This window comes from Rhizobium sp. WW_1 (assembly GCF_003610155.1).
In the GTDB taxonomy this organism is placed as follows: Bacteria; Pseudomonadota; Alphaproteobacteria; order Rhizobiales; family Rhizobiaceae; genus Rhizobium; species Rhizobium tropici_A.
Genome location: NZ_RAIN01000005.1, coordinates 170989 through 228659 on the forward strand (window position 1 = coordinate 170989; position 57671 = coordinate 228659).

Here is a 57671-nt window from a genome sequence, read left to right on the forward strand (position 1 = left end):
CCGACAAGGTAGGTCTTGAGCGCGCGAAACGCGGCTTCGGCACTTTCTCCGCCTCCGCCCATCTCGCCCAAGCCGACGATGCCGACGTCCGTTTCGATCTCGATGATCGTGCGCACGAAACGGCCCCAGTGTGCGCCGTTGGAATGGCGCAGCGGCGCTTCGAGGGGTACCGTCACGGTCGTCGCGCGGATGTCAGTGATCTTCGGCCGCTTCATGCTGGTCTCCATTGAAATGAATAGAATCGCTCAATCCGGCAGGACAATGCCGAGCTTGGCCATGGTGCCGCCATCGATCTTCATGTCGGCGCCGGTGATGAAGCGGGCCTTGTCGCTGGCAAGGAAGGCGACCAGATCCGCCACTTCTTCCTGCTTGCCGACGCGGCCGATCGGGTGCCCCTTGCCCCATTGAGCGATCATCTCGTCCTGGGTCATGTCCCCCTTGAAGAGATCTGCCGCCCAACGCAGCATCGGCGTATCGATCGAGGCGGGGCAGACCGCATTGACCGTGATATTGTCGGCGGCATGATCGAGCGCCATGGCGCGCACGAGCGCGTTGATGCCGCCCTTGCTGGCGGTATAGGCGGCAACATTCGCTTGCGAGGCATAGGATTGTATCGACGAGATAGCGACGATCGAGCCGCCGCCCCGCTCTTTCATTGCCGGTATTGCAAATTTCGAGGCGAGGTAGATGCCCTTCAGATTGATGTCGAGCACGTCGTCCCAGACATCCTCCGGCGTATCGACCACGGTTCCATAGCGCTGGACGCCGGCGCTGCAAACAAGAATATCGACGCCGCCGTTCTTTACTTTCGCCTGATCGACTGCGGCGCGCATGTCTGTGGCGTTGCGAACATCAGCGACGAAACCGCTCGTTCTGCCGCCGATCTCCGTGACGGCTTTCTCGATCGATTGCCTGTCATTGGCAACGATCAGGACGCTCGCGCCGGCACCGGCAAAACGTTCCGCGCAAGCCCGCCCCATGCCGAGGCTGCCGCCGGTAACGATGACGCTCTTGCCGTCGAATTCCATTTTCGGTGCTCCTCCATGCGACAGGACTTATTAACATTCTACCATACCAGTATGTCAATATCCGAATTTCGGTTCCTCGACGCCGCGAAACTCCGTCTTGATCGCGAGCAGGCTACCTTCGAGCGGATGGGCGCCGAGATGTTCGTCCGTCATGGTGAAACGGGCCGAGGTGACGTAGAGCGTCGAAAGGTCCGTGCCGCCGAATGTGCAACTCGTCGGCCAGGAAACCGGCAATTCGACAAGATCCTTGAGTATGCCATCGGCGCTAAAACGCGCGACGGCTGCGCCGCCGACCACGCGGCAGTTCCACAAGTGATCATCGGAATCAAGGCACGAGCCATCCGGCAGGCCTCGTTCAAAACCGCCGACGATGGTGCAGCGGTTGGAGATGGCTTTTGTCTCGGGATCGTAGGCAAAGGAATAGATTTCGTTTGCCAGCGTGTCGGCGAAGAGGAAGCGGTGATCGCGGGTCCAAGCCATCGTATTGGTGATGCCGTATTCATTCGGCGTCATCCGATTGATCTCACCCGAGGGATCGATGCGGTAGATCGCGCCGGTATCGGCCGTCATCTCCTTCGGCGTGCCGTCCGCATGGAGATTGTTCTGCATCGTGGAAACCCAGAATGAACCGTCTACGGCGACGCGTCCTTCGTTGAGCCGGTTCTCCGGCCTGTCCGGCTCCGGTATCGCGAAGACCCTAAATGTTTCGTCCGGCTGCCAGAAGCAGACCTCGCGCGCCAGGCCAAGGATGAAGCCGCCGTTCTTGCGCATGGCGATCGAGGTAGGAAAATCAGGCGTCGGCCATGTGTCGTGCCGTCCCGTCTCTACCTCCAGACGATGAATGCGCTTGCCGCCGATATCGACCCAGTAAAGCGCCTGCTCGTCGGCGGACCAGATGATGCTTTCGCCGACGATGTCCCGTGCCTCGAAGAAGATGTTGGCTTGCATGTGCCTCCCCCAGCCGCTGTCAAAATCCTCGGATTGACAATAGGCGAGATGAGATCTAAATCAAGCTTAGTTTAAACCTATATGATAGGTAGGCGCGAAGCTTGATGGAAACCTTGCCAACCATAAAAGAAACCAGCGATCGGCCTGATATGGCCGAAGGGCTGCTCGGCGGCGTGATGGAGGCCGTGAAGGTCCACATCCGCGACAATGGGCTTCAGGTTGGCGATGAATTGCCAAGCGAGGGCGCCTTCGCCGAACTCACGGGTGCATCGCGAACGATCGTGCGCGAGGCCTATCGTTCGCTTGCGGCGTTGACGCTCATCGATATCGGCAACGGACGACGGGCGCGGGTGGCTGCGCCAAAGGCTGATGTGCTGGCAATGATCACCGACCACGCGGTTCACACCAACCAGGCGACGATCCAGCAGATCTTCGATGTACGCCGAACCATCGAGAGGCGTACCGTTGCGCTTGCCGCGCTACGGCGGACCGACCGCGAGGCGGCCGAAATCTATGCGCTTGCCGAGGCGATGCAGCGTGATTTCAATGATCCGCAGAAAGTCATGGAGCACGATATCGCGTTTCACGAGGCCATTGGCGTCGCTTCGAAGAACCCGATGTTTTCGCTGATTGTCGGCTCCTTCCATGTCGTGACACGCCATACCTGGCCGATCGGCTGGGCGAGCCGCGGCAGCAACGAGACGAGACAGGAGAGCATTGACGGTCACTTCGCCATCGCCCAGGCGATCGCCAATGGCGATCCGGCCAAGGGCGAGGCGGCGATGGTCGAGCACTTCGATCTCACCGTGAAGGCATTGCTGGCGGCCGGGGTATATTGATGAAGATCACCGCATTCGAAACCGTTCGCGTCAAGGAGTTCCCGAACATCCTTTGGGTGAAGATCCACACCGACGAGGGCCTGGTCGGACTTGGCGAAACCTTCTTTATGGCCGAGACGGTGGAAGCCTATATCCATGAGGTTGTTGCGCCGAAGCTGCTCGGGCAGGATCCGCTCCAGATCGACAAGATCGCAAAGGATCTGACCGGTTACCTTGGCTTCCGCTCCACCGGCGTCGAGATGCGCGGCAACTCGGCCGTCGATATCGGCCTTTGGGATTTGTTCGGAAAGGCGACGAATCTGCCGATCGCGCAGCTGTTGGGCGGTTTCTCGCGCCGGGAGATCCGCACCTATAATACCTGCGCCGGGAATACCTACATGCGGGAGGCAAGCGGACAGCAGACCGGAAACTATGGCATCGGCGGTCCACGCCGAGACTATGACGATCTGAACGGCTTCCTCGAACATGCCGATGATCTGGCGGAAGACCTGCTTTCCGAAGGCATCTCGGCGATGAAGATCTGGCCTTTCGACATCGCGGCCGAGGCGAGCGGCGGGCAGTATATTTCCGGGCCTGACCTGCGCAGGGCTCTCGAGCCTTTCGAAAAGATCCGCAAGCGCGTCGGCGACAGGATGGACATCATGGTCGAGTTCCACTCCATGTGGCAGCTCACGCCGGCGATCCAGATTGCGCGCGCGCTCGAACCTTACGCAACCTTCTGGCACGAAGATCCCATCAAGATGGATTCGCTATCGAGCTTGAAGCGCTATGCGGCGGCAAGCCGCGCGCCGTTATGTGCCTCCGAAACATTGGCGACCCGGTGGGCTTTCCGTGATCTGCTGGAGACCGACAGTGCTGGCATCGTCATGCTCGACCTTTCGTGGTGCGGCGGCATTTCCGAGGCAAAGAAGATTGCCACCATGGCCGAGGCCTGGCATCTGCCCGTGGCGCCGCATGATTGCACGGGACCAGTGGTGCTTTCCGCATCGACGCATCTCTCGCTCAATGCCCCGAATGCGCTCGTTCAGGAAAGCGTGCGCGCCTATTATCGCACCTGGTATGCGGATATCACGACACAATTGCCGAGCGTGACCAATGGCATGATTACCGTTCCGCCAGGGCCTGGGCATGGGGTCGAGCTCGCCGAAGATCTCGATAAAAAATTCAATGTTTATCGGCGTATGGCAAAGGTGGAAGTCTCGACCTAGCAAAAATGCTTGACTTGTATGGTAGTAGGTTAGTACACAATCCGCATTGAGCTGACGTCGGGAAGAGGGTCGCCGCATGCAGAACGCCAAGTCCCCAAAAGTAGTTGCCCTGAGCGAATCCGTCGGCCCGCAGGTCTATCGCATCCTGCGCGAGCGGATCATTCAGGCCGAGCTTTTGCCGGGAGAGCGACTGTCGGAATCCGACGCGGCCAAGTCCTTGTCCGTCAGCCGTCAGCCGGTGCGTGAGGCTTTCATCAAGCTTTCCGAGGAAGGGCTGGTGCAGGTGCTGCCGCAGCGAGGCACGTTCGTTACGAAGATCTCCGTGGCATCGGTCATGGACGTGCGCTTCGTGCGCGAGGCGATCGAGGCCGATATCGTGCGCCTGGTGGCGAAAGGCCATGCGGCGGACACGATCGCGGAATTGCGTCGCCAGCTCGCGGAACAGCGAAAGGTATCGCATGACGATCGCGTCGGGTTTTTGCGACTCGATGAACTCTTCCATCACACGCTCGCGGCCGCGGCAGGCAAGTCCTATGCCTGGAGCGTGATCGAAAGCGTCAAGGCCCAAATGGACCGTGTCCGTTTTCTATCCGTCGACGACCTGCACATCGGGCGGCTGATCGAGCAGCATGAAAAGATAGTCGACGGCATCGCTGCCGGTGACACAGCCGCCGCGGAGGAGGCGATGCGGCTACACCTGCGCGAGATACTGACATCCTTGCCTGAAATCGCTCGTTCACGCGCGGAGCTGTTCGACGATACGGAGTGATTGCAGCGCAAATCATATAAACCAGAGGGAGGAAAGCATGCTTAGGAAATTGATCGCCGGTACGGCGCTCGGTCTGTCGCTCATGGCATCCGGGGCATCTGCCGCAGGACTGAATATCACATTCATCAGCCACTCTTCGGCTTCCAATACATTCTGGCAATCGGTGAAGAAGGGCTTTGACGATGCATGCACCCGCGTCGAGGCCAGTTGCCAGCTCGTCCTGACGCAGACCGAAGGCTCGGTCGAACAGGCGGTCGCAAACCTGCAGGCCGCAATCGCGACCAAGCCCGATGCGATCTTCGTCGCCATCGTCGATGACAAGGCCTATGACGCTGCGATCAAGGAGGCGACCGACGCCGGCATCCTCGTGCTGGCCGTCAATGTCGACGATAGTCAGGGCGCCAAGGGCAATGCCCGCAAGGCCTTCATTGGCCAGGGCTTCGTCGCGGCCGGTTATTCGCTCGCCAAGGCGCAGTCGTTGAATTTCCCGAAGGATGGTCCGCTCAACCTGCTGGTCGGCGTTAATGCGCCCGGTCAGACATGGTCCGAACAGCGCGCTGCCGGGGTGACCAAATTCCTTGAGGAATACAAGGCCGAGCACAAGGATCGCGAGGTCAATATCGCGCGCATCGACTCGGCGACCGATCTCGCTGTCGCTGCCGACCGCATCGGCGCCTATCTCAACGCCAATCCGAACACGACGGCCTATTTCGATACGGGCTATTGGGATGCCGGCGTTGCCAAGGTGTTGAAGGACCGTGGCATCAAGCCTGGAAAGGTTTTGCTTGGCGGCTTCGATCTCGTGCCTGAGGTGCTGCAGCAGATGACGGCCGGCTATGTGCAGGTTCAGGTCGATCAGCAGCCCTACATGCAGGGCTTCATGCCTGTCATGGAAGCCTATCTCTGGAAGACTGCCGGTCTCACGCCCTCGGATATCGACACAGGGCAGGGGATCGTCACGCCCAAGGATGTTCCCATGATCATGGAAATGTCGAAGCGCGGCCTGCGCTGAGAAAACCCATCCAATTGCCACCCGGCGTCTTGTTCCGCGGAATGGGACGCCGAACTATCACGAGCGATACGCGGATGAAGCGGTTTCTGAAAATTTATCTCGACAAGCCCGAGCTGGCGGGGCTTGCCCTGCTGATCCTTCTGGTTGTCCTGTTCCAGATCAAGTCGAACGGCGTGTTCCTGTCGTTCGAGAACATACGCGGCATCATGGGGCTGCTGCCGGAAATGGCGCTCGTTGCCATCGGTGTGACCATATTGATGATCTGCGGTGAATTCGATTTGTCTGTCGGTTCTGTCTTCGCGCTGATGCCGATGTCTATGGCGGTTATGTTGAACGACGGCATTCCGTTCAGTCTTGCTTTGCTGCTTGGCTTGCTGCTCTCAGCATTTATCGGTGCTATCAATGGCTACATAACGCTGCAGTTCTCGATCCCGAGCTTCATTACCACGCTTGGCATGCTGTTCATCGCACGCTCTCTGACGATCGTTGTTTCCGGCGGCTTTCCGCCGCTTCTGCCGGATGATCTGCCGACCTGGCTCTTCACCGACTATATCTGGCCGGGGGCGATCCTGCGCATGTCCTTCCTGTGGTTTGCACTGATCGCGATCCTGGCTGCCGCTTTCCTCTCGTTGACGAATTTTGGCAACTGGATCAGGGCGGTTGGCGGCTTCAACGAAGCAGCCGCCTCGATGGGAATTCCGGTCAGGCGCGTGAAAATCGTCTGCTTCATGCTCTGCTCGATGCTTGCGGGCTTTGCCGGTCTGTTGCAGGTCTTGCGGCTCGGCTCGCCACTGCCGTCGATCGGCGAGGGTCTGGAATTGCAGGCCGTGGCTGCGGCCGTCATCGGCGGGACGGCGTTGGCGGGTGGCATCGGCACGGTGTTCGGCGCGATCATCGGCACGCTTTTGATCCGCACCATCGACAATGGCCTCGTGCTTTCGCGCGTCGATGCCAACTGGTTCAAGTTCGCGATCGGCATGCTCACCATGTTCGCCGTCATCGCCAATGCCTGGATGGGCAAGATGTCCCGCAAGATCAAGGTGGAGGCGCATAAATGACCCAGCCGATCATCGAGTGCCGTAATCTGCAGAAATGGTATAGCGGCGTGCATGCGTTGAAGAACGTGTCGCTGACCATCAATCCCGGCGAGTCCGTCGGTCTCGTCGGTGACAATGGAGCAGGCAAATCGACGCTGATCAAGATATTGTCCGGCGTCCACCATCAGGATGCCGGCCAGATCCTCATCGAAGGCCGGGAAGTCAATTTCCGCTCGCCCAAGGATGCGATGCGTCACGGGCTCGAGACGATCTACCAGTACAATTCCATGGTTCCCACGATGTCGATCGCCCGCAACCTGTTCATCGGGCGCGAGCCGATGAAGTGGCGGATCGGCAATTTCGGTGTCATGGACCAGAAGCGCATGCGCGACGAAAGCATCAAGGCAATCGCCGATGTCGATCTGCATCTGCGCTCGCCGGATGCGTTGGTGGGCGAACTTTCAGGCGGTCAGAAGCAGGGCGTGGCGATCGCCCGTGCGATGCATTTCAAATCGAAGGTGCTGATCCTCGATGAGCCGACCAACCATCTATCCGTCAAGGAGACGAACAAAGTGATCGGTTTCGTGCGCGGCCTGAAGGCGCAGGGCCTGACCGGCATCTTCATCTCGCACAACATGCAGCACGTCTTCCAGTCCTGTGACCGGATCGTGGCGATGGCGCGAGGCGAAATCGTCTTCGACCGGCCGACCACGGAAACCTCGATCGACGAAGTTCACGAACTGCTGTGAGGCTCAGATGACGACTTTATCGGGGAAGACGGTGTTGCTGACCGGCGCGCTCGGAACGCTGGGGCGCGAGCAAGCGGCCCGCTTGGCGCGCGCGGGCGCCCGGGTATTGATGCTGGACAGGGCGGAAAGCCATGCCGGTGAGGCTCTTGCTTCCAATATTGCAGCGGAGAGCGGCGGTGCCGTGTCCTATGTCAGGCAGGACCTCGGCGATCTCAAAGCGAGCGAGATGCGGGTGGCGGCGCTTTGCGATGCGCATGCGGGGATCGATATCCTCATCAACAATGCTGCGCTCATCATCAACAAGCCGTTCGAGGAATTCTCGCTGGAGGAATATGAGGAGCAACTGCGGGTCAATTCCTCCGCCGCCTTCGCATTGACCCGCGCCGTTGCGCCGCACATGAAGCAGAAAGGCTACGGCAAGATCGTCAACTTTTGCTCGCTGACACTCAACGGCCGTTGGGACGGTTATGTGCCCTATGTCGCGTCGAAGGGGGCGATATACGGTCTTACGAAATCGCTTGCGCGCGAGCTCGGGCCATACGGCGTACGCGTCAATTGCGTCTCGCCCGGTGCCGTGGTGTCGGAGGCCGAGGAGCGCGTCTTCGGCGACCGGCTGCAGCAGTATAATGATTGGATATTGGAGAACCAGTCGATCAAATCGCGCATTCAGCCTGGCGACATCGCCGAGCTGGTGCTGTTTCTCGTATCGCCGGGGTCCGACATGATCTCCGGCCAGAACATCGGAATTGACGGCGGCTGGTGACGCTCTTCAACTCCACCATCAGGCGCAAACGAGAATTGCCTCCGCATTGCGCTGCTCGAATGTCTGAGGGATGGGCAGCAGACCGAAGCAACTGAACGCTGCATTTTCCCACGACCGCCCGACGGCTGCGGGAAGACGGTCACGTCGACCTCCGGACGACCAGTTTACCAGTCAGGGTAACCGTTTCGGCTTCAACGGTTCCGACAATCATGCCGATGATCGCCTCCACCATTTCGTGTCGCGGCTGTTCGTAGGTGGTGAGGCTATAGGCCGACGATCCGCCCAGCTCGTAATTGTCGAAACCGACGATCGCGATATCATCAGGCACGCTCAGCCCGAACTCTCCACGGATTTCATCCATGGCTCCCAATGCCAGGATATCGTTTTCGCACATGAGAACATCGATGCGGTCGGCAGGCGCAATGCGAGACAGATAACCGCGGACGGATTCTGCTCCTGCCTCGGCACTATATTTCTCGGCAGACAGCAATTCGATCTCGCCAACACCTTTCTGCGCCCAGAAGTCGGTGAAATGTTGCCGGCGCCTCAGCGCCGTTGAAAGCGCCGTCGCGCCGCTCATGAAGCCGGGCCGTCGATATCCCCGCTTGTGCAGGTGATCGACGATGTCCCTGAGAGCAAGCTCGGCATCACAGACCACTGCCGGCACGCCGTCGATCTGACTATCGCGAGCCAGAACGAACATGGGAGGCATTCCATTGCCGAGTTGGCGATCCGTCAGTGTCTCGTCGCGAAATGCGGTGCCGAACAGGATGACGGCATCGACCTGTCGCTGGTCCGCATGCAACAACGCATGCACGTGATCGAAGTGATTGTTGATGTTGATCAGCATAGCAACCAGACCCGCGGCCTGCAGGCGCTCGGTCAATGTCTCAAGGAATGGCAGTTTTTGGGGGTTGCTGAAGTCGTCCACGAAGACTGCAACCTGGCGCGTGGAGTTTGTTGCGAGACTTCGAGCGAGAAGATTCGGCGAATAGTTCAAGGCCGTCGCCGCCTCCATGACGCGGCGCTTGCTCTCCTCCGTGATCGACGATCCCGGCGTAAAGGCCCGAATGACCGTCCATTTCGACACCCCGGCGACGGCCGCAACTTCCTTCGCTGTGGTTCGCCTGACGGTCTCTTTCCTGCGCATGCTGCCTCCGGAGGAAACGGAATAAACATTCCATTTTCTGATTCCAGTGAAATGAATGCTTGCTTTTACCTTATTCAAGCTTATGATGCACCTGCTTGCACCCGGTAGCAGGGAATTTGCACCCGGTAGCAACTACATTTGCCGACCTGAGGAGCGGGCGGTACAAGGAGGAGGAACAACATGAAATCTATTCTCAGCAAAATTGCCTTCGGCATTCTGGCCGCGGGGATCGCCGTTTCTTGCTCAACGGCTGCAAGAGCGCAGGACCAGTTGACGATCATTGCCGTCACGCACGGCCAGGCATCCGACCCGTTCTGGTCGATCGTCAAGAACGGCATGATGCAGGCCGGCAAGGATAGCAACGTCAGAGTGGACTACCGTGCGCCGGAAACCTTCGACATGGTTGCGATGGGTCAGCTCATTGAAGCCGCAGCCAACCAAAATCCGGCCGGGATCGTGATTTCGGACCCCGACCCGGATGCCCTTGGTCCGGCGATCCAGAAAGCCGTTGCCGCCGGCATTCCAGTGATCTCCATGAACTCCGGTATCGCCGCCGCCGAAAAGCTCGGCATCAAGCTGCATGTCGGCCAGGATGAGCTCCCGGCCGGCATCAAGGTCGGTGCAAAATTGAAGTCCCTCGGTCTGAAGCATGTTCTGTGCGTCAATCAGGAAGTAGGCAATGCAGCTCTCGACCAGCGTTGCGCAGGCACGGAGAAAGGCTTCGAAGGCGGCAAGGTGACCGTATTGCCGACCACGGCGGATCCGGCCGAGATCGAAGCCAAGATTCAGGCGGCGCTCACCTCCGATCCGTCGATCGACGTCGTCCTCGGCCTATCTGCGCCGCTGGTCGGCGAACGCGCTGTCGCGGTTGTCGAGAAGATGGGCGTCGGCGATAAAGTGAAGGTCGCGTCCTACGACCTTTCGGCCGGGTTCCTCAAGGCTGTCGCTGACGGCAAGGCATTGTTCGCAGTCGACCAGCAACCCTATCTCCAGGGCTATCTGCCGGTGACTTTCCTTGCATTGAATGCGCGTTACGGCACGATGCCGGCAGGCAACGTCGCGTCCGGCCCGAGCTTCGTTGAGAAGGACACCGCGGCCAAGGTCATCGAAAAATCCTCCCAAGGCATCCGCTAGGCCGGAGCCGTCGCAGTTCCCGTAAGGGCGGGAACTGCCCCAACCGCCATGCTCGCCTATCCACGCGACCGGTCCGATGAATGATCTGGCGCGCAAGGACAACGAACAAACTGAGGAACGACCCCATGACGCTGGCCAACGAACAGAACGGGACTTCCGCCCGATCCGACGAGCGGCTGAAAAAGGTTTCGACGATGACCGCATTGCTGCGGCGTCCGGAACTTGGCGCTGTCGCCGGATTGGTGCTTGTCACCGTCTTCTTTTTCTTCACCGCCAATCCTGCCATGTTCACGCTGGCCGGCGTGATCAACTTCATGGCTCCGGCCGCCCAGCTTGGAATTCTTGCGATCGGTGCCGCTCTGTTGATGATCGGGGGCGAGTTCGATCTGTCGATCGGATCGATGGTTGCCTTCGCCGGTCTGGTATTCGGTACGGCGCTTGTGGTCTTGCACCTGCCGCTCAGCGTGGCGATCCTGATTGCCATGGGCTTCGCCGTCGCAATCGGTGTCACGAATGCACAGCTCACGATGCATACCGGCCTTCCTTCCTTCATCGTCACGCTTGCCTTCCTGTTCATCCTGCGCGGCTTGACATTGGTCGGTCTCAAATGGGCAAGCGGCGGCGCAACACAGCTTCGAGGGATGAAGGAAGCCGCCGCCAACAGTCCGCTTGCGCCAATCTTCTCCGGCGATGCATTCACGGGTCTGTTTTCCTGGCTCGGAAGCCACGGCATCATCGAGACTTTTCCAAGTGGCACACCGAAGGTTCCCGGCATTCCCGTGGAAATCCTGTGGTTCGTCCTGATTGCACTGGCTGCCACTTGGGTGCTTTTACGGACGCGCTTCGGCAACTGGATCTTTGCGTCCGGCGGCGATCCGCGAGCCGCCCGCAAATCCGGCGTCCCTGTTGCCCGCGTCAAGACGACACTCTTCATCATTACAGCCATGTGCGCCACTCTCGTCGCAATCCTCACCGTCCTCGATGCCGGTTCCACGGATGCCCGCCGCGGTTTCCAGAAGGAGTTCGAGGCAATCATCGCAGCCGTCATCGGCGGCTGCCTTCTGACTGGCGGCTATGGGTCGGCGATCGGTGCGTTCTTCGGTTCTATCGTCTTTGGCATGGTGCTGATCGGGCTCACCTACACATCGATCGATCAGGATTGGTACCTCGTCTTCCTCGGCGGCATGCTGCTGACGGCCGTCATCTTCAACAATGTCATCCGCAAACGCGTCACGGGAGAACGCTGATGACCAAGTCTCAAACGCCCATCGTCGAGGTTAGGAACCTCGTCAAGCACTTCGGCTCGATCATTGCGCTTAACGGCGTCTCGTTGAGCGTCAACGCCGGTGAAGTCCTCTGCCTTCTCGGCGACAACGGCGCCGGCAAGTCTACCCTTATCAATACGCTGTCTGGTGTGTTCAGGCCGACATCGGGAGAATTTTTGGTCGATGGACAGCCCCGGACGTTCAACGGCCCGCGTGACGCGCTCGATGCCGGCATTGCCACCGTCTACCAGGATCTTGCGATGATCCCGCTGATGTCGGTGACGCGAAACTTCTTCATGGGGCGCGAACCTCTGAAAGGTTTTGGCCCGTTCAAGCACATGGACATGGACTTCGCCAACAACATCACACGCGACGAGATGCGCAGGATCGGCATCGATGTCCGCGAGCCGGATCAGGCCGTTGGCACGCTATCGGGCGGAGAGCGCCAGTGTGTCGCCATCGCGCGTGCTGTTTACTTCGGTGCCAAGGTCCTAATTCTCGACGAGCCCACGTCCGCGCTCGGCGTTGCCCAAACCTCGATGGTTCTGAAGTATATCGACCAGGTTCGCGGCAAAGGGCTTGGCGTCATCTTCATCACGCACAACGTTCGCCACGCCTATGCGGTGGGCAATCGGTTTACGGCGCTCAACCGCGGAAAGACGCTTGGAACCTTCACCAAGAGCGAGATCGATCTGGACGGCCTCCAGAATCTGATGGCGGGCGGCAAGGAGCTGCAGTCCCTTTCCGAGGAGCTCGGCGGAACCATCTGAGCGAATATTACAGAACAGCTGTTCGGTTCGGTGTTCCTTCACTGCGCCACGGATTTTCATATCCATCAACAAGGTAAGATCTCGATGACTGCTCCTACGACTTTCTTTCCATTGGCGGCCTGCGCCGAGATGCTGTGGCGTGACAAGCCGATCGAGTGGCGCGCCTCGCGGCTCAAGGAAATGGGCTTCGGTGTCGGCCTGTGGAACTGGCCAGAACATGACATTGGCAAACTGGAGGCGACGGGCGCGACTTTCACCATCATGAATGGCTATCTCACGGGCTGCCTGACCGATGACGAAGGAGCCGACGAGCTTGTCAGGACCGCTCGTGAAACCGCGCAGGTCGGCAAGCGCCTCGGTGTCCAGCGACTGAACCTCCATGGCACCGGTCTCGGCGATCGTGGCCTTCCGGTGCAGCCGATCGAAGTCGTCACGGGTGCGATGTGGCTGAGGGCCCGCGACACTCTTCGTCGGATCGTGGATCTAGCCGAGGCTGAAGATGTCGTCTTCACGCTTGAGAACCTGAACCTGCCCGTCGATCACCCCGGCGTGCCCTTCGGCCGTGCCGAGGACACACTGGCTCTCGTGTCCAGCATCGATCATCCGAGGCTGCGCCTCAACCTCGATCTCTACCACGCGCAGATCGGCGAAGGAAATCTGATAGAGCTTTGCCGCAAATGCCTGCCCTGGATCGGCGAAATCCAGGTCGCCGATGTGCCGGGCCGCTGCGAACCGGGCACCGGCGAAGTCAATTGGAACGGTATCGCGAAAGCGTTGAAGGCGATGGGTTACGCCGGCCCGATCGGCATGGAAGCCTGGGCCGCAGGCAATGCCGACGAAGCCCTCTTTGCATTCCGTACGGCATTCACAATCTGACATCATAACCCTACAGGACAAATCCTATGACCAAGATCAAACCCGTCAATGTCGGCCTCATCGGCGCCGGCCGCATCGGCTCCTTCCATGGTGAAACTGTTGCAAGGCGACTGGTCGACGCTGAACTCGTTGCCATCGCCGATCCCGCGTCCGGTGCCGCGGCAAAGCTTGCAGATCGACTTGGGGTCGATGCGTCATACACGGACGTTACCGAGCTTCTCGCGCATCCGGGTCTTGACGCGGTTATCATTGCCACCCCCGCCCGGTTCCACACCAATATCCTGGTTCAAGCCGCCGAGGCCGGCAAGGCGATCTTCTGCGAGAAGCCGATGTCGCTGACGCTTGAGGATGCCGATCGCGCGATTGCCGCCGCACGCGGCGCTGGTGTCACGCTCCAGGTGGGGTTCAACCGCCGCTGGGATCAGGCCTTCGCCGAAGGGCGCGCGGCCATCGATGCCGGCAAGATCGGCGCACCGCAGCTTATCCGGTCTTTGACGCGCGATCCAGGCCCGTTCGGCGCCGATCCCGGCAAGATCCCGCTCTGGACCATCTTCTACGAGACCCTCATTCACGACTTCGACACGCTGCTCTGGCTCAATCCTGGAGCCAAGCCCGTTGAAGTCTTCGCTATGGCGGACGCGCTGGTCCGGCCCGATGCGAGAGAAAAGGGGTTCCTCGATACCGCCGTCGTGAGCATCCGCTTCGACAATGGCTCGGTCGCCGTCGCGGAGGCGAACTTCTCCGCTCTTTATGGTTACGATATCCGCGGCGAAGTCTTTGGCTCCGGTGGCATGGTCACCATGGGTGATGTGCGCCGTTCAAGCCTGACCCTTTTCGACAAGGACGGTGTCTCCAACGACACCTGGCGGCGCGATACAGACCACTTCATTCATGGCTATACCGCCCAGCTTGCGTCCTTCGCCAACGCCGTCAGAAACAGAGCGCTGGCGGAGGGGCCAACGGGTATCGATGCGCGCAACGCTCTTGCGATCGCCTTGGCCTGCATCGAGTCGGTTTCCACGAAGCAGCCAGTCATTCTAAAATGAATTGACGAGTGCGCTGCTTCGTCAGCGCACTCGTTCATGCATCCATGACGATCAGGATCGCTTCATGAGCACGCAACAAACAATGAAAAAGCCCGACAATGTCAGAGAGCTGAAGCGCATGATCGCGGCGGTGGGCTTGAGGCTACCCGAGCAGCAGGAGCGGCTTGCGCGCGTCGTTCTGGCTCGGCCGGATATCGTAGCCTTCGGAACCATCAATTCCCTTGCGAACGAATGTCTCGTCTCGCCCTCGACGGTCGTGCGGATGGCGAATGCCCTCGGCTTTTCGACCTTCAGGGAATTCAAGACGCTATTTCGCCAGCACTTGCGCGCTGCGGCGAGCGAGCGGCATGTGGCGAAAGAACCCTAATTTTCTCGAGAGACGCGGAATGAGCCTTCCCACCCCACGCGTCACTCACGGAGGAAACATGAATATGATCGAATTCTCGCCGAAAGGCATCCGGCTTGCCGTCAGTCCCTTATCCTGGGCAAATGATGTTCTCGAGGATCTTGGCGCGGACATCTTGCTGGAGACCTGCCTCACCGACGCCGCGGAAGTCGGTTATCAAGGCATCGAACTTGGACGGAAATTTCCGCGCGATGCGGACGTGCTGCGACCGCTGCTGGGGAGTTTTGGACTTTCATTGGCGTCGGGTTGGCACTCCGGCGAGTTGGCTGAACGCAGTGTCGACGAAGAAATGGCCGCGGTCGCACGCCACGCCGGCCTGCTTCGTGCCATGGGCTGTGAGGTCATGGTCTATGGCGAGGTCGGGATGATGGCTCCCGGATCGCCGCTTGACCGGCCGATGTCGCAGCGAATGATCATGCCGAAGGAGGATGTGCCCGGATATGCCGCGCGTCTGACCGAGTTCTCGATGCGTCTCTTCGGGGACTATGGGCTGAAGTTTGCCTATCACCATCATCTCATGATGGTCGCGGAGACATATGACGAGGTTTCCCGATTGTTCGATCTAGCTGGCCGCGAAGCCGGTCTGCTTCTCGACACGGGACATTCTAAAGGCGGCGGGTTCGACTACCAGAGGCTCATAGATCGCTTTGGAGACCGCATCGTGCATATCCATCTGAAAGACGTTAGGGGAGGGGTGATGGACGAAGTTCGCCAACGAGACCTGAGCTTCAACGCAGGCGTCCGAGGCGGAATGTTCACCGTCCCGGGCGATGGCATCATCGACTTCGCCCCTCTTGCGAAGTTCGTGCGCGAAAGCGGTTATCGCGGATGGCTCGTGGTGGAGGCAGAACAAGATCCCGCGATTGCTCCTCCCAAAGCGGCGGTCGCACGCGCCATTCGGCACGTTGCGACAATTTTGGAAAGTTAGATGATTGGCCCAAGAGGCGCTGGACGGACCAGGAAGCTAGCGCCACTGGCAACTGGGGTCCGCTCAGCATACGCCGCGTGTCTTGCCTGCAGAACAGCGCAGTCAGCGCATCTTCGACGGTATGATGGAGGCTTTGCGCATCTTCGCCATCAATTTGCGAAGCCATCGAGCTTGGCGCCACTCCTAGTGCGCCTGAAATGGCGATGTCCGCTCCGATGGTTGCGAACATCGCGACAGGGGTCGCGCAGGCCTCGATCAATCGGCGCGCTGGTTCACCATGTGGCCTTGTCTCACGTGCTGGCCGCCGTGAGCAGCGGATAGTCGGTGTATCCGGTAGCATTTCCGCCGAAGAACGTGGTTTGGTCTGCTTGGTTCATCGCAGCATTGGTCTTAAGCCGATCGACGAAGTCAGGGTTTGCCAGCACAAGTTGGCCATAGGCCTCGAGATCGGCAAGACCGGCCGCAATATCGGCGCCAATGAGATCGCGCGAACGCCCTGGTCGGTTGACGATCAATGGTTGGTGCCACAGCTTTCTGATGTCTGCGAGCAGCGCATCGTTTCCGGTATGCATGATGTGGAGATAGGCAAGGTTCAATTCGTCGAGCTTGCGGACGAGGTAGCGGTAGAGCTCAGGGCCCTCAACGCCTTCGTCGATCCCCCACATTGCAAGTCCGGGTGACAGGCGGATTGCCGTGCGCGCTGCGCCGATTTCGGCTGCAATCGCCGCCGTTACGTCGATCGCGAAGCGCGCCCGGTTTTCGATCGAGCCTCCATACTCGTCCGTGCGCCTATTGGCGCTAGGTGCGAGGAACTGGTGGACAAGATAACCGTTTGCGCCGTGTATCTCGACACCATCAGCTCCAGCTTCGATTGCACGACGGGCGGCCAGGCGGAAGTCTGCCACGGTTTGACCGATTTCTCCGATGGTCAGGGCACGCGGAGCGGGAATGTCTTGCATGCCCGACAGGGTGAACATCGGAGCGCCTGGCGCTACCGCGGAAGGTGCGACGCCCTGGCGATGATGCGGCGTGTTGTTGGGATGAGACATGCGCCCGGCATGCATCAGCTGGAAGAAGATGCGGCCGCCGTTGGTGTGCACGGCCGAGGTCACTTTGCTCCAGCCTTCGACATGGGCATCCGTATAAATGCCGGGCGTCGTCAGGTAGCCCTGTCCGTCGTCCGAGGGCTGTGTACCCTCCGTAACGATCAAGCCGAGGCCGGCGCGCTGAGAATAATATTCGGCGGCAAGGTCGCTAGGCGTACCATCCGTGTTTGCGCGCGAACGGGTCATGGGAGCCATGACGAGCCGGTTCGCAAGCTCGATCTGGCCGACTGTAACGGGTTCGAAGATGTTGTTCATGTCAATGTTCCTTCTAACTGACGACACAGATATGAGCTTGTCCATTGAGCAGGATAACCCTAGGCTAATGGAAATGATTATCCATCTCATGGAGCAATTGTTTGGATTACCTGAACGACATGGCGCTCTTCGTTGAAGTGGTGAAAACACGCAGCTTTCGCCGCGCCGCAGAGATTCTCGGCATGCCAAATTCAACCTTGTCGCGCCGGATCGGCCTGTTGGAAGAGGGGATCGGGCTCAGGCTCCTCAATAGGACAACCCGCAAAATCGAGCTCACCGAAGCCGGCCAAATCTATTATGAACGCTGTAGCCGCATCGTCGAGGAAGCGCGGATCGCCTATGAGGAACTAGGCACGATGGTTGCACAGCCGACGGGGGTGCTCCGGGTGTCGTCATCGGTCGATTTCACGTTGACCTACATCGCTCCGCTTCTTCCGGAATTCGCGGAGCTATATCCAGGCATCAGTTTCGATCTCGACCTGACGCCTCGCAATGTCGACCTCGTTGGCGAACCTTTCGATCTGGCGATCCGGATGAGAGCACCGGAAAACCCTGGTCTGATCAGCCGCGTGATTGCCCGGATTCACGCTCAATTTTACGCGGCTCCGTCCTATCTCGACGCGAATGGTTCCCCCGGGCATCCGCAAGAGCTCGAACAGCATCAATGCCTGACAATGCCCACAATGCCGACATGGATGGTTCAATCGGGAGCAGAAGCAGCCAATCCGACGGTTCACGGCCGCTATCGGGTCAATAGCGTATCCATGATCCGTCAACTGGCGGTCCTTGGCATGGGAGTGGCGTTCCTTCCGGAACCTATCGTCTTGCAAGATTTAGCGGCTGGAAGGTTGCGGCGAATTCTGCCGCAATGGCAAGGCGCTGTCCAGACGGTCCATGCCGTGACCGAAACACGGCTCGTACCTGCCAAAACCCTGTGCTTCATCGAATTTCTAAAGGAAAAACTACGCTAGATTTGACAGGCATGGCCCAAATTGCGACCCTCCATCTCGTTGAATGGCGCAGACAATCGAGTTTGCCGGGCATGAGAATGGCTCGCTCGGCATATGTTTGCCGAACGGATCACCGCAGGAAGGTACGATCAAGAATCCAGGCTTTCAGTCAAGGAACGGTTCACGTCTCCCTTCGATCCCGGCATATCGAGGGTTCGATAGTCGACCTCGATCAGCGGCAGGTCCAGAGGTAGCCGCGTGGGCAAGCCGGGTTTGCAACGATCCGGCCTATGCCCTGCATCACGGTTTACCAAGCTGGCTGCGGAACGGCATCGAGCAGCATCCGCGTATATTGCTGTTTCGGGTGCGCAAAGATCTGCGAGACCACGCCTTCTTCAACGATTTTTCCATGGTGCATGACGACGACGCGATCACACAGGTGACGCACCACCGACAGATCATGGCTGATGAAGAGCAATGTCAGATTGAAGTGGCGTTTCAGTTCGAGCAGCAGATTGATGACCTGAGCTTGAATGGAAACGTCGAGGGAGGCGACGGGCTCATCGCAGACGATCAGCTCGGGCTGCATGGCAAGCGCGCGAGCAATCGCGATGCGTTGCCTCTGCCCGCCGGAAAACTGATGCGGGTAGCGATCGGCCAGTGCCGAGTCGAAAGCAACAGCCTTGAGCCAGCGGTTGACATAGTTGCGCGCATCCTTCTTCGTGCAAAGCCTGTGCGCTATCGGCCCATCGGCCACCGACTGAAATATCGTGCGCCTGGGATCAAGCGATGCGAATGGGTCCTGGAAGATCATCTGGACCGAGGTCCCGATCTTGCTGTCGTTTTCGCGCACCTTGCGGCCATCGACAAGGACATTGCCTGATGTCGGCGTGTAGATGCCACAGACGATCCGCCCCAGCGTGGATTTGCCGGAACCGGATTCGCCCACCAGTCCTAGCACCTCGCCGCGCGCAATCGTCAGGTTTGCCGATTGAACCGCGTGATTGACATGAGGTGGCTTGGCGATGCCGAGGCGCTGCGCAAAGCGACCCGCCGACCCCACCGGCTTCTGGAACACCATGTTAACGTCTTGAACGCTTACGAATTGCGGGTTCGCATCGATCGGCTTGTTCGGCTCATCGTCTGAAACAGAAAATTGCTCGGCATTTTCCGTGGCGCTTGATGTCAGCAGCTCCCCGGGGCGCTTTCTCGATGGCAGGGCATCGAGCAATCCTTGCGTATAGGGGTGCTTCGGCGAACCCAGCACTTCCGCTACTGAGCCCATTTCGACGATTTTGCCGAGCCGCATGACCGCAATCTTCTGCGATATCGATGCGACCGTCGCCAGATCGTGGCTGATCCAGATCATCGAGATGCCGAGTTCGGCGACAAGCGCCTTCACTTCCTTCAGTATTTCAGCTTGGACGGACACGTCGAGCGCCGTCGTCGGTTCGTCCGCAATCACCAGCTTGGGCTTATGCAATAGGGCGATCGCGATCGCGACGCGCTGGCGCATGCCGCCGGAGAACTGGTGTGGGTACTGATCGACCTTTTTCTCCGGCTCGATGATGCGCACCCGCGCCAGAGCATCGATCGCCCTGCGACGAACCTCGGCATCCGACGCCTTTTCATGCGCGCGGATCGCCATTGCAATCTGGTCGATGATCTTAAGCACCGGGTTGAGGGTCATCATCGGGTCTTGGAAGACCATCGAGATCTCCCGGCCGCGAATACTGCGCAGCTCGCCCTCGGACAATCCGACCAGCTCCCGGCCCTCGAAACGGATCGAGCTGCCTGACTGGATACGCCCAGGTTTGTCGAGCAGCCCGATCAGCGAAAAGCCCGTAATGGACTTGCCGGAACCGGATTCACCGACCAGCCCTAAAATCTGTCCCCTTTCGACATCGAACGAAATGCCATCGACGGACTTAACCGTCCCCCGTTCGGTTTCGAAGTAGGTGCGGAGATTGTCGACTTGCAGGAGAGCGGTCATTTGCGCAACCTCGGATTCAATATGTCCCTGATCTGATCGCCCATGAGGTTGATAGCCATGATCAGGATAATCAGCGCGACACCAGGATAGATCGAAATCCAGTAGCGCCCAGAGAGCAGATACTGGAAGCCGTTGGCAATCAGCATGCCGAGCGAGGGTTCTGTCGGAGGCAGGCCGACACCGAGGAACGACAGCGTCGCCTCGAGCGAAATCGCTGACGCGACCTGCACGGTTGCGACGACGATGAGGGGCGGCAGCGAGTTGGGCAAAATATGCCGCGTCACGACATGCCAGCCGCTCATCGGTATGGAGAGTGCGGCCTGCACATAGTCCTTCTGTCGCTCAGCCGATGCGGCGCCATGAGCGGTTCTGACAAAATAGGCATATTGCGCAAAGACGAGCGCCAGAATCAGCTGCCATTTTCCTTGCCCAAGCAGAGCGGCGACGACAAAAGCCAGGAGAATGGCAGGAAATGACAGCTGGACGTCGACGAGACGCATGATGAACGTCTCGGTGCGTCCGCCGAGATAGGCCGCGAAACACCCGACGATGGCACCGAGGCTGAATGCAATGGCACCGGCGATGAGGCCCATCTCGAGCGAAATGCGCAGCCCATAGATCATCGCGGACAGAAGATCTCTGCCCTGACTGTCGGAGCCCAGCCAATAGTGCATTCCACTCGCGCCAACGTAGCCCGGCGGCCGGCGGGCATCACGCAATACCAACGATTTCAAATCATATGGATCTTGTGGCGTTATCCATGGTGCAAATATGGCTAGTAGAACGATGACAGCAACGACTATCAGCGCGATAACCGCGATCTTGTTCTTTGCAAAAGCGCGCCAGAACTCCATTAGCGGTGAGACATTTTGCTGGGGAGTGCTGATCTGATTGGAAGTCGACATCTCAGCGGCCTTTCTGGCGAAGTCGTGGATCGAGGAAGGCATAAGCCAGATCGACGCAGAGATTGATGACGACAAATAGAACTGCAACCATCATCAGATAAGCCACCATGACCGGGCGATCCAATGAGGCAATCGAATCGACGATAAGCTTGCCGAGTCCCGGCCAGTTGAAAATGGTTTCCGTGACCAACGCGAAGGCAACGGTAGAGCCGAGCTCAAGTCCGAATACGGTCACGAGCGGTATGGAAATCAGTTTCAGCACATGCTTGCGCAGGATCGTTCCTTCCGGAATGCCGGCAGCACGCGCAAACTTGATCGTGTCGGTGGTCATGATCTCGCGAGTGCCGGCGGCCGCCAGTCTGCACATCATCGCCATCTTGAACAATGCCAGATTGAGAACGGGTAGAGCGAGGTGCATCCATCCGTCCCCGGTCAGGAACGAGAATGGGACACCGAAGAGATCGATTGTCGCTCCTCGTCCGCCTGCCGGCAAAATACCAAGCTGTACGGCGAAAATCATGATGAGCATAAGACCGATCCAGAAGGTCGGCACGGAAAATCCCAAGATCGAGCCAGCCAGGATCAGCTTCGGCAGAAACCCGTCAGGCCGATAACCCGCATAGACACCGAGGGGCACACCGATCACCGACGCAAGCAGTACAGCGATAACGGCAAGCTCCAGCGTTGCCGGCAATCGCTGTGCAATCAGCTCAACGACTGGCATGTTGAACACGAACGACCTGCCGAAGTCTCCGCTGACCGTTTTAAGGACAAAATCGATATACTGCTTCCAGAGAGGCTGATTGAGTCCGTATTCCTCGATGACCCGCTGGCGAATTTCCTGTGTAACATCAGGAGATATCAGTACGTCGATAGGGTTGCCGATGACGTAGACACCGATGAAGACGAGGATGGACATGACGATCAGGACAATGAGCGCCTGCCCCGATCTGCGAAGGATGAATGAAGCCATGTGCTTCTCTCTGGATGCGTCCCCTGTTCTTACGCAAAGGATCGTGCGTTAAAACGATAAATCCGGCGTCTCAATGCCAGTCATGCTCGATTTCATGCCGCGTCTCTTCGACGGCGACCTTCCAGATTTCCATCATGTCCTGGTCGGGCCGCTGGAATACGCCGTGGTAGTTGCCTTCGGCTATGCGCTCGCGCTTTCGTCCCGCGTCGACACGCGCCGTCGCGGCAAAGTCTATGCGATCTTTTTTGAAGTTCGGAACCGGGGCACCTTCCAGGCGCGTCCATGGAAAGTTTTCCATCCAGCTTGCATGGCTGGCGGCGGAATCGATCTCCAAAACTTTTGCCATGGTCTTCGGAGCGCGCCACCAGTCATGAAGCTTGACCGACGTATCGCGATGGCTGTTCATCCATTCCGACAACAGCGGATTGATCGGCGTGTTGCCGCCGTGGCCGTTGACGATGAGAATGCGGCGGAAGCCGGCATGATAGACGCTGTCGAGTATGTCCTCGACGACATTGATGTAGGTGCGAAGCGAGAGGGTTATCGTACCTGGAAAATCCGCAAAGCCGGAGGCCATGCCATAGGGCAGGCAGGGGAAGACGGGCACGCCCGTCGGCTGCGCCGCATCGACCGAGACACGCTCGGCGAGGATCATGTCGGTCGCGAGGCTCAGATAGGCGTGCTGCTCAACCGATCCGATTGGAAGGATACAGCGATCGTCTTCCTTGACGCGGGCCTCGACCTGCGACCAATGCATGTCCTGAATGCGCATTTTCGTCTCCTGGAATATCGGGAATCAGGCACCAGAGCGCACCAACCCCTCACGAAGAAGCCGGTGCGACGAGCATCTCCGCATTTTGTTTGTTTTGTAATTCAGTTCCATTAGGAACAAAAAAATGGAGTTGACGCAACAAATATTTTAAATATCGTCCCAAATAGTACTAATTGGAAAATCTGATCGGGTTTTGTCGATGGACGAGCTATTGCGCACTGCCCTTTATGAAGGACGAGCCGGGAGAGACGAGCCGGGGCTTTCAAGTCTCTCGGAAGACGATCCCCTCTACCCCAAGCTCTGGCGGAATCCCTGTTGGTTTTCCTTTCGCCTGAACTACCTGGCATTGCAATTCAACAACCCGGTCTATGGGCTGATCCAACAGCAACTTGGATTGTTGCGGCCCGAATTCGTCGTGCTTTGGTCGCTCTATTTGAGCGATGAGCTCACATTGACCGAAGTCGTCCGCTCCTCGGGTTTTCCGAAAAACACTTTGAGCCGCGCTGTTACCAAATTGGACACGCTCGGCATGATCAGCCGCGAACTCGACCAGATTGATCAGCGGCGCGTTGCGCTGAAACTGACGGAAAAGGGCCGTGCCGCGGTCGAGGCGGTCGAGGAAAAGATGATGAGCTACGAGCGGACGATGCTCGAATGCCTCTCGCCTGCGGAACGCCTGAACCTCTCCGAAATCCTGACCAAGCTTGTTGTTGCCTCCGAAAGCTGGCCCCAGCAACTGGTACCCGACCTTGAGCCTGAAGACGATGGAGACGACGCCTCCTGACGACGGGCGCAAACAACCGGCGGCAAGCCGTTCTTGCCCATGAGAAATAGATAAGGGAACACATGACAATACGCTCCGTTTTCAAGGCCGCATTGCTGGCCGCGACCATCATGATGCCGCTGTCGGCGATCGCCGCAGACCTCGTCATCGCCACCAAGTCCGGTCCGGCTTCGATGGACCCGCATTTCACCGCGACCTCAGCCAATGCCGAGGCGACCAAGCATATATTCGATACCTTGCTGAAGTCCGGCAACAAGCTTGAAGTCGAACCTTCTCTGGCCGTCAGCTGGAAGCCGGTTGACGACACCACCTGGGAGTTCAAGCTGCGCGAAGGTGTCAAGTTCCATGATGGATCGGACTTCACCGCCGAAGACGTGAAATTCTCGATCGAGCGTATTCCGAACGTCACTGGTCCAAACCCCTCGACCATCTATGTCCGCAGGGTCAAGAGCGTCGAAGTTGTCGACCCGCATACCGTTCGCGTCAAGACCCTTGGGCCGGCACCGACACTTCCCAACGATTTCGTCCGGCTTTTCATCGTGTCTCATAAGGCGGCGGCCGCTTACTCGACGAAAGAGACGGCAGCGGACGGCTTCAATTCAGGCAAGGCGACCATCGGTACAGGTCCCTATAAATTCGTCAAATGGGCGCCGACGCAGGATCTTGTCCTGGAAAAGTTCGATGGCTACTGGGGCGACGCCCAGCCTTGGGATCATGTCATCCGCAAGGAAATACCGAACGATGCCGCCCGTGTTGCGCAGTTGAAAGCCGGCCAGGTCGACTTGATCTCCAAGGTTCCGTCGACGGACCTCGCGGCTCTTCAATCCGATTCCAAGCTCGAGGTGGTCAAGGACGAGTCGGTCTATATTCCCTATCTGGAATTCGACTTCCGTAAAGATAGTCCGCTGGTTTGGGATAAGTCGGGAAAGAAGCTGGACAAGAATCCCTTCCTCGATCCGCGCGTACGCGAAGCATTCGATCTTGCCATAGATCGCCAGACGATCACCGAAATTGCGCTTGAGGACATGGGCAAGGTTCCCACGCAAATGGTGGCCTCGAACATTTTCGGATACAACGAGCACATCGTACCCAGCGCCTTTGACGTAACAAAGGCGGCCAAGCTGATGGCCGACGCAGGCTATCCGAACGGCTTCAAGGTGTCGCTGAACTACGCCAACGACCGCTTGCCGACGGAGCTCGGGCCGACCGTCGCTCAGTTGCTCGCTGCTATCAATGTCCAGGTCGATGTCAATGGTGCCCCGGCGGCCGTGTTCAACCCTGCCAAGACCCGCGGCGAATATTCGTTGTATATGGCCTCCTGGGGTACGCTGACGGGTGAGGCCAACTATATGCTGTCGTCTCTGATGCATACCAACGATGCCAGCAAATCGCTTGGCGCATTCAACACGCGTGGATATTCCAACCCGGAAATGGACAAGCTGATCGAGGATGCCGCCAGCGAAATGGACGAGGCCAAGCGTCGCGATCTGCTTGAAAGGGCCAACCTGCTCGTCTCCACCGACAGGCCGGATCTTCCGCTTGCCGTGAACGTGTCGGCATGGGGCGTGAAAAGGGACAAGATTTCCTACACGCCGCGCTCTGACGAGGACACGTTGGCGATGGATGCTCGCCCTAAGTGAGATAGGCAGGTTTCCTGGCGGTGAAGTTGCCGCCAGGGCTTTATCTGCGCCTCAAGCTTCGGGGCTCTACGAAGGTCTCGTCCGGCGCGGCTGAACGGGTGCCAATCGCGTTGAGGGGCCCCGGCAGCCCAGCACGATGGAAGGACGTCAGCGCCGTTGGCGTTTGATGTCCAGGCGTCCTATTTCCTACAACCAAGGTCGGCGGATCTGACATTGTCCGCCACCTTGGCAACTGGGGAAGAGCGGGATTCACGCTCGTCAAACTTTGCTCACATGGCGATCACATAATAGTCACATAATAGTGCAGAAAGACGACGGACAAACATTTGCCATCACAGGGCGTTTTTGCTGCCTGACGACGTCCAATCCCGGTCGCCGCGTTCAGGGAATGATGAACATGGCCGAATTGCAGCGTTCATCTCGGCTTAAGAGCCCAAAGGCGCTGATAGCCTGCATTCTTATCGTCGGAATAGCCGGTACAGTATGGGCGAAAAGGGCGTCCATAGAAGCGGAGCTGACGGGGCCTGATCACTCCGTTGCGAATGGTGGCGCAAAACCAGCACAAGATGCCGGTGTCCCGGTCACCCTTGCTTCCGCTCGATCACAGGATTTTCTCGTCAATCTCGATGAGCTTGGAACGGTTCAAGCGTTGAACACTGTCACCGTCCATTCGCAAATCACCGGTCGCATAGCCAAGGTCGATTTCACGCAAGGGCATATGGTGAACAAGGGCGCCCCGCTCGTGGAGATCGATCCGCAGAGCTATGAGGCGGCACTCGCGCAGGCAAAGGGGCAACTGGCGCGCGACCAGGCCTTGCTAAAGGGCGCTCAGGTGGATCTCGATCGGGACAGCAAGCTGGCCACGCAGCACGCCGCTTCGCAGCAGACATTGGACGACCAGGCGGCACTTGTCGCTCAGGATCAGGGAACCGTTCAGGCAGACCAAGCGGCTGTGCAGGCTGCGAGCGTCAACCTGGCCTATTGCCGGATCGCAGCACCATTTACGGGGAGGGTAGGCTTCAGCCTGATCGATGTGGGCAACCTGGTGCAGCCTACCGATACGACCGGTATTGTTACCATAGCGCAGGTCCAGCCGATCAGCGTGGTCTTCCCAGCCCCTCAGGATCAGCTCCAGGCGGTCACCAAGGCGCTCGCGTCGGGCGACGTGCCGGTAGAGGTGATAAGCGAGGATGGTAAGACCGTGCTTTCGCAAGGCACGCTTTCTTACATCGACAACCAGATCAATGTCGCAACCGGCACAATCAATCTCAAGGCGACGTTCGCGAATGCGGATGACGCGCTTTGGCCGGGGCAGTCGGTGACGGTCAGGCTGGGCGTCTCGACGCTGAAGAATGTGGTGCAGATTCCGCTCGACGCGGTGCAACACGGCCCGGATGGCTTGTTTGCCTATATTGTCGGGCCTGATCGCAAGGCTCAGGTTCGACCGATAAAGGTTTCAGAGACCGGCAACGGTAGTGTCGTGGTTAGCGACGGCGTGAAGCCTGGCGAGACGGTGGTAACAGATGGTTCCTATCGCGTGCAGCCCGGCAGCCTTGTCGCTGACGTCAGGCAGCAGGTCGCCACGGACGCATCGCCTGCGACAGCAATAGCTTCCCCGTAGACTAAGACGATCGCTGTTTCCGGTGCAACTGAATGACAAGAGTGAGAAGCTCGCATGGCTCAGTTTAGTGGTCCGTCGGCGCCATTCATCAAACATCCAATCGCCACCTCGCTCATCATGGCGGGCATCCTGCTCATCGGCATAGTGGCATACCCCTTGCTGCCCGTTGCGCCGCTGCCGCAAGTGGATTTTCCGACCATCCAGGTCTCGGTGCAGTTGCCCGGCGCAAGCCCCACCATCATGGCGTCGTCCGTTGCGCAGCCGCTCGAAACCGCCTTTGCCTCGATCGCCGGCGTGAGCGAGATGACCTCATTGAACTCGCTTGGTTCGACGCAGATCACCCTGCAGTTCGATCTGGATCGAGATATCGACGGCGCCGCCAACGATGTGCAGGCGGCCATCAATTCCGCGAGCGGCCAGCTTCCGACGAACCTGCCCAATCCGCCGACCTATCGCAAGGTCAACCCGGCGGATTCGCCGATTCTTCTCCTCTCGGCGACGTCGGACACCCTACCATTGACGACCGTCGACAACGAGGTCGAGACGAAGCTCGGCCAGCAGATCAGCCAACTTCCCGGCGTCGCGCAGGTGCTTTACGGCGGACAACAAAAGCCGGCCATCCGCGTGCAGCTGGACCCGAGCAAGATGGCGGTCAGGGGCTTGACGCTGGAGGATGTGCGAACGCAACTGAACGGCGTCACCGAAAACAACCCGACCGGCAATATCGACGGCCCAACGCGAAGCTACACCATCTATACCAACGGCCAGCTCACCGAGGCATCGAAATGGAACGATGTCATCGTCACCTATCAGAATGGCTCGCCGCTCTATATCCGCGATATCGGCCAGGCCGTCAGCGCGGCGCAGGACAGCAAGCAAGCGGCCTGGGCCAATGGCAAGCGGGGCATCTTCTTGATCATCTTCAAGCAGCCGGGCGCGAATGTGATCCAGACGGTCGACAGCATCACGGCCGAGTTGCCGCGCCTGACGGCGTCGATGCAACCGGGCATCAAGGTCGGCATCCTCAGCGATCGAACGCAGACGATCCGGGCCGCCGTTAGCGACGTGCGAACGACACTTCTGATCACCGTGCTGCTTGTGATCGGCGTCATCTTCGTGTTCCTGCGCAGCGTCCGGGCCACAATCATTCCGAGCTTGACCGTGCCGCTTGCCTTGTTCGGTGCCTGCGCAATGATGTGGATTGCCGGCTTCACGCTCGACAATCTCTCGTTGATGGCGCTGACCATCGCGGTCGGCTTTGTGGTCGACGACGCGATCGTTGTTTTGGAGAACATCCAGCGCCATATCGACGAGGGCATGAGCGGCTTTGAAGCGGCTATGACCGGCGCGGGTGAGATCGGCTTTACGATCCTGTCGATCAGCCTCTCGCTCGTCGCCGTCCTTTTGCCGCTGCTGTTGATGAGTGGCATCATCGGGCGCCTGTTCAGGGAATTCTCGGTGACGCTTGCTATGACGATCGCCGTATCGGCCTTCGTGTCGCTGACGTTGATACCGATGCTGGCGTCACGCTTCCTGCGCAACCACGGAGAAACTCGTCACGGCAGGCTTTACGCCCTCAGCGAACGCGGGTTTGACGCGATGACGAACGGCTATGAATGGGCGCTTGATCTCGCGCTGAAATTCCGTCTGATCACGCTTGCCGTCTTCTTCGCGTCGCTGGTCCTCTCCGTACTCCTCTTCATCTGGATACCCAAGGGCTTCTTTCCGCAACAGGACACCGGGCTGATCACGGGGCAATCCGAAGCGGCGCAGGACATTTCCTTCGCCAAGATGCTCGACCGCGAGCGGCAGCTGGGCGCCATTGTCCAAGCGGACCCGGACGTGGCGAGCGTTGCCATGGCTGTGGGCGGCGTCGGCAATCCGTTGAACACGGGTCGGATGTTCATTACCCTGAAGCCGCGCGACCAGCGTCAGGCGAGCGCCGACGAGATCATTCGGCGGCTGCAGCCAAAGCTACAGAAAGTCGAGGGCGCGCGCCTCTTCCTCCAGGCGGCGCAAGACGTGCGTGTCGGTGCTCGCGCATCGCGCACCCAGTATCAGATGAGCATGACCAGCGCCGATATCGACGCACTCGACAGCTGGTCGCCGAAGGTGCTCGCCAAGATGCAGACGTTGCCCGGCCTCGAGGGCGTCGCCTCGGACCAGCAAACGAACGGCTCGACGCTGACCTTGACCATCGACCGCGCCCAGGCGCAGCGCTACGGCATTCAGCCGGAAGCGATCGACAATACGCTGGACGACGCCTTCGGTCAGCGCCAGATCGCCCAGTATTTCACCCAGCTGTCGAGTTATGACGTCATCATGGAGGTACTGCCGAGCCTGCAGAGCGACGTCAGCACGTTGGACAAGCTCTACGTGAAGGCCTCAGACGGGTCGGATGTCCCGCTCTCCGTCCTGGCGCACTGGACCACCGTACCGGTGCAACCGCTCCAGATCAGCCACGAAAGCCAGTTCCCCTCCGTCACGATCAGCTTCAACCTTGCGGCAGGCACGTCCATCGGCGTCGCCGCGGACAGGATCAATGCGGCCCTGCATCAGATGAACCTGCCGACATCGATCAACACCAGTTTCGAGGGCACGGCGCAGGCGTTCCAGCAGTCGCTGTCTTCCGTCCCACTGCTGCTGCTTGGCGCACTCGTGGTTGTCTATCTGATCCTCGGCGTCCTTTATGAGAGCTACATTCATCCCCTGACCATCCTGTCCACCTTGCCGTCGGCCGGTGTCGGGGCGATGGCGACGCTGATGCTGCTCGGCTATGACTTCAGCCTGATCGCATTGATCGCGGTCATCCTCCTCATCGGGATCGTCAAGAAGAACGGTATCATGATGGTTGATTTTGCCATCGAGGGAGAGCGCAATCAGGGATTGACGAGCGAGCAGGCGATACGCAAAGCGGCGCTGATCCGGTTCCGGCCGATCATGATGACCACCATGGCGACCATGTTGGGGGCGGTGCCGCTGATGCTCGGCCACGGGACAGGATCGGAACTTCGCCAGCCCCTGGGCTTTGCGATGTTCGGGGGCTTGGCCGTCAGTCAAGCACTGACCTTGCTCACTACGCCGGTTGTCTACCTCTATCTCGATGGGTTTTCCAATTGGCTTACCAAGAACCGCGAGAATTCGCCCAAGGAGGAGGCGAGACGAGAGCAGCTCAAAGCCCTGCATTAAGCTGGGACGGATAATGAGCGCCAAACCGGTTGCGGAAACCGACCGGCAAGCGGTACGGCTCTGAAGCCTCTTGGTCTCTGCCACTCGGTTTTCCGCGAACGGATACCCGCGAGATTAATACCTTCCTGGCTTGAGCAAGGATACTCGTCGCAGATAGCCTGAATTGGGATCACAAGCGTTCAACAGCGGCGGCGTTGCTTCACGATCAAGATTTTTCGCGGGGAAGGGACGGCAGCCCGTCCCTCGGCAATCGCTCAGATGTTGGCAGCGGTATATATTTCAAAGGGAAGAATGTGCTGCGATACGCTTGGAGATCGATGGGTGTCCAGCGCTTCCGCCATTGCTCTCACCAGCGTATCCGCCAGTAATCGCGCCGGATGGGAGAGCACCACCTTTATCAATCCTTCGGCCAGGCCGGCGCGTGTCTCGTTCGTCAGCTCGTGAGCCACGACCATGAGCCGCTTGGCTGCGGGGCCACCATCGTCGCGAAGAGCGCGCATGACGCCGGTTACGCCGCCTCCGGCAACATATAAGCCGACCCAGTTTTCCTCCTTCGCCAACAGGTTGCGCGTGAGCTCGTAGGCGATATCGGGTTCTTCCTGGGTTCCGAGGGTCTCCATCATCTGGAACTCGGAAGCGCTCTCCCGGAAATATGATCGAAAGCCCATTTCGCATAATTCCTGCGACAGGTAGCGGTGGCTTCCGACGAAGACGGAGACCTTGCCGGGGTTGGCATTGACGTTGTCGATGAACCAGGCCGCGGTTCGTCCCTTTTTCACGCAATCATTGCCGACATAGCCTGCGCGGCCGGGTGCCGTCAGGTCGGAAATCATGGTGAATACAGGTATCCCCTCGGCCTCAAGGCCGTCGACAGCGTGGTTTATCTGCGGGTGGTCCGACGTAATCACGCTGATGACGTCGACTTCCCGGCTCAGTGCCAGCATCGCATTCGCTGTGTTTTCGGGCGCGAGTTCGTCGTCGAACCGGACGATGGCCCTGCCATGCGCTTCCGGATAGGTTTCGACCGCCTTCGTCAGGACCTCTCCCCACATCCGATAGAGCTTGCGGTGGGACTGCTTCAAGAGGAAGCCGAATTTGATGATCGGCTTTTCCTTTTCGAGCCGGCGCTTAATGGCTGTCACGCCGTGAAAGCCGATGCGCTCGGCTGCCTCAAGCACGCGTTCGGCCGTTTGTTGACGAACCGGGTCGCGGCCGTTCAAGACCCGGTCTACCGTGGAAACCCCTACATTTGCGGCCTTGGCAAGGTCGGCGATGGTTGGCCTGGACATAAGGTTCTCCCAGAAAATGAGAGTCAGTATGGTATCTTTTGGGAGAATCGTCCAGCGTCAAATTGACAGAAATGGGGGCGTGTGGTGATTTCAGCGCCACTGGAGGAAGCATTCAGTCATCGAAATGAAGCGCCGGAAGGCGGAACTTGGGAGGAGCAGACATGTCTGCGGCCATGGGATCGGCGCGTCTTGGAGACAGCGCAAGCAGACATTCTTCGCAGGGCGATGACCTCGTTCTCGAGATGCGTGACATCGTCAAGGCATTTCCCGGCGTGCTTGCTCTTGATGGAATGAACCTCAAGGTTCGCGCCGGCACCGTCCATGTCCTTGTCGGCGAAAACGGAGCGGGCAAGTCGACGCTGATGAAGATCCTGAGCGGGACCTATGCCATCGATGGTGGCGAGATCTTCTTCAAGGGTGAGGCGCTGACCGGGCAGAGCACTTCGGCTGCGCTCGAACGCGGGATCTCCATGATCCACCAGGAACTGAGCCCGGTTCTTGACATGACGATCGCCGAAAACATCTTCCTCGGTCGTGAACCCGCCCTGTCCGGCAAGGGCTTTCTGTCGCGCTTCGTCGATTTCGCCAGAATGAATGCCGACACCAAGGCGCTGCTCGACAGGCTTGGTCTCAAATATAGTCCGGATACGAAGATGCGCGATCTTTCGATCGCCGCCATGCAGTTGATCGAGATCGTAAAGGCGATCTCTCGTCAGGCCTTGCTCGTCATCATGGACGAGCCGACCTCGGCGATCAGCGACACCGAGGTCGCCATGCTGTTCCGGCAGATCGCCGACCTCAAGGCAAACGGCGTCGCCATCATCTACATCACCCACAAGATGGATGAAATCTTCCAGATCGCCGACGACATCACCGTCATGCGCGACGGCCAGTTCATCGCGACGGCGCCTGCGAGCGAATATGATCCTTCCAAGCTGATCTCGCAGATGGTCGGCCGCACGATTTCCAGCATCTTTCCAAAGGAAGAGGTTCCGATCGGCGATGTCGTGCTCTCGCTCGAGAAGCTCACCCGAACCGGTGTCTTCGAGAATGTCAGTTTCACCGTTCGCGCCGGCGAGATTCTGGGTTTGTCCGGTTTGATCGGTGCCGGTCGCACCGAGGTGGCGCGCGTCATTTTCGGCCTTGATGAAGCCGATGGCGGAACCGTGCGCCTGAACGGTACCTCGCTGAAACTCACATCGCCAAAGGATGCGATCTCCCGCGGCATCGCGATGGTATCCGAGGACAGGAAGGCTGAAGGGCTGGTCCTGTGCCGGTCGGTCGGCGAAAACATCTCGCTTGCCAATCTTAAGAAATTTGCAGGCGGCCTCTTCATCAGCGAAAGGCAGGAGGAAACAGCCGCCCAACGCATGATCAAGATGCTACAGATCAAGACGCCGGATACGGCGATGATCGTCGAAAACTTGAGCGGCGGCAATCAGCAGAAGATCGTGCTCGCCAAATGGCTTCTCGGCGACCTCAAGCTCCTGATCCTCGACGAGCCGACACGCGGCATCGACGTCGGATCGAAATCCGAGATCCACAGGCTGATGACTGAGTTCGCCAGGCAGGGCCTGGCGATCATCATGATCTCGTCGGAGCTGCCGGAAATCTTGGGGATGAGCGACCGCGTCGTTGTGATGAGCGAGGGCCGGGTCGCCGGCGAACTGACAAGAAGCGAGGCCAATCAGGAAAGCATCATGCGCCTCGCAACGGGAGGACATTGATGAGTACCGAACCGATGGCTGCGGTCACGAAGGGCGCGACGCCCAAACCCCAAACGAAATCTCATGGGATCGACTTCGCCCTGATCTACCGCAAATACGGCACCATCCTGATCTTTGCCGGCATCTGCATCCTGGCCTCGCTGCTGAGCCCCACCTTTCTGACGGAGGCGAACCTCACGAATGTCCTGCGCCAGGTCGTCGTCGTCAGCCTTCTTGCCTGCGGCGTCACCTTCATCATCATTCTCGGCCAGATCGACGTCTCGCTTGGATCGGTGCTGGCGCTGTGCGGCGTAATCGCAACAAGTGTTATGGCAACGACCGGAAGCATTGCGCTTGCCGTGGCCGCGGGCGTCGCCATGGGTATAGTGACGGGCTTCATAAATGGCTTTGTGATTACGTTTTTTCGCATCCCGTCCTTCATCATGACGCTGGCGATGACGACCGTCGCAAGAGGTGCCGTGCTGCTTTATACCGGCGGTGCGCCTGTCTCCGGTCTTGGCGAATTCAAGGTCATCGGCCAGGGTTCCATCGGGCCTGTACCGATCTCGGTGCTTATCCTCGCCATCTTCGTCGTGATCTCATGGATATTGCTGAACAAGACGAAGTTCGGGCGCTATGTCTATGCCGTCGGTGGCAACGGCCGCGCTGCGCGCGCATCCGGCATCAACCCCGACAGCATCGTCGTGAAGGCGTTCATCTACAACGGAATTCTCTGTGCGATCGCCGGCATCGTCCTGATGTCCCGCATCAATTCGGGCCAACCGGCAGGCGGCGTCGGCTATGAATTCGATGCGATCACCGCTGTCGTCGTCGGCGGCACCAGCCTGATGGGCGGCACAGGAACGATTACCGGTACCATCATCGGCTCGATGATCATCGGCGTCATCAACAACATCCTCAATCTCATGAATGTCAGCTCGTACTGGCAGCAGATCATCAAGGGCCTGATCATCGCGATCGCCGTCATCCTTGATGTTTGGACGAAATCGGCCCGCAGCAAGAAGAAGGCCTGATCGAACAGTTCCCGCAAGTAACGAACCGCACACGCGGAGGACCACCTGTGTGTCGGCGCGAAAGGGCGCGCCGAAAAGCCTGAACTTTGTAACGCCCAATGGGAGGAGAAGAACCAATGAAATTCATGACCAAACTCGCACTGGCGGCAGCCGTATCGATCGCTGCTTTGTCCGCGACCAGCACATTTGCCGCCGACAAGTTCGTGGTCGGCTATGCCAATATGGCGGATACCGACGTCTTCGTCATGGCGCGCAAGACGGCTTTCGTCGATGCCGCCAAGTCCGATCCGAACGTCGACATCAAGTTTGCCGATGCCAACAACGATGCGAGCAAGCAGCTCGACCAGATCGACAATTTCATCGCCCAGAAGGTCAATGCCATCGTGGTCGTCCCTGTTGACTATCAGGGCATCGTTCCGGGCGTCGAGAAGGCCAATGCGGCCGGAATTCCGGTTGTCGCACTCGGCATCCAGTCGGCCGGCGGCAAATATACTTTCGTCGGTTCCAAGAACGTCGACGCCGGCAAGATGCAGGCCGAATACATGAAGGCGAAGCTGCCGAAGGACGCGCAGATCCTCTATCTGGAAGGCACTCCCGGTCTCTACCATTCGCAGGAACGAAAGAAGGGCTTCGAGGAAGCGCTCGGACGTCCGGACGTGAAGATCCTCGCGAGCCTGACCGGAAACTACGACCGCGCCGAAGGCATGAAGGTCACGGAAGACTGGATCCAGAGTTTCCCGAAGTTTGACGCTATCGTCGCCGCGAACGACCAGATGGCGCTCGGTGCACTGGAAGCATTGAAGGGTTCCGACCGTCTGAAGGGCGTGATGATCGCCGGCGTCGACGGCGTGCCGGATGCGCTCAAGGCAATCAAGGCGGGCGAGATGTCCCAGACGATCTTCCAGAATGCCGGTGGTCAGGCGAAGGCCGCTTTCGAAGTGGTGGAAGGCATCAAGAAGGGTGAACAGCCGCCGGCTGAGAAGCTGGTGCCGTTCGAGTCCATCACCAAGGACAATGTCGATCAGTACATGAAGAAGTAATTCCTCCCGAGCGGGCGTGCCGGGGCGGGAGGCGTCCCGGCACGCCGATCCAACATGCAATGACGTCAGCGGAGCCAATGAAATGATGCGTCTTAGTCTGGTAACCGACATTCTCGGCTACCTCCCATTCGAGGATATGCTCGACACTGTGTCCAAGCTCGGGTTCGAGGCTGTCGAACTCGGTTGCGGCAACTGGTCGAAGGCGCCGCATCTGAAGCTCGACGAACTGCTGTCGAGCGAGCTTGCGCGGAGGGAGTTTTTAGCCGCCCTTGAGCGCCGCGGCCTGTCGATCGCCGCGCTCAATTGTTCCGGCAACCAGCTCCACCCCGGTCCAATTGGCGAGGAGCATCACGCCGTCGTCGACAAGACCTTCCGCCTTGCGGAAAAGCTTGGTGTCAAGACTGTTGTCATGATGTCCGGCTGCCCTGGCGGCACGCCAACGGATGCGCTGCCGAACTGGATTACCCATGTCATCCTGCCGGAGCACGAGAAGGCGCTCGACTATCAGTGGAACGAGGTCCTCATCCCGTATTTCCAGAGGGCGGGCCAGCTTGCCCGGGAATGCGGCATCAAGGTCGCCATCGAGAACCTTGGCGCGACGATGATCCACAACCCCGCCAACATGCTGAGGCTGCGCGAGCATGTCGACCCCGTGATCGGCATGAATTTCGATCCGAGCCACCACATGTGGATGGGTGGCGATCCGATTGCGGCCTTGCGTCTGCTTGGCGAGGCGATCCACTACATGCATGCAAAGGACGTGCGCCTCGAGCGGACGCTTGCCGAGGCCAATGGCCTGATCGACACCTACTGGATCAACGATATCGCAAGGCGGTCCTGGAACTACGTGGCTCTCGGCCACGGGCACGATGTGCAGTGGTGGAAGGAGTTCTTCGCCGTTGCTCGGCTGGTTGGTTATGACGGCCCCGTCAGCCTCGAAATGGAGGATGCCGGGATGGAGCCGCTCACCGGTGTCAAGAAATCCCTGACCACGCTGAAGCTCGCCTTGCCGCGTGATTTCGACTGACCCATTCAAAGGAATAGGAAACATGCTCAAGATCGGTGTTATCGGAACCGGCGCTATCGGCCAGGAACATATCGAGCGATTGCACAACAAACTTGTCGGTTCGACGGTCGTTGCCGTCAACGACATCAACAGGTCGCAGGCCGGAGAGGTTGCCAGGCGCCTGACACCCGCCGCCCGCGTCTTCGAAAACGGGCACGATCTCGTGGCCGATCCCAACGTCGAGGCTATCGTGGTCACGTCCTGGGGGCCGACGCATGAGGAGTTCGTGCTAGCCTCGATCGCGGCCGGCAAGCCCGTCTTTTGCGAAAAGCCGCTCGCGACGACCGCTGCAGCCTGCCTCAACATCGTCAATGCGGAAGTCGCAAGCGGCCGCCACCTCGTCCAGGTCGGCTTCATGCGCCGTTACGACAAGAGCTATCGCCTGCTGAAGCAGCAGATTGACAGCGGCAATCTCGGCGAACCGCTGATGGTTCATTGCGCCCACCGCAATCCGAATGTTCCGGACGTCTATGGCGGCGACATGGCGATTACCGACAGCTTCCCGCACGAGATCGATGTGCTCCGCTGGCTGCTGGATGACGACTACATCTCCGCGCAGGTCATCATGCCCAGGAAGACGAAACATGCGCGCAAGGATCTGGACGATCCCCACATGATCCTTCTCGAAACCAGGAAGGGTGTCCGGATCGACGTCGAGGTCTTCGTCAATTGCCCCTATGGTTATGACATCCAGTGCCAGGTCGTCGGAGAGGACGGCATCGGTTATCTGCCCGAACCCATGAGCGTGTTGTTGCGCAAGGATGCGAAGCTCAGCCACGAAATCCTTCAGGACTGGAAGCTGCGTTTCATCGACAGCTACGATGTCGAGCTTCAGGAGTGGATCGACTCTGTCAAGGTGGGTGTCGTGCGCGGGCCGACCGCCTGGGACGGTTACTTCGCGGCCGTGACCGCCGATGCCTGCGTAGAGGCCAAGCACTCTGGCCAGATCGTGCCGATCCGGATCGGGGAGCGCCCCGCTTTCTATGCCCCGGCGGCGTTGAAGCCTGCCGCCTAGGCAATTGATAGAGGAGGACAACACATGAAGATTGCACTCGATCCGCACATGCACCGACATCTGCCGCTCAACGAACTGTGCCGCAAGGCGGCCGAGCTTGGCTACGAATATATCGAGGTTTCGCCGCGTGACGATCTGCTTCCGTGGTGGGTACGGCCACGCGCGCACAAGCAGCGCATCAAGGAGTTCAAGAAGGCACTCAAGGACCATGGCGTCCAGGTGGCTTCGCTTTTGCCGATGTATCGCTGGGCAAGCCCGCATGAAGACGAACGGCAGGCTGCGGTCTCCTATTGGAAGGAGGCCATTCATCTTGCCGTCGAGCTTGGCGTCGATACGATGAACTCCGAGTTCGGACGAGGGCCGTCTCCCGATCGCGGCCACCGCTCCAATTGCTGCGGCGGACACTTTACGCACGAGCATAGTGAAGCTGCCTGGTGGCGGTCGATCGAAGAGCTGGTGCCGGTCTTCGAAAAGGAAGGCGTCAACCTGAACATGGAGCCGCATCCCGAGGACTGGTGCGAGACGCTGCATCCGGCGATCGACATGCTGAAGATGATCGGCTCGAAGAACGTCAAGTTCCTCTACTGCGCGCCGCATACCTTCTACTTCGGCGACGACATGGCGAAGATGATACGCGATGCCGGCGAACTCATCGCGCATGTCCATGTGGCCGATACCTACAACCACCGCGCCTCGTCCGGTTTGCGCTACATCATCAACCCACCGGGCGCCAAGGTCACGATCCACCAGCACATGGACATGTATCAGGGGGAGATTAACTGGGATGTATTCTTTTCGTCGCTTGCCGATGTCGGGTTCGACGGGATCGTGACAGCCTGCGTCTTCGGTTGGGAAGACCGAGCCGACGCTTCCGGCCGCTTCATGCGCACCGAGATCCAGAAATACGTCGACAAGTACTGGAAGAAGTAGGCAGCAAAAGTCTGCGGACAGGTCCTTTGCTCCGACTGCGGCCTTTGCCCGGGAATTGGATGAAGCGGCGAGAAACGCGTGCGTTGTTCTCGCCGTCTATCGTCATCGCCGGCGGACTTGCCGAAGTTCTTCCTCTAATGCATCTTCCGCGCGAGACGATGACTGTGTAGGATGATAGAACGTGTGTCAATTATCCCCGACCGGAGACTCCCCATGGCTGAGGTTTTGTTGTTCCATCATGCACAGGGGCTGACCGCGGGCGTGCGTGCATTCGCCGACGAGTTGCGGGCTGCCGGCCACGTCGTGCATACGCCCGACCTGTTCGACGGACGCACGTTCCAGAGCATCGATGATGGTCTTGCCTATATCGGTGAGGTCGGATTCGACGACCTGCGGGAGCGGGGCGTTCGCATCGCCGATGATCTGCCTTCTCAGCTCGTCTATGCCGGGTTCTCGTTCGGGGTACTTCCGGCGCAGAAGCTCGCACAGACGCGGCCCGGCGCCCGCGGAGCCCTGCTCTTCCACTCGTGCCTGCCGATCAGTGGCAAGTGGGCCTTTGGGCCTTGGCCGGATGGCGTTGCGGTCCAGATCCACGGTATGGACAAGGACGCCATCTTCGTCGGTGAGGGTGATATCGACGCTGCTCGCGAGATCGTGGCGAAGGTCGAAGACGCAAAGCTTTTCCTTTATCCAGGCGATCGGCACTACTTCGCCGACAGTTCTCTTGCATCGTATGATGCCAGTGCAGCCGCGCTGCTCACCAGCCGGGTGCTTGAGTTCCTGGACCGCGCCTGAGTCATGCCGGCGTTTTGAGCCCGGTCCTGAAGATGCATCCGTAATGCAATTGCGTATGAGGTTCGGATCAGGAAAGGCCACCGCTCTAAGCGACGCCAAGACATGCAATTCGGCTTAAGGAACTAAGCTATCGATAATATTTTATCGCCGTAGTTCTATTGAACTGTCAGCTCAATCGGGTTCATCTCAGCCGCTCGGCTGAGGCTTAGGCTACGTCTTCTCGGCCGGCCAATAATAAAGGGCTGCGGCCCCACGCAATCCAGCGCCGTTTCTGGATGCATCGACGCGGCGGTCTCGAAACCAGAAGGTGAGAGAGACGACCGCCGTTCCGGGACGGAGCATGCTGTCGAGGAACGCGCCGACCTTGGGCATCGGTCTGATCATGAGATAGCAGGTGATCGCGTCTGCATCGCTGACGTCCTGACGAAAGAAGTCGCCCCAATGGATCGAAAGGTTCCGGATGCCTCGTGTTCTCAGTCTTGCAAACAGGAAGGGTAAGGGAGAGAGCTCGAATCCGTGAATTTCCGCATCCGGAAACGCACGAGCGAGCGCTATTGCAAGCGAGCCCCATCCACTTCCAAGTTCGTAGATTTTCGGTCGTGGCGGGAGGTTTGCCTGGCGGAGCAGGTCTATCACGTCGGTAATTACGGCTGCGCTCGAGGGCATCGGCGGCACACCGGTGACGAGATGAAACAGAAGGATCGAGAGGCACGACAGTGTGACGATGCAAAGCAAAGCTATGGAAGGAAGGTCCGACATGGATTGGCTAACTCGATATCCGGCAGTAAAGAGGCCGCCTGGCGACGACGCCCAAGGAAATGACTTTGTATCTCATGCCTGGATAGAAGGGAAAGGCGCAGAGGCGACCTTGGAGATGCAACGGCTCATCCCCCTAACTGCACGGCCTTTCCGATCCACTGATCGGTTTCAACGACCTCGACCAGGAAGCAAGGGCAGCGAGGTGAGCATGCGCGCCCTGAACTGGAAAGCAATCGGGCCTGGTGAGCTGAACGCCATCCTGACCGTGCTTGACCGTTAAATTGACCGCTTCAGAGGCTAGGCGGAGTCCAGCGTGCCACAGCCTTGTTCAGCGCAGTGCGCTGCCGGTCGATGGTCTGGTTGACGCGGCCGACAATGCTCCGATCCCTATCTGTATTGAAGGCTGATCCATTCAGTTGCTTGCAGCGAGCCCGTTTACGGTCGTCGACCTCCGCGTCTTTAGTGAAATCCGCCAACGGGCGAGCGGAAAGAAGTCCGCTCGGACGGGACGAGGGGGATCGACATTGACAAAATCCCTAGGATCGAATCTCCAGTGCCTGCACCAAATCCCGTTCGAGATCGATTGGGTCCTCGAGACCGATGGAGAGCCGGATGAGTTGCGGGCCTATTCCAATCGCGGACTTTTGGTCTTCCGGAACGACTGCATGGGTCAGCGATGCGGGGTGCTGGATGAGGCTCTCGACGCTTCCGAGGCTGACGGCGAAGCGGAAGTAACGGGTTGACGTAAGCACGCGTTCCACGCGCGCAATGTCGCCGGCAAGCTCGATGGAAATGACGCAGCCGAAGTTGAACATCTGTCGGGTAGCCAGCGCATGCTGCGGATGGCTTTCCAAACCGGGATACACGACCCGGTCGAGACGGAGTGTCTGGGCCTGTTGCTCCAGGCTGGATGCTAGCATCAGGGCGGAGGAGGATTGCCGTGTGCTGCGGATTTCCAGCGTCTTCAGGGAGCGGTGAAGCAGGGCGCAGTCCGAGGGCGACATCACCGCGCCGAGAGCGTTCTGCAGATATTTTACCCGCTCGGCAAGCCCTGCCGGTGCGTTGGCCGAAACAGCAACGACACCGCCCAGAAGATCGGAGTGGCCGTTCAGCATCTTCGTTGCCGAATGCACGACGATATGGATGCCGTGCTCGATCGGTCGCTGGCCCGCAGGCGAGGAAAACGTGCTGTCGCAGACGGTGATGGCATTCGCCTCATTGCCGATCCGGGCAACGGCGGACAGATCTACGATCCGCAGGGTGGGATTGGACGGCGTCTCGAACCAAAGCAGGTTCGGCTGGTGCGCGGCAACAGCATGTCTCAGGGCATCGATATCCGAGAAGTCTACGAAATTTATCCTGTGGCCCGCAGTCACGGGCCTGACATCTGCTAGCAGCCTGTACACGCCGCCGTAGAGATCGTGATGCGCCAAGATCGATGAGCCGGCAGGCAATGCCTCGATCAATGTTGCCGCGGCGGAGAGGCCACTTGGAAAGACTGAGGCGGTTTCCGCACCTTCGAGATCTGCAAGGCAAAGCTCCAGCATGTTGCGTGTCGGGTTGCCACTGCGGGAATAGTCGAATCCTTTGCTGCGTCCGATACCGTCCTGAACGAAGGTCGTTGCATGATAGACGGGAGGAATGACGGCGCCCGTCAAAGGATCGGGTTCCTGCCCGGTATGGACGGCGCGGGTCGCGAAGGCCGCCTGATTGCGATTGAGATCGTTTGCCACATTCATTCCTTTCGATTTTGCCGAATGGCCGCAGCCTGATGGCAGCCGATAACGACAATCATGCCCCGTTAGACCGAAATGACACGGATGTCTTGCAAGTTCGTGAGCAAGTCGGATTATCCATGCATGAGCTGGGCCGGCGAGGTGGAGATACGAACCTGCGTCGGGGTCTTGCCGTAGATGCTCCTGAAGACCCGGGTGAAATGTGCCGTGCTTGAGAACCCGATCTCCATCGCGATGTCGATTACAGACGAATCCGAGCGCATAAGCAGCCCTTTTGCGTGCTCCATTCTAATCCGCTTGTAGACATTCGTGGGCGTCATCTTGATCTCTTCGGCAAACAAGCGCTCGAGCTGGCGCCGGCAAAGACCGATTTCGTCGGCCAGACCGCGTATGGATAGGGACCCGTCGAGATGGCCTTCCATCTTCAAGAGCACGGATCTGAGACGAGTGTCGCGGCATTTGATGCCTAATGGCCGTCTGGGCTGCAGGTCGCGATCCGTTCGTACCCTCTCCATTTGCAATACTTCCATTGCCTTTCGGGCAGCGTTCTTGCCGATATGCCGCTGGACGATCGAGGCCGCCATATCGGCGGCGCTGCTGCCGCCGGCACAGGAGCCTCTCATCCTGTCGAGGTTGAAAATTCGATCGGACCGGACGCGATGATCGGGAAAGAACTCACGAAATGCCTGGTAGTGGAGCCAACTGACGCATGTCTCATGCTGCCGCAAAAGGCCGGCAGCCGCCAATATGAACGTGCCGGTACACACGCCAATCAACGGAACCCTTGCAATGGCCGCACGCTTCAACCAGGCTATCGATTCAGCGTCGATCGGGTCGTCTGCTCCCAACAGGCCGCCGACCACCACGATGTAGTCAAACCTGTTCGGCTCGACGAAGGCAGAGGTCGGCGCAACCTGAACACCGCAGCTCGACGTTATGAAGTGACGAGAACTGCTGAGAACCTGCCAATCGGCTCGCACGCGACCGGAATTGTCCGCCTCATCGCTTGCGAGCCGAAGGGTGTCCACGAACAGCGCGAAGGCTGAGAGCGTAAACGACCGGGCGAGGATAAAGCCCACTTTGAGTTTCGTATGAGATTGCGGCTCAAGCTGTTCTGACTTGTTCAATAACTTCACCGGCGTCCTAATGGCGACATCGCCCCGAGGCGACTTCAAAACTGATTGTCTTGGATGCGAGAAAGAGCCAGGACACCGCCATCGCTTCGTCGTGAATGCCCTCTTGGGCACGTTGACTACGGCAGTAGGAAGTGCGCCGATTGCCCCCTAGTTGGATCTGCGACCTCGCCGCCGTTCCGGCCTAAGACCAACCGGCGTCATAGCCTGAACCATCATGGTCCGAAGCGTCAGCAAAGCAGGTAGCGGCGATTTTGAGCGATCGATCATGTCGACCTCAAGACGCGCCGCGGCCGGGACGTCGGTGCCGTCGGGCAACGTCAGCAGCCAGGCGAGAAACACGTCCTGTGGGGTTGCGCTCGCGCAACGGGAGGAGGTCGCCAGGCCGGAAGTTGGATGTTCGTCGGCAGTTTCAGGGTGACGGCTCATCCGCGAACTGCGTATTGGGTCCAAGTGCTCCATCTCTTATCTCGCATCTGGCGAAATGGGTGGAGCCACAAGGCAGGCACCGACCACCACGTCGATCCTGCTGATCAATCGGGTGTGGTACCGTCCCCCAGATCGCCCACCGCAATCCGCTGAGTTTCTAGCGCTCATGGCTGGTTTCCGGGCTGAGAAGCTGCCCTCTTTGGGGCTATCGACGACCTTCCCAGGCACTAAGCCCAGTGGCAATTCGTCGACTTCAGCTTCATTACCGTTGCGGGGGCAGCGCCGGCTTCAACCGGCTTCCCAATTATCCGCCTCGTTCATATCGGGGCGGCACCAAAGCGGCTTTACAGAAACACGCAATCTGCTTCATGGCAAGCGCCGGTGTGGCGTTATTCCGTCGAAATACGTGACTGGAAGCGAGCAATCGCAGCAATGATCGCGTCGAGACCATCGCTCAAGGCGGCCGGACCCGGCTGCAAGATGAGGGGCGATTTGATCTCGACGATCTGATCGTTGCGAACAGCCGGAACGTCATGCCAGCCTGGCCGAGAGCCGATTTTCTCCCTGACGACTTTCTTGCCGCACCATGACGCAAGAATGAGATCGGGGGCTGCCGCGATCACCTCATCAAAGGAAACGAACCTGTCTCTGGCAGCCTTGTTTCTCGCCCTTTCGGCAAAGACATCGTTTCCGCCGGCAATTTCGATCAGTTCCGAAACCCAGCCTATCCCGCAGATCATGGGATCGTCCCATTCCTCGAAATAAACTCTCACGGGTTGCCTCGTGGTTGATTGGGCCCGCAGGGTTTCAAGGCGAGCCTGATAGAATGCAACCAGGGTTTCACCCTTGTGGCTGGCTCCGACAAGGGCGCTGACGGTTCTGATCATTGCAAGAATTCCGGCGATGTCACGCTGATTGAACGCATGCACCGCAATTCCATGGCGGACGAGGTCTGCGACGATCGGCGCCTGCAGATCCGAGAACGTCAGAACGAGATCGGGCTCCAGCGCCAGTATCTTGTCGATATCGGCCGATGTGAAGGCGGAGACCCGCGGCTTTTCGCGTCGAACCTGGGGCGGCCGCACCGCATAGCCGGAAACGCCGACGATCCTCTCCTGCTCACCGAGCAGATAGAGGACCTCGACCGTTTCTTCCGTCAGACAGACGATTCTATTTGGAGGAAATGCTCTCACGATCTTCGATCAAAGGGTGCGAGGTGGCGTCGCTTTTCCGGCCGGCTCGAGAAAGCCCGCCGAACGAATGACCGCATAGATTGCCATCAGCCCTGCGAAGGCCACGATATTGTCGCGGAGAATCTGAGCGATGACCGCCAAGGAGAATGCATCATCTCCGGAAGGCAGCATCAGTGTGGCGATGAACAACACGATTTCGTAGGCGCAGAAGCCGACCAGCAGCGCGACGAGGGCTGTCACGACGGGTCCAAACTTGAGACGCGCAAGCGCAAAATCCGTCGCCAATGCCGTGCCCGCCGCCAGGCCGATCACTCCGCCCCAGGCAAAACTGTCCCATTCGCGGGGATAACCGAGCAGCAGGTATCCGACCGCCTGATTGCCGAGCCACGTGGCGGCGACAACGGCAATTCCATCGCGTCGCTTCAGCGTCACCGATGCGATGGCGGCGATCGCCGCGAATGGCGTTGCACAGGCCAGAACATAGGAAAAGGCCAGGCCGCATGCCGACACTAAAGCGATCCAGGCTACTCTGGCGTCTTTGCCCGCAATTTCCAATGAGGGTCGGCTATGCGAGGGCATCGTCTCAACTCCAATCTATCTTTGAAAAATAACATCGAACGATTGGTTTTCAAAACGCCGTCATTGGTCGTCCGACTGAAGGCGTCGGCCTAGCGACACATCGTCGTGAAAATAAAGGTCTGATCTGTTCAGAATGCGATGGACGGACGTCGTTTTTCGAAGGAGACGCCGGCAATGCGGCGTGTTTAAATATGCTGTCCTTGGTGCCGCTTCGAATCGAAGTGGATAATTGGGAAGCCGGTCGAAATCCGGCGCTGCCCCCGCAACGGTAGCGAAGCCTAATGCCGACGACGGCCACTGGATCAATTGATCTGGGAAGGTGTCGGCAAGCCCCTGACGGGGCGGCTTCGGAGCCCGGAAACCAGCCTTGGTCACATGAATGACTTGACTGACTGCGGAGGGCATTCAGGAAGCTGATTGGCGTATTGGCTGCCGGGCCAATCGAGATCGATCTTCCGCCTTTTCAGTCAGTGCTCAAACCGGGAGCATCTGATGACGGATTTTTACAGCGACGTGCTGCGCAAACTGCAAAACAGGCGCGATGGCTATAGCCTGGAACAGGCTTTCTACACCGATCCGGAACTGTACAGGCTCGACCTCGAGCATATTTGGTACAAGGATTGGCTTTTCGTCGGACACGATTGCGAGGTTCCGAGAGCCGGCAACTACTTCACGCTGCAGGTCGGCGACTATCCGATCGTCATCACGCGGGATCGGCAAGGCGTAATTCGCGCCCTGCATAATTCCTGCCGACACCGCGGATCGCGCGTCTGCACGCAGCCCAAGGGATCATCGGCCAAGCTTGTCTGTCCCTATCATCAATGGACCTACGAACTGGACGGCTCGCTGCTGTTCGCACGGCAGATGGGCGAGGATTTCGACAAGTCGGCAAATGGCCTCAAGCCGGTCCATTGCGAGACCGTCGGCGGCTATATTTTCGTAAGCCTCGCCGATGAGCCGCTCGATTTTGGTCCGATGCGCGAGATGGTCGCAAGCTATCTTGCTCCGCATAATCTCAAGGACACGAAGGTCGCCTTCGAAAGCACGATCATCGAAAAGGGCAATTGGAAACTGGTCTGGGAGAACAATCGCGAATGCTATCATTGCGCGGCCAATCACCCGGAACTGTGCCGGACCTATCCGGAGGCTCCGACCGCAACCGGGGTCCAGGGTGCAAAGGATGATCCCGTCATCGCCGAACATTGGGCACGCTGCGAGGCCTCCGGCCTGCCGAGCGAATTCAAGATTTCTTCGACCGGCCAGTTCCGCGTGGCGCGCATGCCGCTGATCGAGGACGCGGAAAGCTATACCATGTCAGGCAAGCGGGCCGTGAAGCACCAACTCTCCGACGATGTCAGCCAGAGCCACATCGGTACGCTGCTGCTTTTCCATTATCCAAGCACCTGGAACCATGTGCTGGTCGATCATGCCATTACGTTCCGCGTCCTGCCGCTGGGCCCGGAATCAACGCAGGTCACGACAAAATGGCTGGTTCACAAGGATGCCGTCGAAGGCGTCGACTATAACATCGACGAACTGACGCATGTCTGGAACGAAACCAACGATCAGGACCGCCGGATCGTCGAGGAGAATGCGTTTGGCATCCGCTCTCCAGCCTATGAGCCGGGACCATATTCGGTCGAGCATGAAGGCGGTGTAATGCAGTTCGTCGAATGGTATGCGAACTTCATGCGCGATCGCAGGCAGTTTTGAACGACGGGAAATCGAGTGGGCCGGCGCAATACCCTAGCTCGCCGTGTCGTCCTTGCCGTAATAGAGCTTGCCGAGCTCGATCGGTTCGCGTCCCTGGCTGCGGCGGTGCATGTTCGAGTCGCGCAGCGAATAGACGCAGCCGCAATATTCCTGCTGGTAGAACTGCTCCCGCTTGCTGATCTCGATCATGCGGGCGGAACCGCCGCCTTTACGCCAGTTGAAATCCCAATAGCTGAGGCCGTCATAAGGAGCGACTGCCCGCTCGCCGCAATCATTGATCTGCGCCATGTTTTTCCAGCGCGAGATCCCAAGCGAACTGGTCATCACCGGAAAACCGTTCTCGTGTGCATAGAGCGCTGTCCGTTCGAAGCGCATGTCGAAACACATCGTGCAGCGAACGCCGCGCTCAGGCTCCCATTCCATTCCCTTCGCCCGGGCAAACCAGTTGTCCTTGTCATAGTCGGCGTCGACAAAGGGCACATCGTTCTTTTCCGCGAAGCGAACATTCTCCTCTTTGCGCAAGAGGTATTCACGCTCCGGATGGATGTTCGGATTGTAGAAGAAGATGGTGTAGTCGATGCCCGAGGCCGACATTGCCTCCATCACTTCCCCCGAACACGGCGCACAACAGGAATGCAGCAGCACTTTCTTGCTGCCGTCGGGCGGGGTCAAAACGGAGCGTACGAAATCGTTCATGGCCGCCTCATATCATAGCCACAGGGTTATCGCGACCCTGAATTGGGAAGGATCGTCTTCACGATCGAGGCATCGAGCGCTTCATAGTCGTGAAGCCCGATAGTGTCGTAGAGTTCGCCGCGCGTTTGCATCTCGGTCCAAACGGCCTCTGCGGAGCCGTCGCGCTTCAAGGTGGCGTAAAGCTTTTCCTGAGCCTTGTTGGCGACTCGCAATGAAGAGACGGGCCAGATGATCATGCGGTAGCCCATCTCCTCGAATTCGGATGCGGTGAAAAACGGCGTTTTGCCAAATTCGGTCATGTTGGCAAGCAAGGGAACGCCCGGCATGCGCCGCGCAAATTCGCGAAACATCTCGGCACTGTTGAGGGCTTCGGGGAAGATGGCGTCGGCGCCGGCTTCCATAAACAGCTTGGCACGCGCAACGGCGCCGTCAATGCCTTCGCTGGCCGCCGCGTCGGTCCGGGCGATCAGATAGAGATGACGGCGCGCCTTCGCCGCAGCCGCGACCTTTGCTGCCATGTCATGCGCGTCCGCAAGCCTCTTGTCGTTCAGATGCCCGCATTTCTTCGGAAGCAGCTGGTCTTCGATGTGGACTGCGCCGGCGCCCGCATCTTCGAAGGTTCGCACCATGTGCATGACGTTCAATGCCTCGCCATAGCCCGTGTCGCCATCGACAAGCAGCGGCAGGCCGCTTGCCCGCGCGATCTGGCGGATGAAAAAGGCAACCTCGTCCACCGTGATGATCCCGAGATCGGGAATACCCATGGAGGCGGTCATGGCAGCGCCGGAGAGATAGAGGCCTTCGAAACCCGCCGCCTTGGCCTGGAGAGCTGCCATGCCGTTATGGGCGCCGGGAAGCTGCAGGATGCCATTACGCTCCAGCAGCTCCCTGAAACGGATTCCGGCGGGGGCGTCGGGTAATTCGGATGCGACGAGATACGGCATTTTCAACTCCTCAGGCGGCTTTCGGACGGATTTTCGGGCCGCTGCGCTTGTTGATCGGCACGAATGTCTGGTTCTCCGGGCCAATATAATTGGCGGATGGGCGGATGATCTTGTTATCCGCGCGCTGCTCGATGATATGAGCTGCCCAGCCGGATGTTCGCGAAACCACGAAAAGCGGTGTGAACATCGCGGTCGGAATACCCATCATATGATAGGAGATGGCGCTGAACCAGTCGAGATTGGCAAACATGTTCTTAGTCTGCGCCATAGTCGTCTCGATCCGTTCGGCAATATCGAACATCTTCATTGTGCCGGCATCGACCGAGAGTTCGCGCGCGACCTTCTTGATCACCTTGTTGCGTGGGTCGGCGACGGTATAGACCGGGTGGCCGAAACCGATGATGACTTCCTTCGCCTCGACCCTGCGTTTGATATCCTCATCGGCTTCTGCGGGATCTGAATAGCGCTTCTGGACGTCGAAGGCGGCTTCATTGGCGCCGCCATGCTTCGGCCCGCGCAAGGCACCGATCGCTCCTGCAATTGCCGAATACATATCCGAGCCGGTCCCGGCGATAGATCGGGCCGTAAATGTCGATGCGTTGAACTCATGCTCGGCATAGAGGATCAGCGAGGTATGCATGGCGCGGACATGTGAGGCGCTCGGTGTGCGTCCGTGCAGCAGATGCAGGAAATGGCCACCGATCGAATCGTCTTCCGTTTCCACATCGATGCGCCGGCCATTCTGGGCAAAGTGGTGCCAGTAGAGCAGCATGGAGCCGAGCGAGGCCATCAGCCGATCGGCGATATCGCGGGCACCGGGATGGTTGTGATCGGGCGCTTCCGGAAGGACGCAGCCCAATGCGGAGACGCCCGAGCGCATGACGTCCATGGGATGGGTCGCCGCCGGCAGCAGTTCCAGGGTACGACGCACGACATCGGGAAGACCTCGCTGCGCTTTAAGCTTCGATTTATAGGCCGAGAGCTCCGTAGCCGTCGGAAGGGCGCCGTGGACCAGCAAATGTGCGATTTCCTCGAACTCGCAGGTTTCGGCGATATCGAGGATGTCGTAGCCGCGATAATGCAGATCGTTGCCGGTGCGCCCCACGGTGCAGAGAGCTGTATTGCCAGCGATTACGCCTGAAAGCGCGACGGATTTCTTTGGCTTAAATGCTGTCATGATGATCCTCCGCTACTTGTTCCAGTCAAAGATGCCGCGGGCGGTAGCCGTGCCGGGCAAGGGATGTTCCGCCTGAAAGTTGAGTTGCCCCAGCTCTTCGGGTTTCAGCGAGGTGAGGCGTTCCACCGTGGCGACGAAGTGGTCCTGTTCTGCAGGCGCGACAACGCCCTCGGCCAACGTCCGGAACTTGTTGACATAGTCACCTCGTCTGAACGGCTTGGCGCCGAGCGGGTGGGCGTCGGCGACGGCCAGCTCATCCTCTATGACGGTCCCGTCCCGCAGGGTGACGACGACGCGTCCGCCGAACGCCTTCTCCGCCGGATCGTGACTGTGGTAGCGCTTGGTCCAGGCAGGGTCTTCGACCGTGGTAATTTTGCGCCAGAGGGCGACCGTCTCTGGTCGGTTGGCCCGTTCAGGCGCATAGGAGCGCTCGTGGTGCCAGCCCCGATCTTCCAGCGCGACGGCGAAGATATACATGATCGAGTGATCAAGCGTTTCGCGGCTCGCCTTCGGGTCCATCTTTTGCGGGTCGTTGGCCCCGGTTCCGATGACGTAGTGTGTATGATGGCTGGTGTGGATGACGATGCTCTCGATCTTCGAGAGATCGCCGATCTTCGGTCCCATGCGCCGAGCGAGATCGATGAGCGCCTGGCTCTGATATTCGGCTGAGTGTTCCTTGGTATAGGTGTCGAGGATCGCGCGTTTCGGCTCACCTTTCTCCGGCAGAGACACGATATACTCGGCCTTCGGTCCGCCGAGCAGCCAGGCGATGAAACCATCCTCGCCTTCCCAGGCGGGCGAGGGCGCGCCTTCACCGCGCATGACGCGGTCGACGGCTTCAATGGCCATCTTTCCGGCAAAGGCCGGCGCATAGGCCTTCCAGCTCGAGATCTCACCCTTGCGCGACTGGCGCGTCGTGGTCGTGACATGCAGCGCCTGTTGCACGGCCTGATAGATGGTTTCCACGGGAAGGCCGAGCGCGGCACCAATGCCGGCCGCCGCCGATGGGCCGAGATGCGCGATATGATCGATCTTGTGTTCGTGCAGGCAGATGCCCTTCACCAGGTCGACCTGAATCTCGTAACCGACGGCGATGCCGCGCGTAAGAGCCGCGCCATTCAAGCCGCAATGCTGCGCCACCGCCAGTATGGCGGGGATGTTGTCGCCTGGATGCGAATAGTCGGCGGCAAGAAACGTATCGTGGAAATCGAGCTCGCGAACGGCAACGCCATTTGCCCAGGCCGCCCATTCCGGCGAAAAGCGCCTGGCTTCGGAAAGGCCGAAGATCGTGGCTCCGGGGGCGTAGGGATGAGTGATGGCCTGGGCGCGAGCGCTGGCAACCGGGCGCCGCGATAGTGAAGCAGTTGCAACGGCGGCATTGTCGATGATGCGGTTGCCGATCATCTCGACGACATCGTCATCCAGTGCGGCATCATCGACGGCGACCGCGGCGATCTTCCAGGCAAGCTGGTCTTCGCGGGCCAGATGCTCAGCCGACTTATGGGTGCGGACATTATGCAGTTTCACGAATGCGTCTCCTCGAGTATTTCGACATGACAGTTGTTTTGTAAAGGCGCGGGGCGGCCATGTTCATTGACTGCCACCATTTCAAAGCGGCCCGTCATGGCCTGATGGCGTCTGCCGCTGGTCAGATTTTCCATCGTCGCCTCGACGAGAACGGTCATCGACGCATGGCCGCATCTTGTTACGACGGCCGTGAATTCGAGCAGGCTGCCGATCGGCACGGGCTTTCGAAACCTGACCGCGTCCGTTGCTGCCATGACGACCGGCTGGCGGGCAAAGCGACTGGCCGCGACAAAGGCCGCGCGCCCCATCATCTCAAGACCCTTGGCGCCGTAAAGGGTACCGTAGTGATTGGCGTGTTCCGGAAAGATCATTTCGGCAAAGAGGCAGTTTGTCGCTCCGGTCGGGATGTCGCTGCATTCCATGGTCGCTCCCAGCGCTTGCCAACAAGACATTTCTTCGCAATATCTACTGGTAGAAGAAATGATAAATAGCTGAAATTGCAGAAGTTTGCGAAGTACGATTTGCAAATCTGCAAAGTTTGCGAAGATCGAGAGGTCTAGATGAAGAAACCATTTGTTGGAGTTCGCCTCAAGCGATTGCGCGAAGAACGCCGCCTGACGCAACAGGCACTTTCGGACAAGCTCGGGATTTCGCTGAGCTACCTCAATCAGATCGAGAACAACCAACGGCCAATCACCGTTCCGGTGCTTCTGCGTCTCAACGCAGCCTTCGGCGTCGACGTCCAGTTGTTCTCCGAGGAGGACGAGGCGCGGTTGGTCGGCGAGCTGCGCGAGCTCTTTTCAAACCCGGCGCTCGGGGAGACCATCAGCAACAGCGAGATCCGGGAGATCGCCGTCAATATGCCGGCTGTCGGGCGCGCAATGCTGCGATTGCAAAAGCAGTGGTTTCAGGCATCGGAGCGGGCGGAAACTTTTGCCGCAAAACTCGGGGATGACCGTGGTACGACCGCTGCGGCTTTGCCTGCCATGCCCTATGAGGAGGTTCGGGACTACTTCTCTTCGCAGAGCAATTACATTCCCGAACTGGATGAAGCCGCTGAAGGACTGGCGGGCGAATTCGGCACGCCGCTCGGATCGTTCCACATTCAGTTGCAGGGTCGTCTGCTCGAAAAACACGCCGTCAGGGTCGAGACCGGAGGCGATGAGATGCAGCGCCGCTTTGAGGCTGCGACAGGAATTCTTCGGATTTCCTCGCGGCTGAACGCTGGACAGCGTGCGTTTCAACTGGCGACCCAGCTATGCTTCCTGGAACACAGGGATCTGCTGGACCGACTGACGAAAGCTGGACGTTTCAGCAGTGACGAGACCCGCTCGCTTGCCCGCATCGGGCTTGCCAATTACTTTGCCGGCGCGCTGATCCTGCCCTACACGGTCTTCCTCGAGGCTGCGGAAGCCTTACGCTATGACATCGATCTTCTTGGTGAAAAGTTCGGCGTCGGTTTCGAGACGATCTGTCACCGGTTGAGCACGTTGCAGCGCCCCACGGCGCGTGGCGTGCCTTTCTTTCTCGTGCGCGTCGATCGGGCCGGCAACATGTCGAAGAGGCAGTCGGCCACGCACTTCCACTTCTCAAGGATTGGTGGAACATGTCCGCTGTGGACCGTTTACGAGGCATTCGCTCAACCGGGGCGCATCTGTACGCAGCTCGCCGAGATGCCCGATGGCAGGGCCTATCTCTGGATCGCGCGCACTGTGATGCATCAGAGCGGCGGCTTCGGTGGATCGGTCAAGAGCTTCGCTGTTGGACTGGGCTGCAATTTGGCGGATGCGGCCCGGTTGGTCTATTCAAAGGCATTGCCTCTTGACGATCCGGCCGCGCGAACGCCCATCGGCGTTGGTTGCAAGCTTTGCGAACGTAAGGATTGCCCACAGAGAGCTTTTCCGCCGGCGGCCAAGGAGCTCATCATCGATGAATCCGTCTCGTCATTTGCACCCTATTCGACGGCCTGATGTCCGGAACAGGTGATGACGTTGTCGCTGCTCAGCATGTCACAGGTTGTTTTGCGGAAGCGCTACCGGTGCGCCGAGACTTCGGTAAAGCCGGGGCTGCCCCCCAACTGCAACCGGCAAGCCGCGGCCCATAGCGTCACTGAGGCGAAAACCTTGGGAAGACGGGCAGAGGTGACGACCCGTGAGCCAGGAGACCCGCCAGGACAAAATAACGTCCACGGGCGGGTGTCCCTCGACAAGGCGTCAACTTGGCTACGCAAGCGCGATCCCTAGTCGTTTCTTGCGCAGATCAAGTCCGAGGTGCGCGGCAATGCCGGCCGGCGATGCAAAAGTTACCTCGAACTTGAAATGACGGGAGCGCAGTCTTCATGTTCGGTTCGCCTCTACATCGCGAACCGAAACGAGGTCGTTGATCGCCCCACCCGGGGCTGCCGTAGGTCGTCAAATTCTCGAAAAACTCAACGCATTGGAATCTAGCTCAAGCTAGGATTGGAATCTAGCTCAAGCTAGGGTTGTGTGGGGCGGTTATGACGATGTGGCGCCTGCCGCTCGTCGTTAGCCCGATTACGAGCTCCGCTGCCTTGCCGACGGTCGCCGCATGCGCGGTAAGGATCTTCTGTGCCTCTGCCGCATCGTCTTCCGTCAGCACGCTTTGCGGCTTGAGAGGGCGGCGCCCTCGCCGAAACTCTGCCGGGCTACAGCCGAACCGAGCTCGGAATTTGTTATAGAAAACCGCAGGATTGCCGAAGCCGTTGCGTTCCATGATGGTGCCAACGGTCTCGTCTCCAGTACGCAGCTCGTCGGCGGCATTGTCGAGGCGAAGATTTTGAGAGTAGTCCCGATAGCCGATGCCGACATGGCGCTTGAACAATCTTGAGAGGTGGCTGAGCGTCAGCCCTTCGGTTTCGGCAATCTGGCTCAGATGCTGGCTCTCGTCATTCTCGCCCAGTGTATCCATGATCCGCACGATGCGATGGCGGCTGTCGGACCGCAGTTGAGCTCCGGCAGGGTCCGCTTTTTCGTAAGGGATGCAGCGATAGACATAGTTTGCCAACAGGTTGGCAATGATCTGGCGCGCCATGGGTTCGTCCGGATGGCTTGTCTGGTCGAGTATCAAACGCGCCATCAACGATTTGATCGGGGCAACTTTCGTCATGAACGAACGACTGTGCAGGAAGGTGCGGCACAGATATTGCCGGGAGCCGAAACCGGGTAAGCCCATCCGCTCGAAATGCGCGATATCGAGATGAACGCCGCAGATCAGCGCATCGCGCGAGATCGATGTTGAATTGTGCGGGACGTCGGCATTGATGACGATCATGTCGTCCTCGTTCATCTCGCAGGTCTGGCCGTCGACGACAAGGCGAAAGCTTCCGCGCAGAACGAAAAGTATCTCCATCTCCCGATGCCAGTGGTAGGGAACGTCCGCATAGCCATGGACGAAGGGACGGCAGTGCGATTCCGCTGAAGGCCCGTGGTTCTGGAAGCCACAATCCATGATTTCAGGGGCCGGATTGTGCTTCAAATAGGCGATATTCATTGTCATCCTCCTCACTTCCAGGAGCAATAAATATCAAAAACTGTCGTAATTCCAGAGCAATTTTCGCGGCTAGATGACTGCGTTTTCCTGTGTCATCAATCTATCGTTCTTTGATGCGGACGATGGTTCCGCACAGGCGAGGAGGCCTGCAAGGGCTGCCGGATCGCCTGGCATAATGGGATGGAGTAGCGATGACGTGGAATATTTCCGATAGGGAACTTGGGCATCTCGTCGAACAGATGACGCTCGAGGAAAAGGTCGCGACGGTGAGCGGCTACGGCCTCTGGCGAACCGCTGCCAATTACCGCCTCAATATCCCGGAAGTCCTGATGACCGACGGCACCTACGGGGTGCGCTACTCGATCGAGCAGATCGATGGGCCACAGGACAGCGATAGTCAATTGGCCGCCTTCCTCGGCGTCGTCAATGCCGATCTGTCGCGCGGTGTCGAGGGTGCCTTCGGCTCGACCCGCCCGGCCACCTGCTTCCCCAACGGCTCGTCATTTGCCTGCTCCTGGGATGTCGATTTGGCCCATGAACTCGGCGAAGCGCTGGCGGCGGAATGCCAGGCCTTCGGCGTCAACATCCTGCTTGGTCCCGGGATCAATATCCGTCGTACTCCGCTTGCCGGTCGTAGCTACGAATATTATTCCGAAGATCCGGTCGTGACCGGCGAAATCGCTGCTGCCGTCATCAACGGTATGCAGAAAAACGGCGTCGGCGCTTCACTCAAGCATTTTGCCTGCAACAATTCCGAGGTCCAGCGCACGACGATGAGCTCGGTGGTCGAGGAGCGCGCCCTGCGCGAGATCTATCTCGCGGGCTTCGAGCGTGCGATCCGCAAGTCCAATCCGTGGACCGTGATGAGCTCCTACAACCGGTTGAACGACGTACAGGCGGCCGAAAATCATTGGCTGTTGACGGAAGTCCTGCGTGACGACTGGGGCTATGACGGTGTCGTGGTTTCCGACTGGCACGGGATCAAGGATCGCCCGGCGTCGCTTAATGCCGGCAACGATCTCGACATGCCCGAAAGCGGGGCTCGCAAGCAGGAGCTGCTGGACGCGGTCGAAGCCGGCCGCGTTCCGATGGAGGTTCTTGATCGCTCCTGCTTGCGGATGCTGAAGCTGGTGCGCCTGGCCCGTAACAATATCAAGCCGAACGCGACAGCGGACTACAAGAAGCATCATGCTCTCTCACAGCGCATGGCGGCGGAATCGATCGTTCTTTTGAGAAACGAAGATGCACTGCTGCCGCTGGATGGCGGCAAGCTTCGCAAGATTGCGCTTGTCGGTGCAGCGGCGACCGAGCCGGTCATTCAGGGATCGGGCTGCGCGACAACGCGGCCGACCGAAGTCGACATTCCGCTTGCGGAAATCCGCCAGATGGCGCCCGGTGCTGACGTCAGTTTCCATGCGGTTTCGGATTTCGAGGCTGGCAGTTCGACGGAAGCCGCCGCGCTCGCTGGCATCGATGGCGCCGATGTCGTCCTGTTTTTTGGCAATACCGAGGTCGGCTACGATGGTGAGGGCTCGGATCGTACGCATCTCAATCTGCATGACGGCCAGGACGAGCTCATTGAGCGTCTGTCTCAACGCAATGGCAAGCTTGTCGTCGTCCTTGCAACTCCAGATGCCGTCGTCATGCCCTGGATCGATGAGACCGCGGCTGTGCTTGCCGCCTTCTTCGGCGGGCAGGGGGCTGGGCATGCCGTCGCCCAGGTGCTGTTCGGCAAGCAGAATCCTTGCGGCAAGCTCACCGTCACGTTCCCGGTCCAGCTCGAAGACACGCCCGGCTTCCTCACCTATCCTGGTGAAAACAACCGGCACATCTATAGCGAGGGGATTCATGCGGGCTACCGCTCCTACGACAAGCGCAAACTCGCACCGCTGTTCCCCTTTGGCTTCGGCCTGAGCTACACCTCCTTCCAATACGCCAACATTGCGATCGACACCGGTACGATCGACGCATCGAGCACCTTCAAGGTCTCTTTCGATGTCACGAATACGGGTCGCGTGCCGGGTAAGGAAATCGCCCAGATCTACGTCCGGCCGCATACGCCACGCCTGATCCGTCCGATCCGGGAACTCAAGGGCTTCGCAAAAGTTGCCTTGCAACCGGGCGAAAGCAAGCGCGTGGAAGTCACGATCGAAGCGCGTGACCTGCGCTATTACGATCCGGACCATCGCCAATGGCTTCTGGATGCCGGCGATCTTACGATCGAGGTTGCCGCATCTTCGCGCGACATTCGCCTTGAAAAGGTTCTTCGCGCCCAGGCGCCGGCGCTGCCATCGAGCATTCTCAATGTCGAGAGCCAGCCCTATCTCGTACTGGAACAGGAGCTCGCCCGTAAACGTTTCGGCACGTTCCTCAAGGAACAGCTCGGCCTTGACGACGAGGAGACGGAGAAGATGCTCGAATACTGCGGCGGCTCCTTCCTCGGCATCTACAACACGGTTGCCTGGGTAGCGGGAGACAAGATCTCCAAGACCGACATGGCGGCGTTCCTAGACAGCCTCAACAGGGAAATGGGCATGGCAGTCGGCAAGGCTGCTTGACATTCGGGGGCGCCGGCCATTCCGGCGCTCCCCAATCAATCAACAATAAGAACTCCAGAGCTAGGGTAGTGACATGAACATCAGACATTTCTCCTCGACCGCTGCGTTGCTTGGCATGCTCGTGGCTTCGACCTCAGCCTTTGCGCAGACGGTCGACGTGCTGCAATACTGGACCAGCGCCAGCGAATCCAAGGCCATGAATGCGATCGCCGATGCGTATAAGGCGCGCGGCGGCAAATGGATCGACAGTCCGGCGGCGGACTTCGATTCCGCCGTTGCGGCGGCGACCAGCCGCATCGCCGGCGGCGAGCCTCCCTCGGCCGTGCTGATGACGCCGAGCGCCGCCATGCGCGATTTGGCAAGGGCCGGCCAGCTGCGGAATTTCGACGATCTCGCTACTGCCGGCGGCTGGCAAAAGGTGATGCCGCCGCTCGTATGGGACAAGCTCAGCGTTGACGGCCATCTCGTTGCGTTGCCTGTCGGTATCCACGCCGATAACTGGATCTGGTACTCCAAGCCGCTTTTTGCCAAGCTCGGCATCGAGGAGCCGAAGAATCTCGACGAGATGTTTGCCGCCGCCGACAAGCTCAAGGCAGCCGGCTACACGGGCTTTGCCGTCGGTGGCGAACCCTGGCAGGAGGTTTCTATTCTCACCGACATGATCATCGCGCTCGGCGGCCCCGAATACTGGAACCAGCTCTTCATCAAGCGCGATCCCGAAGCGAT

General features: G+C 59.0%; 51 protein-coding genes, 1 pseudogene and 3 riboswitches (2 of these 55 only partly in view). Of the genes and pseudogenes, 30 read left to right on the forward strand and 22 right to left on the reverse strand.

The window, feature by feature from the left end:
- The 3 genes in view from BJ928_RS16550 to BJ928_RS16560 are tightly spaced (at most 54 nt apart) and all read right to left on the reverse strand, a layout consistent with a single transcriptional unit that may run on beyond the window.
- On the reverse strand, positions 1–215 hold the beginning of the coding sequence (locus tag BJ928_RS16550; protein ID WP_047631399.1) for an enolase C-terminal domain-like protein. Its footprint begins 1033 nt before the window's first position; only the first 215 of its 1248 coding nucleotides appear in the window; it begins with the start codon at positions 213–215; the stop codon falls past the left edge of the window.
- A 30-nt stretch (positions 216–245) separates the two neighbouring features.
- A complete protein-coding gene (locus tag BJ928_RS16555; RefSeq protein ID WP_047631397.1) occupies positions 246–1028 on the reverse strand; it encodes a glucose 1-dehydrogenase in 783 nt (260 codons plus the stop codon).
- 54 nt (positions 1029–1082) lie between these two features.
- Positions 1083–1976 carry an SMP-30/gluconolactonase/LRE family protein gene (locus tag BJ928_RS16560; protein WP_047631394.1) on the reverse strand — a complete coding sequence of 298 codons (894 nt, stop codon included), beginning with the start codon at positions 1974–1976 and terminating at the stop codon, positions 1083–1085.
- Between the two features lie 104 nt (positions 1977–2080).
- Between BJ928_RS16560 and BJ928_RS16565 the strand changes: the two genes are divergently transcribed.
- The 7 genes from BJ928_RS16565 (at position 2081) to BJ928_RS16595 (ending at position 8353) form a co-directional block, all read left to right on the forward strand.
- Positions 2081–2815 carry a FadR/GntR family transcriptional regulator gene (locus BJ928_RS16565; protein WP_052227666.1) on the forward strand — a complete coding sequence of 245 codons (735 nt, stop codon included), beginning with the start codon at positions 2081–2083 and terminating at the stop codon, positions 2813–2815.
- A complete protein-coding gene (locus BJ928_RS16570; protein ID WP_047631392.1) occupies positions 2815–4023 on the forward strand; it encodes a mandelate racemase/muconate lactonizing enzyme family protein in 1209 nt (402 codons plus the stop codon). Before BJ928_RS16565 ends, BJ928_RS16570 begins: the two co-directional genes overlap by 1 nt.
- 76 nt (positions 4024–4099) lie before the next feature.
- On the forward strand, positions 4100–4792 hold the full coding sequence (locus BJ928_RS16575; RefSeq protein WP_047631391.1) for a GntR family transcriptional regulator: 693 nt from the start codon (positions 4100–4102) through the stop codon (positions 4790–4792).
- A 37-nt stretch (positions 4793–4829) separates the two neighbouring features.
- Positions 4830–5804 (forward strand): sugar ABC transporter substrate-binding protein, encoded by a 975-nt coding sequence (locus BJ928_RS16580; RefSeq protein ID WP_047631389.1) that lies wholly within the window; start codon positions 4830–4832, stop codon positions 5802–5804.
- Between the two features lie 74 nt (positions 5805–5878).
- On the forward strand, positions 5879–6862 hold the full coding sequence (locus tag BJ928_RS16585; protein ID WP_047631387.1) for an ABC transporter permease: 984 nt from the start codon (positions 5879–5881) through the stop codon (positions 6860–6862).
- Positions 6859–7590, forward strand: coding sequence for an ATP-binding cassette domain-containing protein (locus BJ928_RS16590; RefSeq protein ID WP_047631385.1), 732 nt, complete (start codon positions 6859–6861; stop codon positions 7588–7590). The genes BJ928_RS16585 and BJ928_RS16590 overlap by 4 nt, the downstream gene beginning before the upstream one ends.
- Positions 7591–7597: 7 nt before the next feature.
- A complete protein-coding gene (locus BJ928_RS16595) occupies positions 7598–8353 on the forward strand; it encodes an SDR family oxidoreductase (RefSeq protein WP_047631384.1) in 756 nt (251 codons plus the stop codon).
- Positions 8354–8492: 139 nt separating this feature from the next.
- Here BJ928_RS16595 and BJ928_RS16600 read toward each other — a convergent pair whose 3' ends face one another.
- Entirely contained in the window at positions 8493–9503 is a 1011-nt protein-coding gene (locus BJ928_RS16600; protein WP_047631382.1) for a LacI family DNA-binding transcriptional regulator, read from the reverse strand.
- Between the two features lie 180 nt (positions 9504–9683).
- Between BJ928_RS16600 and BJ928_RS16605 the strand changes: the two genes are divergently transcribed.
- The 7 genes from BJ928_RS16605 (at position 9684) to iolE (ending at position 15928) form a co-directional block, all read left to right on the forward strand.
- Entirely contained in the window at positions 9684–10637 is a 954-nt protein-coding gene (locus BJ928_RS16605) for a sugar ABC transporter substrate-binding protein (RefSeq protein WP_047631381.1), read from the forward strand.
- A 125-nt stretch (positions 10638–10762) separates the two neighbouring features.
- The gene (locus tag BJ928_RS16610; RefSeq protein ID WP_047631379.1) at positions 10763–11884 is read left to right on the forward strand and encodes an ABC transporter permease; all 1122 of its coding nucleotides are present in this window, start codon (positions 10763–10765) and stop codon (positions 11882–11884) included.
- Positions 11884–12672, forward strand: coding sequence for an ATP-binding cassette domain-containing protein (locus BJ928_RS16615; RefSeq protein ID WP_047631378.1), 789 nt, complete (start codon positions 11884–11886; stop codon positions 12670–12672). The genes BJ928_RS16610 and BJ928_RS16615 overlap by 1 nt, the downstream gene beginning before the upstream one ends.
- An 84-nt stretch (positions 12673–12756) precedes the next feature.
- Entirely contained in the window at positions 12757–13548 is a 792-nt protein-coding gene (locus tag BJ928_RS16620; RefSeq protein ID WP_047631376.1) for a TIM barrel protein, read from the forward strand.
- Positions 13549–13574: 26 nt separating this feature from the next.
- A complete protein-coding gene (locus BJ928_RS16625; RefSeq protein WP_047631374.1) occupies positions 13575–14594 on the forward strand; it encodes a Gfo/Idh/MocA family oxidoreductase in 1020 nt (339 codons plus the stop codon).
- 64 nt (positions 14595–14658) lie between these two features.
- On the forward strand, positions 14659–14961 hold the full coding sequence (locus tag BJ928_RS16630; RefSeq protein ID WP_047631586.1) for a MurR/RpiR family transcriptional regulator: 303 nt from the start codon (positions 14659–14661) through the stop codon (positions 14959–14961).
- A 58-nt stretch (positions 14962–15019) separates the two neighbouring features.
- Positions 15020–15928, forward strand: a complete 909-nt coding sequence (gene iolE, locus BJ928_RS16635) for a myo-inosose-2 dehydratase (protein ID WP_047631372.1) — start codon at positions 15020–15022, stop codon at positions 15926–15928.
- A gap of 290 nt (positions 15929–16218) precedes the next feature.
- Here the strand turns inward: iolE and BJ928_RS16640 are convergent, their stop codons facing one another.
- On the reverse strand, positions 16219–17289 hold the full coding sequence (locus tag BJ928_RS16640) for an alkene reductase (protein WP_047631370.1): 1071 nt from the start codon (positions 17287–17289) through the stop codon (positions 16219–16221).
- 101 nt (positions 17290–17390) lie between these two features.
- Here BJ928_RS16640 and BJ928_RS16645 point away from each other — a divergent pair, with 101 nt between their 5' ends.
- Positions 17391–18260: a LysR family transcriptional regulator gene (locus BJ928_RS16645; protein ID WP_120296577.1), complete on the forward strand. Its 870-nt coding sequence runs from the start codon at positions 17391–17393 to the stop codon at positions 18258–18260.
- A gap of 286 nt (positions 18261–18546) precedes the next feature.
- Here the strand turns inward: BJ928_RS16645 and BJ928_RS16650 are convergent, their stop codons facing one another.
- The 5 genes and pseudogenes from BJ928_RS16650 to BJ928_RS16665 all read right to left on the reverse strand — a co-directional run bounded on the left by BJ928_RS16650 (position 18547) and on the right by BJ928_RS16665 (position 22882).
- Entirely contained in the window at positions 18547–20232 is a 1686-nt protein-coding gene (locus BJ928_RS16650) for an ABC transporter ATP-binding protein (RefSeq protein ID WP_047631369.1), read from the reverse strand.
- Positions 20229–20906, reverse strand: a complete 678-nt coding sequence (locus BJ928_RS16655; protein WP_348628226.1) for an ABC transporter permease — start codon at positions 20904–20906, stop codon at positions 20229–20231. Before BJ928_RS16655 ends, BJ928_RS16650 begins: the two co-directional genes overlap by 4 nt.
- 72 nt (positions 20907–20978) lie before the next feature.
- A pseudogene (locus tag BJ928_RS39805) lies at positions 20979–21179 on the reverse strand (hypothetical protein); the annotation flags it as partial.
- Entirely contained in the window at positions 21139–22110 is a 972-nt protein-coding gene (locus tag BJ928_RS16660) for an ABC transporter permease (protein WP_047631366.1), read from the reverse strand. The pseudogene BJ928_RS39805 and the gene BJ928_RS16660, both read right to left, overlap by 41 nt.
- Before the next feature lie 70 nt (positions 22111–22180).
- Positions 22181–22882 carry a creatininase family protein gene (locus tag BJ928_RS16665; RefSeq protein WP_047631365.1) on the reverse strand — a complete coding sequence of 234 codons (702 nt, stop codon included), beginning with the start codon at positions 22880–22882 and terminating at the stop codon, positions 22181–22183.
- 199 nt (positions 22883–23081) lie between these two features.
- Between BJ928_RS16665 and BJ928_RS16670 the strand changes: the two genes are divergently transcribed.
- The 4 genes from BJ928_RS16670 to BJ928_RS16685 all read left to right on the forward strand — a co-directional run bounded on the left by BJ928_RS16670 (position 23082) and on the right by BJ928_RS16685 (position 30116).
- A complete protein-coding gene (locus BJ928_RS16670) occupies positions 23082–23666 on the forward strand; it encodes a MarR family transcriptional regulator (protein ID WP_052227664.1) in 585 nt (194 codons plus the stop codon).
- A gap of 62 nt (positions 23667–23728) precedes the next feature.
- Positions 23729–25306, forward strand: a complete 1578-nt coding sequence (locus BJ928_RS16675; protein ID WP_047631364.1) for an ABC transporter substrate-binding protein — start codon at positions 23729–23731, stop codon at positions 25304–25306.
- A 397-nt stretch (positions 25307–25703) separates the two neighbouring features.
- Positions 25704–26927, forward strand: coding sequence for an efflux RND transporter periplasmic adaptor subunit (locus BJ928_RS16680; RefSeq protein ID WP_183079421.1), 1224 nt, complete (start codon positions 25704–25706; stop codon positions 26925–26927).
- 54 nt (positions 26928–26981) lie between these two features.
- Positions 26982–30116, forward strand: a complete 3135-nt coding sequence (locus BJ928_RS16685; RefSeq protein WP_047631361.1) for an efflux RND transporter permease subunit — start codon at positions 26982–26984, stop codon at positions 30114–30116.
- Positions 30117–30370: 254 nt separating this feature from the next.
- Here BJ928_RS16685 and BJ928_RS16690 read toward each other — a convergent pair whose 3' ends face one another.
- The gene (locus BJ928_RS16690) at positions 30371–31405 is read right to left on the reverse strand and encodes a LacI family DNA-binding transcriptional regulator (protein ID WP_047631359.1); all 1035 of its coding nucleotides are present in this window, start codon (positions 31403–31405) and stop codon (positions 30371–30373) included.
- A gap of 173 nt (positions 31406–31578) precedes the next feature.
- Here BJ928_RS16690 and BJ928_RS16695 point away from each other — a divergent pair, with 173 nt between their 5' ends.
- The 7 genes from BJ928_RS16695 to BJ928_RS16725 all read left to right on the forward strand — a co-directional run bounded on the left by BJ928_RS16695 (position 31579) and on the right by BJ928_RS16725 (position 38991).
- On the forward strand, positions 31579–33132 hold the full coding sequence (locus BJ928_RS16695) for a sugar ABC transporter ATP-binding protein (RefSeq protein ID WP_052227692.1): 1554 nt from the start codon (positions 31579–31581) through the stop codon (positions 33130–33132).
- Entirely contained in the window at positions 33132–34145 is a 1014-nt protein-coding gene (locus BJ928_RS16700; RefSeq protein WP_047631357.1) for an ABC transporter permease, read from the forward strand. The genes BJ928_RS16695 and BJ928_RS16700 overlap by 1 nt, the downstream gene beginning before the upstream one ends.
- Before the next feature lie 116 nt (positions 34146–34261).
- Entirely contained in the window at positions 34262–35185 is a 924-nt protein-coding gene (locus BJ928_RS16705) for a sugar ABC transporter substrate-binding protein (protein WP_047631355.1), read from the forward strand.
- A gap of 82 nt (positions 35186–35267) precedes the next feature.
- Positions 35268–36212 carry a sugar phosphate isomerase/epimerase gene (locus tag BJ928_RS16710; RefSeq protein ID WP_120296579.1) on the forward strand — a complete coding sequence of 315 codons (945 nt, stop codon included), beginning with the start codon at positions 35268–35270 and terminating at the stop codon, positions 36210–36212.
- Between the two features lie 22 nt (positions 36213–36234).
- Positions 36235–37266 (forward strand): Gfo/Idh/MocA family oxidoreductase, encoded by a 1032-nt coding sequence (locus BJ928_RS16715; RefSeq protein ID WP_047631353.1) that lies wholly within the window; start codon positions 36235–36237, stop codon positions 37264–37266.
- 24 nt (positions 37267–37290) lie between these two features.
- Positions 37291–38196: a sugar phosphate isomerase/epimerase gene (locus BJ928_RS16720; RefSeq protein WP_047631352.1), complete on the forward strand. Its 906-nt coding sequence runs from the start codon at positions 37291–37293 to the stop codon at positions 38194–38196.
- Between the two features lie 171 nt (positions 38197–38367).
- Positions 38368–38991 carry a dienelactone hydrolase family protein gene (locus tag BJ928_RS16725; protein WP_082011849.1) on the forward strand — a complete coding sequence of 208 codons (624 nt, stop codon included), beginning with the start codon at positions 38368–38370 and terminating at the stop codon, positions 38989–38991.
- A 210-nt stretch (positions 38992–39201) separates the two neighbouring features.
- Here BJ928_RS16725 and BJ928_RS16730 read toward each other — a convergent pair whose 3' ends face one another.
- From BJ928_RS16730 to BJ928_RS16760, 5 genes are all read right to left on the reverse strand, one after another.
- Complete coding sequence (locus BJ928_RS16730) at positions 39202–39750, reverse strand: class I SAM-dependent methyltransferase (protein WP_052227662.1); 549 nt, start codon at positions 39748–39750, stop codon at positions 39202–39204.
- Between the two features lie 536 nt (positions 39751–40286).
- Positions 40287–41483 (reverse strand): PLP-dependent aspartate aminotransferase family protein, encoded by a 1197-nt coding sequence (locus tag BJ928_RS16740; RefSeq protein ID WP_047631581.1) that lies wholly within the window; start codon positions 41481–41483, stop codon positions 40287–40289.
- 116 nt (positions 41484–41599) lie between these two features.
- Positions 41600–42613 (reverse strand): GlxA family transcriptional regulator, encoded by a 1014-nt coding sequence (locus BJ928_RS16745; RefSeq protein WP_183079423.1) that lies wholly within the window; start codon positions 42611–42613, stop codon positions 41600–41602.
- Between the two features lie 585 nt (positions 42614–43198).
- A riboswitch (cobalamin riboswitch) is annotated at positions 43199–43401 on the reverse strand.
- 36 nt (positions 43402–43437) lie between these two features.
- Positions 43438–44241, reverse strand: coding sequence for a cobalamin-binding protein (locus BJ928_RS16755; RefSeq protein WP_047631346.1), 804 nt, complete (start codon positions 44239–44241; stop codon positions 43438–43440).
- A gap of 9 nt (positions 44242–44250) precedes the next feature.
- Positions 44251–44751 (reverse strand): hypothetical protein, encoded by a 501-nt coding sequence (locus tag BJ928_RS16760; RefSeq protein ID WP_052227661.1) that lies wholly within the window; start codon positions 44749–44751, stop codon positions 44251–44253.
- 253 nt (positions 44752–45004) lie between these two features.
- A riboswitch (cobalamin riboswitch) is annotated at positions 45005–45205 on the forward strand.
- A 107-nt stretch (positions 45206–45312) separates the two neighbouring features.
- Between BJ928_RS16760 and BJ928_RS16765 the strand changes: the two genes are divergently transcribed.
- Complete coding sequence (locus BJ928_RS16765) at positions 45313–46533, forward strand: aromatic ring-hydroxylating dioxygenase subunit alpha (protein ID WP_047631341.1); 1221 nt, start codon at positions 45313–45315, stop codon at positions 46531–46533.
- Between the two features lie 33 nt (positions 46534–46566).
- Here BJ928_RS16765 and BJ928_RS16770 read toward each other — a convergent pair whose 3' ends face one another.
- Genes BJ928_RS16770 through BJ928_RS16790 form a run of 5 tightly spaced genes read right to left on the reverse strand, consistent with a single transcriptional unit; the run spans position 46567 to position 51500 of the window.
- Positions 46567–47229: an epoxyqueuosine reductase QueH gene (locus BJ928_RS16770; protein WP_047631339.1), complete on the reverse strand. Its 663-nt coding sequence runs from the start codon at positions 47227–47229 to the stop codon at positions 46567–46569.
- Positions 47230–47255: 26 nt separating this feature from the next.
- The gene (prpB, locus tag BJ928_RS16775) at positions 47256–48173 is read right to left on the reverse strand and encodes a methylisocitrate lyase (RefSeq protein ID WP_047631337.1); all 918 of its coding nucleotides are present in this window, start codon (positions 48171–48173) and stop codon (positions 47256–47258) included.
- A gap of 10 nt (positions 48174–48183) precedes the next feature.
- Positions 48184–49350 carry a 2-methylcitrate synthase gene (gene prpC, locus BJ928_RS16780; RefSeq protein ID WP_047631336.1) on the reverse strand — a complete coding sequence of 389 codons (1167 nt, stop codon included), beginning with the start codon at positions 49348–49350 and terminating at the stop codon, positions 48184–48186.
- A 12-nt stretch (positions 49351–49362) separates the two neighbouring features.
- Positions 49363–50877 carry an MmgE/PrpD family protein gene (locus BJ928_RS16785; protein ID WP_047631335.1) on the reverse strand — a complete coding sequence of 505 codons (1515 nt, stop codon included), beginning with the start codon at positions 50875–50877 and terminating at the stop codon, positions 49363–49365.
- Positions 50874–51500, reverse strand: a complete 627-nt coding sequence (locus tag BJ928_RS16790) for a hotdog domain-containing protein (RefSeq protein ID WP_348628223.1) — start codon at positions 51498–51500, stop codon at positions 50874–50876. Before BJ928_RS16790 ends, BJ928_RS16785 begins: the two co-directional genes overlap by 4 nt.
- On the opposite strand from BJ928_RS16790, the gene BJ928_RS16795 reads away from it, so the two are divergent.
- On the forward strand, positions 51438–52847 hold the full coding sequence (locus BJ928_RS16795; RefSeq protein WP_047631334.1) for a short-chain fatty acyl-CoA regulator family protein: 1410 nt from the start codon (positions 51438–51440) through the stop codon (positions 52845–52847). The two genes, BJ928_RS16790 and BJ928_RS16795, sit on opposite strands and share 63 nt — an antisense overlap.
- Before the next feature lie 26 nt (positions 52848–52873).
- Positions 52874–53065: riboswitch (cobalamin riboswitch) on the forward strand.
- A 278-nt stretch (positions 53066–53343) separates the two neighbouring features.
- On the opposite strand, the gene BJ928_RS16800 is transcribed toward BJ928_RS16795, so the two are convergent.
- A complete protein-coding gene (locus BJ928_RS16800; protein WP_047631332.1) occupies positions 53344–54387 on the reverse strand; it encodes a helix-turn-helix domain-containing protein in 1044 nt (347 codons plus the stop codon).
- A 191-nt stretch (positions 54388–54578) separates the two neighbouring features.
- Here BJ928_RS16800 and BJ928_RS16805 point away from each other — a divergent pair, with 191 nt between their 5' ends.
- Together BJ928_RS16805 and BJ928_RS16810 are read left to right on the forward strand one after the other, a co-directional pair.
- Entirely contained in the window at positions 54579–56945 is a 2367-nt protein-coding gene (locus BJ928_RS16805) for a glycoside hydrolase family 3 C-terminal domain-containing protein (RefSeq protein ID WP_047631330.1), read from the forward strand.
- Positions 56946–57018: 73 nt separating this feature from the next.
- A protein-coding gene (locus BJ928_RS16810) for an ABC transporter substrate-binding protein (protein ID WP_047631329.1) crosses the window boundary here: on the forward strand, positions 57019–57671 show its 5' portion. It continues 583 nt past the right edge of the window; only the first 653 of its 1236 coding nucleotides appear in the window; its start codon is at positions 57019–57021; its stop codon lies beyond the right edge, outside the window.

Excerpts from the sequence above, each read along its gene's own strand:
- BJ928_RS16555 (WP_047631397.1), bottom strand. The coding sequence starts at position 1,028 with ATGGAATTCGACGGCAAGAGCGTCATCGTTACCGGCGGCAGCCTCGGC.
- BJ928_RS16560 (WP_047631394.1), bottom strand. The coding sequence starts at position 1,976 with ATGCAAGCCAACATCTTCTTCGAGGCACGGGACATCGTCGGCGAAAGC.
- BJ928_RS16565 (WP_052227666.1), top strand. The coding sequence starts at position 2,081 with ATGGAAACCTTGCCAACCATAAAAGAAACCAGCGATCGGCCTGATATG.
- BJ928_RS16570 (WP_047631392.1), top strand. The coding sequence starts at position 2,815 with ATGAAGATCACCGCATTCGAAACCGTTCGCGTCAAGGAGTTCCCGAAC.
- BJ928_RS16575 (WP_047631391.1), top strand. The coding sequence starts at position 4,100 with ATGCAGAACGCCAAGTCCCCAAAAGTAGTTGCCCTGAGCGAATCCGTC.
- BJ928_RS16580 (WP_047631389.1), top strand. The coding sequence starts at position 4,830 with ATGCTTAGGAAATTGATCGCCGGTACGGCGCTCGGTCTGTCGCTCATG.
- BJ928_RS16585 (WP_047631387.1), top strand. The coding sequence starts at position 5,879 with ATGAAGCGGTTTCTGAAAATTTATCTCGACAAGCCCGAGCTGGCGGGG.
- BJ928_RS16590 (WP_047631385.1), top strand. The coding sequence starts at position 6,859 with ATGACCCAGCCGATCATCGAGTGCCGTAATCTGCAGAAATGGTATAGC.
- BJ928_RS16595 (WP_047631384.1), top strand. The coding sequence starts at position 7,598 with ATGACGACTTTATCGGGGAAGACGGTGTTGCTGACCGGCGCGCTCGGA.
- BJ928_RS16600 (WP_047631382.1), bottom strand. The coding sequence starts at position 9,503 with ATGCGCAGGAAAGAGACCGTCAGGCGAACCACAGCGAAGGAAGTTGCG.
- BJ928_RS16605 (WP_047631381.1), top strand. The coding sequence starts at position 9,684 with ATGAAATCTATTCTCAGCAAAATTGCCTTCGGCATTCTGGCCGCGGGG.
- BJ928_RS16610 (WP_047631379.1), top strand. The coding sequence starts at position 10,763 with ATGACGCTGGCCAACGAACAGAACGGGACTTCCGCCCGATCCGACGAG.
- BJ928_RS16615 (WP_047631378.1), top strand. The coding sequence starts at position 11,884 with ATGACCAAGTCTCAAACGCCCATCGTCGAGGTTAGGAACCTCGTCAAG.
- BJ928_RS16620 (WP_047631376.1), top strand. The coding sequence starts at position 12,757 with ATGACTGCTCCTACGACTTTCTTTCCATTGGCGGCCTGCGCCGAGATG.
- BJ928_RS16625 (WP_047631374.1), top strand. The coding sequence starts at position 13,575 with ATGACCAAGATCAAACCCGTCAATGTCGGCCTCATCGGCGCCGGCCGC.
- BJ928_RS16630 (WP_047631586.1), top strand. The coding sequence starts at position 14,659 with ATGAGCACGCAACAAACAATGAAAAAGCCCGACAATGTCAGAGAGCTG.
- iolE (WP_047631372.1), top strand. The coding sequence starts at position 15,020 with ATGAATATGATCGAATTCTCGCCGAAAGGCATCCGGCTTGCCGTCAGT.
- BJ928_RS16640 (WP_047631370.1), bottom strand. The coding sequence starts at position 17,289 with ATGAACAACATCTTCGAACCCGTTACAGTCGGCCAGATCGAGCTTGCG.
- BJ928_RS16650 (WP_047631369.1), bottom strand. The coding sequence starts at position 20,232 with ATGACCGCTCTCCTGCAAGTCGACAATCTCCGCACCTACTTCGAAACC.
- BJ928_RS16655 (WP_348628226.1), bottom strand. The coding sequence starts at position 20,906 with ATGCACTATTGGCTGGGCTCCGACAGTCAGGGCAGAGATCTTCTGTCC.
- BJ928_RS16660 (WP_047631366.1), bottom strand. The coding sequence starts at position 22,110 with ATGGCTTCATTCATCCTTCGCAGATCGGGGCAGGCGCTCATTGTCCTG.
- BJ928_RS16665 (WP_047631365.1), bottom strand. The coding sequence starts at position 22,882 with ATGCGCATTCAGGACATGCATTGGTCGCAGGTCGAGGCCCGCGTCAAG.
- BJ928_RS16670 (WP_052227664.1), top strand. The coding sequence starts at position 23,082 with ATGGACGAGCTATTGCGCACTGCCCTTTATGAAGGACGAGCCGGGAGA.
- BJ928_RS16675 (WP_047631364.1), top strand. The coding sequence starts at position 23,729 with ATGACAATACGCTCCGTTTTCAAGGCCGCATTGCTGGCCGCGACCATC.
- BJ928_RS16680 (WP_183079421.1), top strand. The coding sequence starts at position 25,704 with ATGGCCGAATTGCAGCGTTCATCTCGGCTTAAGAGCCCAAAGGCGCTG.
- BJ928_RS16685 (WP_047631361.1), top strand. The coding sequence starts at position 26,982 with ATGGCTCAGTTTAGTGGTCCGTCGGCGCCATTCATCAAACATCCAATC.
- BJ928_RS16690 (WP_047631359.1), bottom strand. The coding sequence starts at position 31,405 with ATGTCCAGGCCAACCATCGCCGACCTTGCCAAGGCCGCAAATGTAGGG.
- BJ928_RS16695 (WP_052227692.1), top strand. The coding sequence starts at position 31,579 with ATGGGATCGGCGCGTCTTGGAGACAGCGCAAGCAGACATTCTTCGCAG.
- BJ928_RS16700 (WP_047631357.1), top strand. The coding sequence starts at position 33,132 with ATGAGTACCGAACCGATGGCTGCGGTCACGAAGGGCGCGACGCCCAAA.
- BJ928_RS16705 (WP_047631355.1), top strand. The coding sequence starts at position 34,262 with ATGAAATTCATGACCAAACTCGCACTGGCGGCAGCCGTATCGATCGCT.
- BJ928_RS16710 (WP_120296579.1), top strand. The coding sequence starts at position 35,268 with ATGATGCGTCTTAGTCTGGTAACCGACATTCTCGGCTACCTCCCATTC.
- BJ928_RS16715 (WP_047631353.1), top strand. The coding sequence starts at position 36,235 with ATGCTCAAGATCGGTGTTATCGGAACCGGCGCTATCGGCCAGGAACAT.
- BJ928_RS16720 (WP_047631352.1), top strand. The coding sequence starts at position 37,291 with ATGAAGATTGCACTCGATCCGCACATGCACCGACATCTGCCGCTCAAC.
- BJ928_RS16725 (WP_082011849.1), top strand. The coding sequence starts at position 38,368 with ATGATAGAACGTGTGTCAATTATCCCCGACCGGAGACTCCCCATGGCT.
- BJ928_RS16730 (WP_052227662.1), bottom strand. The coding sequence starts at position 39,750 with ATGTCGGACCTTCCTTCCATAGCTTTGCTTTGCATCGTCACACTGTCG.
- BJ928_RS16765 (WP_047631341.1), top strand. The coding sequence starts at position 45,313 with ATGACGGATTTTTACAGCGACGTGCTGCGCAAACTGCAAAACAGGCGC.
- BJ928_RS16770 (WP_047631339.1), bottom strand. The coding sequence starts at position 47,229 with ATGAACGATTTCGTACGCTCCGTTTTGACCCCGCCCGACGGCAGCAAG.
- prpB (WP_047631337.1), bottom strand. The coding sequence starts at position 48,173 with ATGCCGTATCTCGTCGCATCCGAATTACCCGACGCCCCCGCCGGAATC.
- prpC (WP_047631336.1), bottom strand. The coding sequence starts at position 49,350 with ATGACAGCATTTAAGCCAAAGAAATCCGTCGCGCTTTCAGGCGTAATC.
- BJ928_RS16795 (WP_047631334.1), top strand. The coding sequence starts at position 51,438 with ATGAAGAAACCATTTGTTGGAGTTCGCCTCAAGCGATTGCGCGAAGAA.
- BJ928_RS16800 (WP_047631332.1), bottom strand. The coding sequence starts at position 54,387 with ATGAATATCGCCTATTTGAAGCACAATCCGGCCCCTGAAATCATGGAT.
- BJ928_RS16805 (WP_047631330.1), top strand. The coding sequence starts at position 54,579 with ATGACGTGGAATATTTCCGATAGGGAACTTGGGCATCTCGTCGAACAG.